39 protein-coding genes and 1 pseudogene are annotated in these 46,643 nt (G+C 49.5%); 13 read left to right on the top strand and 27 right to left on the bottom strand.

Features of this window, described 5'->3' with window-relative positions:
* The 5 genes and pseudogenes from Mcas_RS18530 to Mcas_RS12005 form a co-directional block, all read left to right on the top strand.
* Positions 1-286, top strand: a pseudogene (locus Mcas_RS18530) (hypothetical protein); the annotation flags it as partial.
* A 233-nt stretch (positions 287-519) separates the two neighbouring features.
* Positions 520-1,050 carry a Uma2 family endonuclease gene (locus Mcas_RS12020; RefSeq protein ID WP_040335785.1) on the top strand — a complete coding sequence of 177 codons (531 nt, stop codon included), beginning with the start codon at positions 520-522 and terminating at the stop codon, positions 1,048-1,050.
* Positions 1,051-1,348: 298 nt separating this feature from the next.
* Positions 1,349-1,789, top strand: coding sequence for an NHL repeat-containing protein (locus Mcas_RS12015; RefSeq protein ID WP_040335784.1), 441 nt, complete (start codon positions 1,349-1,351; stop codon positions 1,787-1,789).
* 51 nt (positions 1,790-1,840) lie between these two features.
* Positions 1,841-2,209, top strand: coding sequence for an FG-GAP repeat domain-containing protein (locus Mcas_RS12010; protein WP_040335783.1), 369 nt, complete (start codon positions 1,841-1,843; stop codon positions 2,207-2,209).
* A 270-nt stretch (positions 2,210-2,479) separates the two neighbouring features.
* A complete protein-coding gene (locus Mcas_RS12005) occupies positions 2,480-4,705 on the top strand; it encodes a vitamin B12-dependent ribonucleotide reductase (protein ID WP_040335782.1) in 2,226 nt (741 codons plus the stop codon).
* Positions 4,706-4,775: 70 nt separating this feature from the next.
* On the opposite strand, the gene Mcas_RS12000 is transcribed toward Mcas_RS12005, so the two are convergent.
* The 3 genes from Mcas_RS12000 to Mcas_RS11990 all read right to left on the bottom strand — a co-directional run bounded on the left by Mcas_RS12000 (position 4,776) and on the right by Mcas_RS11990 (position 10,497).
* Positions 4,776-6,362 carry a tetratricopeptide repeat protein gene (locus Mcas_RS12000; RefSeq protein ID WP_081853828.1) on the bottom strand — a complete coding sequence of 529 codons (1,587 nt, stop codon included), beginning with the start codon at positions 6,360-6,362 and terminating at the stop codon, positions 4,776-4,778.
* Positions 6,334-7,830 carry a PAS domain-containing sensor histidine kinase gene (locus Mcas_RS16935; protein WP_052567345.1) on the bottom strand — a complete coding sequence of 499 codons (1,497 nt, stop codon included), beginning with the start codon at positions 7,828-7,830 and terminating at the stop codon, positions 6,334-6,336. Before Mcas_RS16935 ends, Mcas_RS12000 begins: the two co-directional genes overlap by 29 nt.
* Positions 7,831-8,082: 252 nt before the next feature.
* Positions 8,083-10,497, bottom strand: a complete 2,415-nt coding sequence (locus tag Mcas_RS11990) for an endonuclease MutS2 (protein WP_040335780.1) — start codon at positions 10,495-10,497, stop codon at positions 8,083-8,085.
* 251 nt (positions 10,498-10,748) lie between these two features.
* Between Mcas_RS11990 and Mcas_RS11985 the strand changes: the two genes are divergently transcribed.
* From Mcas_RS11985 to Mcas_RS11975, 3 genes are all read left to right on the top strand, one after another.
* On the top strand, positions 10,749-10,967 hold the full coding sequence (locus tag Mcas_RS11985) for a tetratricopeptide repeat protein (RefSeq protein WP_040335779.1): 219 nt from the start codon (positions 10,749-10,751) through the stop codon (positions 10,965-10,967).
* 13 nt (positions 10,968-10,980) lie between these two features.
* Positions 10,981-11,397 carry a secondary thiamine-phosphate synthase enzyme YjbQ gene (locus Mcas_RS11980; RefSeq protein ID WP_040335778.1) on the top strand — a complete coding sequence of 139 codons (417 nt, stop codon included), beginning with the start codon at positions 10,981-10,983 and terminating at the stop codon, positions 11,395-11,397.
* A gap of 176 nt (positions 11,398-11,573) precedes the next feature.
* Positions 11,574-12,818 carry an OmpP1/FadL family transporter gene (locus Mcas_RS11975; RefSeq protein ID WP_040335777.1) on the top strand — a complete coding sequence of 415 codons (1,245 nt, stop codon included), beginning with the start codon at positions 11,574-11,576 and terminating at the stop codon, positions 12,816-12,818.
* 96 nt (positions 12,819-12,914) lie between these two features.
* On the opposite strand, the gene Mcas_RS16930 is transcribed toward Mcas_RS11975, so the two are convergent.
* From Mcas_RS16930 to rpmH, 7 genes are read right to left on the bottom strand one after another with little or no spacing between them, the layout of a single operon-like run.
* Positions 12,915-14,306, bottom strand: a complete 1,392-nt coding sequence (locus tag Mcas_RS16930) for a sigma-54-dependent transcriptional regulator (RefSeq protein ID WP_052567343.1) — start codon at positions 14,304-14,306, stop codon at positions 12,915-12,917.
* Positions 14,296-14,772: a ribosomal protein S18-alanine N-acetyltransferase gene (gene rimI, locus Mcas_RS11965; RefSeq protein WP_040335776.1), complete on the bottom strand. Its 477-nt coding sequence runs from the start codon at positions 14,770-14,772 to the stop codon at positions 14,296-14,298. Before rimI ends, Mcas_RS16930 begins: the two co-directional genes overlap by 11 nt.
* Positions 14,738-15,451, bottom strand: a complete 714-nt coding sequence (gene tsaB / locus Mcas_RS11960; RefSeq protein ID WP_052567339.1) for a tRNA (adenosine(37)-N6)-threonylcarbamoyltransferase complex dimerization subunit type 1 TsaB — start codon at positions 15,449-15,451, stop codon at positions 14,738-14,740. The genes rimI and tsaB overlap by 35 nt, the downstream gene beginning before the upstream one ends.
* 31 nt (positions 15,452-15,482) lie before the next feature.
* Positions 15,483-17,102, bottom strand: coding sequence for a membrane protein insertase YidC (gene yidC, locus Mcas_RS11955; RefSeq protein WP_040335775.1), 1,620 nt, complete (start codon positions 17,100-17,102; stop codon positions 15,483-15,485).
* A gap of 46 nt (positions 17,103-17,148) precedes the next feature.
* Complete coding sequence (gene yidD / locus Mcas_RS11950) at positions 17,149-17,358, bottom strand: membrane protein insertion efficiency factor YidD (RefSeq protein WP_040335774.1); 210 nt, start codon at positions 17,356-17,358, stop codon at positions 17,149-17,151.
* Between the two features lie 15 nt (positions 17,359-17,373).
* Complete coding sequence (rnpA, locus tag Mcas_RS16925; RefSeq protein ID WP_052567335.1) at positions 17,374-17,703, bottom strand: ribonuclease P protein component; 330 nt, start codon at positions 17,701-17,703, stop codon at positions 17,374-17,376.
* 44 nt (positions 17,704-17,747) lie between these two features.
* Positions 17,748-17,891, bottom strand: coding sequence for a 50S ribosomal protein L34 (gene rpmH, locus Mcas_RS11940; protein WP_040335773.1), 144 nt, complete (start codon positions 17,889-17,891; stop codon positions 17,748-17,750).
* Between the two features lie 167 nt (positions 17,892-18,058).
* Here rpmH and Mcas_RS11935 point away from each other — a divergent pair, with 167 nt between their 5' ends.
* Positions 18,059-18,631, top strand: coding sequence for a hypothetical protein (locus Mcas_RS11935; protein ID WP_040335772.1), 573 nt, complete (start codon positions 18,059-18,061; stop codon positions 18,629-18,631).
* 9 nt (positions 18,632-18,640) lie between these two features.
* Complete coding sequence (locus Mcas_RS11930) at positions 18,641-20,302, top strand: hypothetical protein (RefSeq protein WP_040335771.1); 1,662 nt, start codon at positions 18,641-18,643, stop codon at positions 20,300-20,302.
* On the opposite strand, the gene Mcas_RS11925 is transcribed toward Mcas_RS11930, so the two are convergent.
* The 6 genes from Mcas_RS11925 to Mcas_RS16920 all read right to left on the bottom strand — a co-directional run bounded on the left by Mcas_RS11925 (position 20,299) and on the right by Mcas_RS16920 (position 27,425).
* On the bottom strand, positions 20,299-21,021 hold the full coding sequence (locus tag Mcas_RS11925) for a glycosyltransferase family 2 protein (RefSeq protein WP_052567333.1): 723 nt from the start codon (positions 21,019-21,021) through the stop codon (positions 20,299-20,301). The genes Mcas_RS11930 and Mcas_RS11925 overlap by 4 nt on opposite strands.
* A gap of 248 nt (positions 21,022-21,269) precedes the next feature.
* Positions 21,270-22,763, bottom strand: coding sequence for an L-aspartate oxidase (gene nadB, locus Mcas_RS11920; protein ID WP_235203442.1), 1,494 nt, complete (start codon positions 22,761-22,763; stop codon positions 21,270-21,272).
* A 50-nt stretch (positions 22,764-22,813) separates the two neighbouring features.
* The gene (gene yrfG, locus Mcas_RS11915) at positions 22,814-23,500 is read right to left on the bottom strand and encodes a GMP/IMP nucleotidase (protein WP_052567330.1); all 687 of its coding nucleotides are present in this window, start codon (positions 23,498-23,500) and stop codon (positions 22,814-22,816) included.
* Entirely contained in the window at positions 23,487-23,684 is a 198-nt protein-coding gene (locus Mcas_RS11910) for a hypothetical protein (RefSeq protein WP_040335770.1), read from the bottom strand. The genes yrfG and Mcas_RS11910 overlap by 14 nt, the downstream gene beginning before the upstream one ends.
* Positions 23,685-23,815: 131 nt before the next feature.
* The gene (locus Mcas_RS11905) at positions 23,816-24,079 is read right to left on the bottom strand and encodes a DUF1129 domain-containing protein (RefSeq protein ID WP_040335769.1); all 264 of its coding nucleotides are present in this window, start codon (positions 24,077-24,079) and stop codon (positions 23,816-23,818) included.
* 55 nt (positions 24,080-24,134) lie between these two features.
* Complete coding sequence (locus tag Mcas_RS16920; RefSeq protein ID WP_052567328.1) at positions 24,135-27,425, bottom strand: glycosyltransferase; 3,291 nt, start codon at positions 27,423-27,425, stop codon at positions 24,135-24,137.
* An 82-nt stretch (positions 27,426-27,507) separates the two neighbouring features.
* On the opposite strand from Mcas_RS16920, the gene Mcas_RS11895 reads away from it, so the two are divergent.
* From Mcas_RS11895 to Mcas_RS11885, 3 genes are all read left to right on the top strand, one after another.
* Positions 27,508-28,290 (top strand): glycosyltransferase family 2 protein, encoded by a 783-nt coding sequence (locus tag Mcas_RS11895; protein ID WP_040335768.1) that lies wholly within the window; start codon positions 27,508-27,510, stop codon positions 28,288-28,290.
* Positions 28,291-28,455: 165 nt separating this feature from the next.
* Complete coding sequence (locus Mcas_RS16915; RefSeq protein WP_162176321.1) at positions 28,456-31,773, top strand: PAS domain S-box protein; 3,318 nt, start codon at positions 28,456-28,458, stop codon at positions 31,771-31,773.
* Positions 31,770-32,834, top strand: coding sequence for a response regulator (locus tag Mcas_RS11885; protein ID WP_040335767.1), 1,065 nt, complete (start codon positions 31,770-31,772; stop codon positions 32,832-32,834). Before Mcas_RS16915 ends, Mcas_RS11885 begins: the two co-directional genes overlap by 4 nt.
* A 209-nt stretch (positions 32,835-33,043) precedes the next feature.
* On the opposite strand, the gene Mcas_RS11880 is transcribed toward Mcas_RS11885, so the two are convergent.
* From Mcas_RS11880 to Mcas_RS18520, 11 genes are all read right to left on the bottom strand, one after another.
* Positions 33,044-33,244: a type II toxin-antitoxin system HicB family antitoxin gene (locus Mcas_RS11880; RefSeq protein WP_200873692.1), complete on the bottom strand. Its 201-nt coding sequence runs from the start codon at positions 33,242-33,244 to the stop codon at positions 33,044-33,046.
* A gap of 16 nt (positions 33,245-33,260) precedes the next feature.
* Positions 33,261-33,740 (bottom strand): type IV pilin protein, encoded by a 480-nt coding sequence (locus Mcas_RS16910; RefSeq protein WP_052567324.1) that lies wholly within the window; start codon positions 33,738-33,740, stop codon positions 33,261-33,263.
* A 49-nt stretch (positions 33,741-33,789) separates the two neighbouring features.
* Positions 33,790-35,574 carry a tetratricopeptide repeat protein gene (locus Mcas_RS11870; RefSeq protein WP_040335765.1) on the bottom strand — a complete coding sequence of 595 codons (1,785 nt, stop codon included), beginning with the start codon at positions 35,572-35,574 and terminating at the stop codon, positions 33,790-33,792.
* Between the two features lie 106 nt (positions 35,575-35,680).
* Positions 35,681-36,241, bottom strand: coding sequence for a type II secretion system protein (locus Mcas_RS19035; protein ID WP_040335764.1), 561 nt, complete (start codon positions 36,239-36,241; stop codon positions 35,681-35,683).
* Between the two features lie 351 nt (positions 36,242-36,592).
* On the bottom strand, positions 36,593-37,153 hold the full coding sequence (locus Mcas_RS19030; RefSeq protein WP_040335764.1) for a type II secretion system protein: 561 nt from the start codon (positions 37,151-37,153) through the stop codon (positions 36,593-36,595).
* A 293-nt stretch (positions 37,154-37,446) separates the two neighbouring features.
* Complete coding sequence (locus Mcas_RS11855) at positions 37,447-39,432, bottom strand: diguanylate cyclase (protein ID WP_040335786.1); 1,986 nt, start codon at positions 39,430-39,432, stop codon at positions 37,447-37,449.
* A gap of 12 nt (positions 39,433-39,444) precedes the next feature.
* On the bottom strand, positions 39,445-41,082 hold the full coding sequence (locus Mcas_RS11850) for a methyl-accepting chemotaxis protein (protein WP_040335763.1): 1,638 nt from the start codon (positions 41,080-41,082) through the stop codon (positions 39,445-39,447).
* Positions 41,083-41,450: 368 nt separating this feature from the next.
* Entirely contained in the window at positions 41,451-43,367 is a 1,917-nt protein-coding gene (locus Mcas_RS11840; RefSeq protein WP_162176320.1) for a lytic transglycosylase domain-containing protein, read from the bottom strand.
* A gap of 299 nt (positions 43,368-43,666) precedes the next feature.
* Complete coding sequence (locus Mcas_RS18255; protein ID WP_156033341.1) at positions 43,667-44,662, bottom strand: FG-GAP repeat domain-containing protein; 996 nt, start codon at positions 44,660-44,662, stop codon at positions 43,667-43,669.
* 18 nt (positions 44,663-44,680) lie between these two features.
* Positions 44,681-45,145 carry a tail fiber domain-containing protein gene (locus Mcas_RS18525; protein ID WP_162176319.1) on the bottom strand — a complete coding sequence of 155 codons (465 nt, stop codon included), beginning with the start codon at positions 45,143-45,145 and terminating at the stop codon, positions 44,681-44,683.
* 815 nt (positions 45,146-45,960) lie between these two features.
* Positions 45,961-46,643, bottom strand: a 683-nt coding sequence (locus tag Mcas_RS18520) for an RpnC/YadD family protein (protein WP_040335758.1), incomplete at its 5' end; no start/stop codon positions are given.

Here is a 46,643-nt window from a genome sequence, read left to right as displayed (position 1 = left end):
AAGACCAATATATCACACAAAAGAAAATAGAACAAGAGGACATGTGTTCTTAGTAATGCTTGCATTGAGACTCTTAAATGAATTTATAAAGAAGACATGTGAAATGGAAGAACCAATAGATGAACTAATTTCAAGTTTAAATGAAATAGTATGCGTAGATGAAGAAATAGGAGGTGTAATAATTACGAGGGTGGTAAAACCGGCAGGTATAGCCGAAAGAGGTTTAGAAAAACTTGGCATACAAATTCCTGAAGTGTTAGGCTCTGTTTGTGCGAATAATTCTTAAGCAAATCAACATAGAATGTTTATTATAAAGGCTTTATAGGGACATCTCGAACTCTCCAATCTGGAACTTCCGTTGTATGCAGGCAATTTTGATACCCTAAAAAACTCGAATCCGATCAGTATAACTCTATTGTCTGATATAATCTTCATCTTTTATACAGAACAAATTAACCGTGGTTTTCCAGCAATACCTATTGACAATTTTAGTATGCGATATATAAACTATAATACAGTATGGAAGCACAGACATTAGACAGAGATTTTGACTTGACAGAGATAATTAATGGAGTGGAGGTTATGGGGCCTAGTCCGTTTGGAAAGCATCAGAGTATCAGCAAAAATATATATGACATAATGAGTCCTTTTGTAAAGAATAAGAAATTAGGGATGGTCTTTTATTCACCGTTAGATGTTATTCTCGATGAGGGTGTGCAGAAGGTACAGCCTGATATCTTGTTTATAAAAAACGAAAATATGGGTATCTTTCAAGACTGGGTACGAGGCGTGCCGGACATGGTGTGTGAGATCGTCTCTAAGGGGTCGGTTGGTAAAGACACCGTAACCAAGAAAAAGATATATGAAAGATTTAGAGTCCCTGAATACTGGATTGTCTTTCCTGAGCTTGAGACCATCGAGGTCTTTACCATTGAAGGAGACGCATACGAGCTTTTTTCCATAGCCGAGGGAGAGGGTGTGGTTAAATCCAGGGTCATTGAGGGGCTGGAGATAGACATTGCCGACGTGTTTGGGGACTTCGCTTTTTAGGAGGTGTGATCTGCATCGTCTACATACCTCGATAATTTTTGTGAGCTTGGGGTTTGGCATGACCCTTGCATTCACTCACATATAACACCCTTTTAGTAAAAAATTTTTTCACGGCCCCTGTTTTTTCCTATCTCATGCTGCTTCGATTGGCAACTAAAAGCGGGTGTACTGCGCCATTTTTCCGCCTCTTGCATTGCCTTGATTTTGGCCGTTTTGTGTATAAACTTAAGAATCCGTGTCACAATAGCCGGTCTTACCGGTTTAAGCAAAATAAATCAAACAAGTTTAGAGGTAATTTATGTTTCAATGCTTTAATTATCTAAGAAGACAGGAGCGTCCTACGGCGAAAGCTGGACTGCTAACCCTGGCGCTGATCGTCGTAATCGCGGCGATGTGCCTTGGTAGCCTTGCCGTTGACGCCTCTGCGGACGACTACGTCTTTGTCACCAAGTGGGGAAGCCAAGGCACAGGCGATGGGCAGTTTAATAGGCCCAGGGGTGTAGTGACAGACAGCGCAGGCAATGTGTATGTGGCTGATTTAAACAACAATCGCATTCAGAAGTTTGCTCCTTCTTCAAGTGGCGGACCTTACAAGCTGACAATCAACAAGTCCGGTACAGGCTCCGGCACGGTGACAAGCTCGCCTTCGGGGATCAACTGCGGCATGACGTGCTCCGCATCTTACAACACCGGCATGTCCGTGATACTGACCGCGGCAGCCGATGGCGTGTCAACGTGAGTAGGTTGGACGGGCTGTGACACCACAATTGGTAATATCTGTGCGGTGAACATGACCTCGGACAAGAACGCAACCGTCACGTTCAAGTCAAACGACAACCACGGCACAAACACACTAAAGTACGACTTCAACGGGGATGGCAAGAGCGACATCCTGTGGCAAAACTCAAGGACCGGACAGGTAGGTATCTGGCTTATGGATGGCTTATCCGTATCAAGCATGGGATCGCCCATAACGATCTCTGATCTCAACTGGCACATCAAGCAGGTTGAAGACTTTAACAAGGACGGTAAGTATGACATCATATGGCAAAACACGTCTTTAGGGCTGATCGTTGTCTGGTACATGTATGGCATGAACATATCAAACTACAAGGCAATCTCGTTAGTCCCCAGCAGCGATTGGGATATCATTAAGTAGTCGGAAGAAGAAGAGGAATAAGGGTAAGTGTATCCTCTTAAACAAGCATGGCAAGACTTTTGTGAGAGATTTACACCTGCACAGGAAGGGGTCAAGGGGGTGAGGCACCCTGGCCACAAACCGCCCCTTTCTTTTCTCTTACGGTCAAATGCGATTGCCCTGCCCCATGCTGTCATACCTTTGTAAATCTATAACCCTTTGTGTTATTATACATATGATAAGGACTTTAGGAACTATAAAAATTAACATGTTTTAATAAGGAGGCAGTAGATGAATCTAACACCCAACGCCATTAAGGTACTTGAAAAGAGGTACTTGAAAAAGGATGACGCCGGCGTCCCCATAGAAACGCCACAGGACTTGTTTAAACGGATCGCCAGGTTTGTCGCCTCGGCAGACCTCAACTATGGCAAAGGTGTTCCGGAAATAGAGAGTTTAGAGGGAGAGTTCTATGAGCTTATGACGTCGTTGAGCTTTCTGCCCAACAGCCCTACGCTGATGAATGCGGGCAGACGGCTGGGACAGTTAAGTGCGTGCTTTGTCCTGCCCGTTGAAGACTCGATGGAGAGTATATTTGAGGCGGTCAAAAATGCCGCACTGATACACAAGTCCGGAGGGGGCACGGGATTTAGCTTCTCGTCTCTGAGACCCAAGGGCGATATGGTTGGCTCCACCAAGGGGGTATCATCAGGACCGGTGTCATTTATGACTGTCTTTGATACCGCCACCGAAGCGGTCAAACAAGGAGGGACGCGCCGGGGGGCAAACATGGCCATTGTCAGGGTAGACCACCCCGATATCCTTGACTTTACAACGTGCAAGGATAACAAAGAACGTCTCAACAACTTCAACATCTCCGTGGCCATCACGGAACAGTTTATGACTGCCTTGGAGGCCGGTGCCCAATACGATCTGATAAATCCACGCAACGGCAACGTCGTCAAAAAACTCGACGCTACACACGTCTTTGATACCATCGTAAAACACGCATGGAAAAACGGTGAACCCGGCATCGTCTTCCTCGACAGACTCAACCAGGCAAATCCAACCCCCCTGGTTGGCGAAATAGAGGCCACCAATCCCTGTGGCGAACAGCCCCTGTTGCCATATGAGTCCTGTAACCTCGGCTCCATAAACCTGGCGAAGATGGTAAGACCCGCCTCCAACGGCGGACGCACCACTTTTGAGATAGACTACCAACGCCTGAAACAGACCACTCACAAGGCCGTACACTTCCTGGACAACGTCATAGACCTCAACAAGTACCCGCTTAAGTCCATTGAGGAGATGACCAGGGCCAACAGAAAGATCGGCCTGGGTGTAATGGGTTGGGCCGACATGCTCATACAACTGGGGATACCCTACAGCTCCGAGCAGGCCATCGAGCTGGCGGAGGAGGTCATCAAGACCATCCACCAGGAGGGCAGGGATGCCTCTGAGGCCCTTGCACAGCAGCGGGGTGTGTTTCCCAACCACAAGGGCAGCATCTACGACGGCAGCAGAAAGATGCGCAACGCCACCATAACCACAATCGCACCAACGGGGACACTGTCAATCATAGCGGGTTGCTCTTCGGGCATAGAGCCGATATTTGCCGTCTGCTACGTGCGCAACGTCCTGGAAGGTACAAAGCTCATCGAGGTCAACCCCTATTTCGAGGCCATAGCCAAACAGCAGGGGTTCTACAGCGAAAAACTTATGCAGCAGATAGCAGGCAATGCCTCCATCTCCGCTATAAACGATATCCCCGGGGAAGTCAGAGAGACATTTGTGACCGCACACGATATAACGCCACAGTATCACGTGCGTATGCAGGCGGCCTTTCAGAAGTACGTTGACAATGCCGTCTCCAAGACCGTGAACTTTCCCGCCGGCGCTACGGTTGACGACGTCAAGCAGGTGTATCTTCAGGCCTACAGGTCCGGCTGCAAGGGGGTAACTGTTTACAGGGATGGCTCCAGGGATGAGCAGGTGCTATCCACTCAAAAGGTCGCCGCCCCCGTTGAGGTCAAGGCGGCCAAGGTCACCCCGCGCAAGCGTCCCAAGACCATCAAGGGTAGCACGGAGGCAATGTTGACGGGTTGCGGCAACCTCTACGTTACCGTAAACCTAGATGAAAAGGGAGTTCCCTTTGAGGTCTTTAATCACATAGGCAAGGCTGGTGGTTGTGCGGCCAGTCAATCGGAGGCCATAGGCAGGCTGGTTTCGCTTGCCCTGCGGTGCAACATCGTTATAGATGAGATAATCAAGCAGTTGAAGGGCATTTCGTGTCATCAGCCGATCTGGACCAACGGCGGTAAGATATCGTCCTGTTCCGACGCCATAGCAAAGGCCATAGAGCACTACAACGGCCAGGGCCAGGATGCACACAACGGCAACGGCGACAAGTACACCGAAAACATGCTGGTTGGTGCCTGCCCCGAGTGCGGTGGATGCGTAGAGCACGAGGGTGGATGCTCCGTCTGCCACGACTGCGGCTTTACAAAGTGTGAGTAGATATAGACGTACCACGCCTAAAGCCATCGCAAGGAAGGGGTCAAGGGAACTGGTCCCCTTGCGGGGGAGGTCAAGGAGGGGGCGGAGCCGCCCTCCTTGTCTTTGCCTTTGCCTTTTCTTCATACGCTAGGCCGATGTAATAGCGGGCTGTGGTATTGGATGGCTGTACTTTTAATGCCTGACTGTAGTGTTCGATGGCCTTGTCGTAGTCGGCCCTGATCAGATATATGTTACCGAGGTTGATCTGCGCCAGGACGTAATCAGACCGTATAGCGACCGCCCTTGAGAACTGCACAAACGCCTCATCGTACCGCCCCAGCTTGAATAAGGCCACGCCGTAGTTGTTGTGTGCCAGATAGTTGTCCTGCGTTACCTCGGCGGCGTGTCCAAAGAGGGTCAGGTCGTTGCTCCAGTAACCGACCACCCTCCACGTTATGGGCACCAGGGCCATCAACGCAACAACTATGCACGATACGATAACAGTCCGCCAGTGCGGCCACCGTATGACGATATCCCTTGCCCCCCAGGCTATGATCACATACAACCCGATGAAGGAGATATACGAATACCTGTCGGCCATTGCCTGTCCACCGGACTGGATGATCCCTATGTTTGGCAGCAGGGTGCAAATAAACCAAAACCAGCCAGTTATAAGATACGGCAACCGCCTGCCAAACCATAACACCAACGCCGTCAGCAAAATCAAGGTCACGGTAGATAACACAACAGCGATCATATTAAACCCGCCTGGAAATGGATAATACACGGCCAGACTGGATGGCCAGAACAGTTTGCCGATGTACTTGACGTAGGACATCACGCTGTTGTAGAGCCTGTACTTTAATTCCAGCATCTCCAGGGACATGGTGAAGCCACCGGTTTTCTGAGAGATGTAAGTCCAGACGCTTATAACGAAGGAAAAAAACACAAGCGGTAACTTCTCCGCCACCATGCTCACTAAGTCTTTGTATGAACGGAGGCGGTTTAACGGCCACCAATCCAGGAGCAAGAGTGCCACGGGGATGGCCACAAAGGTTGGCTTGGCCATGTAGCCACAAAATGCCACCGCTATCAGGGCAATGTACCTGGCAATGTCTCTATTTGGTGAGCGACTCTGCACATACCAGCCATAGACCCAGACGGTCAGAAACCACCAGATCCCAAGCAGCAGATTCTTTCTCTCCGAGGCCCACGCCACAGACTCCACGGCCAACGGATGCAGGGCAAACACTACGGTTACAATCAACGCAGGCCACCTCTGCCCGGTTACCCTGACAAGGGCAAAGAATAACACAACGGTGTTCAAGATATGAAGCAGGACGCTGGTTAAGTGATGTCCCCAGGGAGCTATCCCGTACAACTGACAATCGAGCATGTGGGAGAGCCAGACCAAGGGCATCCAGTTTATGTTGTGCGTCTGCGTAAATGCCCACCTGATACCCTCGAGGGAAAGACCGCCTTTTACGGCATTATTTCCAGTTATATGCAGGCCGTCATCGTAGGAGATAAAGGTATGTCCCAAGGTCTGCCAGTAGATGCTCAGGACAAGCGCACATAGAACAAAAACGATGACATAGGACAACCGCTCACTGTCTTGAGGGGGATGGGAGTCATCCGCCCCGGAGAGATTAGAAAACCATTTTGTATTTCGTACCATTGTTAGTGTCTACATCGAGAGTGCCTTTGAGCTTTCTCGTGATCAGGTCATGTACCAGGCGCAGACCCAACGACTTTGTGTTACGAAAATCTATGCCATTTTTCACGCCAACGCCGTCGTCGCTGATCATAAGCACGTACTTGCCATCGGCATTCTTGTAGAACACGATCCGTATCTTACCGGCCTTGGAGTTTTGAAAGGCATACTTCAAGGCATTTGATATAAGCTCGTTGATTACCAGCCCACAGGGGATCGCTATGTCAATGTCAATGGTCTGGATGTCAATCTCAAGCAGCAGCTCCACCTTGGATGTATTGTCACTGTAGGAGTTTACGAGTTCGTAGGTCAGGTCCTGGATGTATTCATAGAAGTTAAGCTCCGACATACAGGCGGATTGATATAACTTTTCGTGTATCAGGGCCATCGCCCTGACCCGATTCTGGATGTCCTTAAACATCCCAAGCATGTCCTTGTCGGTGAGCTTCTCCGATTGGAGACTCAACAGGCTGTTGATAATCTGGAGATTGTTCTTTACCCTGTGATGAACCTCCTTCAGGAGCATGTTGAGGTCCTTTATCTTTGTATCAAACATCTCCTGATGCTGTCTGCTCCTGACGATCTCCAGTTGCAGGTCCTCATTGGTCTTTAGCAGAAGGCTTCGTTCTTTAATTTTATCCTGCAGGGACTCCTTGTATGTACAGACCTCCACCTCCAGCTTCTTACATGAGGTTATGTCCTGACATGTCATAAAGATCGCAATGGGCTCTCCATTGTCATTTCGTGCAATATCGGAGTTCAATACCACGGAAACGGATACCTTGTCTTTCCTCTTGCTGATTAATTCGATGTCCTTTGTCACGAAGTTATTCTGTGCGGCAACTATAAACAAACTGTAAAAGACATCCGTAACCCCCTTGCCGTTGAGTTCCTTGGCGCTATATCCGTGCATCTCAGCCATGACAGGGTTCACATAAAGTATCACGCCATTCATGTCGGTAATGCAGAGACCCAGAGGCATTGTTTCCGTTACTTTTCTGAGCGTCGTAAGGTTCTGTTTGAGCTTGAAGTCTATGGCCTCCCGGATGACCATCACAGTCTGTACTTTGCCGTCAACCCTGATGGCCGATATGTTGATACGGCAAAACACTTCCTGTCTGTCCTTGCCAAAGGCCATTATATAAAACGGTGTCCCGATTCCATAGGTTTCATTGTCTCTCAAGACACACAGGTTCTTTATTAACGTTTGATGAAACTGCTCTGCTATCAGGGTGTCAAGCATGTTCTTACCAAGTATGTCTTGCGGTGTGTACTTAAACGTTGTCTGGGCTGCCTTGTTCCAGAAAGTAACGTTGTATGCCTCGTCCATCATGATTATGGCATCGTTGGCTGTATCGCTTATAGCTCGTAAGAGGGCTTCCCCCTCTTGCGGATTATAACCTGCTCCGTGTAATGTCTCTGCCCCTTCCATTTTCTTCCTCCTAAGACTTGTCTCTACTGGCTGCCCGTTACTTTTTTGATGAACCGCTCGGCAGCATCCATTACTGACTCACCTTACGCACAGTGTATAAAGAGGGGGCGGCTCCGCCCCCCTCAGACCCCCCTGCAAGGGGACCAGTCCCCTTGACCCCATTATACCTTGTTCAAATGTATATTCCATACACAATTGCCTCTCCTTTTCGGCAAAACACTGTCTCTATGCGTAACATGAGTTACTGATTTCCTATAAAGTTACAATTGTCACGGCCTCGCCGCCTTCATCGTTGTTGCCCTTTCTGTAGCCCTTGACCAGCGGATGGTCCTTGAGGTACTCACGAATTGCGCCAGCCAGACGCCCCGTGCTCACCCCGTGTATGATCTTCACCCGATCAACATCGTTAATGGCCGCATCGTTGAGATAACGCTCAAGTGTTGACAGAGCGGGGTCTACCCGCTGACCGATCAGGTTCAACTCCCGTGGCATATCAAACGACTTGTCGATGTCGGAGACATGTTGCCTGCCCTGCTTAAGGGACGTCTCTGAGCCAAACGGCTTGCCCTCACATTCCAGGAGTTCGGTAAAAGGCACCTCCACCTCCCGGCCATTTATCAGCACCGTGCAACGCGACTTTCTCTCATTTACGGAGAGTATGATCCCCTCCACATCAAACCCTCGCAGGAGTACTCGCTGACCATGCTGGGGTTTCTGGATGTCCTTGTGTTTTTCCCTTTGCAGTGTCTTGCGACTCTCCCGCAGTTTGGCAATCCGCTTGTCGATGTTGACGACCATGCCCTTGACCCTCTGGGTGTCGGAGTGTTGCAACAACAGCAGTATCTCCTTGGCCTCAGCCTTCAACCCCTGTAGTATCTCCTCGGCCTTGCGATAGGTATCGGCAAGGGCTTCCTCGTTTGCACTGCGGGTTCTGTCCAGTTCCCCTACGAGGTCGTCACGGAGCCTCATAGCCTCTTGTTTGATCTCCTCTGCATCGGAGAGGGTCTTTCTATTTTCCTTGAGCATCCTCTTGAGGTCGGTGATGAGGTACTCCATTTTTCTATCCGAGTCGGTCATGAACTCCCTGGCCTCTTGTATGAGAGCGGGTGGCAGACCACAGTTGGCGGCTATTTCAAAGGCATGTGAGCGTCCAAACTCCCCTATTGTCAGGCTGTATGTGGGCCTGAACACCGTGGCAGTGCCATCATGCACTACCTCTATCTCCATTGAACCAAAGGTGATGTCTTCTTCGGTGTATGCAAAGAGCTTAAGCAGTCCCAGGTGGGTTGTGATTACAGACAGCGTCCCACGCTCCGTCAGTGCCCTGAGTATTGCGCTACCCAGCGAGCCGCCCTCATCGGGGTCAGTGCCCGAACCAAGCTCGTCGAGCAGGACGAGGGAGTTGGCGTCGCTCTTGCGCAGGATGTCCGCTATATGATACATGTGTCCCGAAAACGTTGACAGGTTGTCCTCTATGGACTGCTCATCGCCTATGTCCACAAATATCTTTCTGACAAACGGGATGGTTGTCCCCGATGCCGCCGGTATGTGCATCCCCGAAAGGGCCATCAGGTGCAACACCCCAATGGTCTTGAGGGCGACGGTCTTGCCGCCGGCGTTGGAACCGGTTATAAGCATCGAACTGTACTTCTGGCCAAGTACGAAGTCAAGGGGAACCAGCTTTGCCTCTTGGTTGGTTTTTTTGAGGCGTTTCCAGAGTACAGGATGACGGCCCTTGTTTATTCTGATAAAGCGTTCTTCGTTGATCTCCGGTGGTGTCATACGCATGGTGTCGGAAAAGACCGCCACGGCAACAACGGCATCTATATGTATAATCGTCAGGTAGTCTTGTTCTATTTCGGAGAGGTCGTCTCTGAGCAGGGTGCAGAGGCGCTTGAGTACCTTAAACTCCTCTATTTTTTCCTCTGCCCTGAGGGATTCTATTTCGTTGCCCAGGGGTTGGCTTTCGTATGGTTCGATAAAGAGGGTTTCTCCCGTCTTTGATATGTCATGTACCACGCCCTGGAGTTGTCCTCGGGAGTCCTTTTTCAGCGGGACGACCCACCGCCCATTGCGTTCGGTTATGAAGTTGTCCTGGATGTGTGAGGCAAGCTCCTTGCGCTTGAGCAGACGTTCCAGGATACCCTTGACCCTGTTGGCGTACGAGGCGAGCTTCCTTCTGACGGCGGCAAGTTCCTGGGATGCCTCATCAGTAATACGGCCATCGACGTCTATGGATGTCTCTATGAGGCGCCGGAGATTGGGGTGTGTTGTCAATCCCGATACTATCGACTGGATCATCGGCCAGGACTTTTGCGTGTGCAGACGTCTGAGGTTAATGGCCGAGTCAAACAGCGGCAGAAACTGGCGTAACTGTATGGGTTCAAGGATGGCACCTTCGGGCTTGAGCATGGCGAAGTGTTCGGTTAGGTTGTCAAATGGTTCTATACCCGACTGCTTTATCTCAGAGAGCAACCCCCGCCACTGGCTTATGAAATTGATATAGAGTCTTACGTCGTTGATATCTCCCAGGGGTCTGATGCGACCCACCAGGGCCTTGCCCTCTGTCGATACGGCAAATGCAGCGGCCATCTCCAGTATCTTGCCAAATTCCAGTACCCGCATCGTGCTGTCTTCGATGCCCTGTATGTCTCTATCGTCTGTCATAAAAGACAAGAATGGGAGGCTTTGCCTCTCCTCAGACCCCTCCACAAGGGGGATTGAGCCAGGGGCGGCTCGCCACTCACGGACCCCCTTTTATGTCGGGGGACGCTGTCCCCTTGACCCCGTAAAGTATCACCTGTATCTCTAAAGTCGCTTGTCTCTAAACTCATTGTTGCTAACAAAATACCTGCTTATCTATGCTATTATTATATACGTTATGATGATAAAAATTATAGGGGGTGGTTATAATAAAAATGAAGAGGTTGGTAGTTTTATTAGCCGTGGTGATAGTGTTGTTGCTACCGGGATGTGCGGGCAAGAAGGACAGGGAACTGTTTGAGACTGCGCAGTTTGAGGAAAAGCAGAATAATCGGGAACACGCAAGGCAGTTGTATGAAGAGATCGTAACGAAATACCCTGATTCAGAGTACGCCACAAAGGCCAAAGAGAGGCTTTCGGATATCAAAAAGTAGACGAGGTTAAGTTATGAAGACGTATCGTAAGGAGTTATGGTATGAGGTGCCAACACGGCGGGCATTTAAAAACATCACACCGGATGTGGAGAACTGTCTGCGTGAAAGTGGCATAAAGGAGGGGCTGGTGTTGGTCAATGCCATGCACATCACGGCCTCGGTGTTTATCAACGATGACGAGTCTGGGTTACACAGCGACTACGAAAGGTGGCTGGAGAAGCTGGCCCCGCACGAGCCCGTGTCGCAGTACCGGCACAACGTCGGCGAGGACAATGCCGATGCCCACATGAAACGTCAGATAATGGGCAGGGAGGTCGTAGTGGCAATTACCGACGGGAAACTGGACTTTGGCCGCTGGGAACAGATTTTTTACGGCGAATTCGACGGTCGGCGCAAAAAACGACTCCTCGTAAAGATAATCGGACAGTAATTGTAGCAGATTTCGATTTGATTGGCATTAAGATACGTGGTATTTTATGGGGTCAAGGGCATACGTGTTTATTTCCTCCCACAAGGGGAGGTAAATCAAGATTATGGCAATGTCGCTCACACCTTCAATGAGAATTGCTAACGTTGTTGGAAAAAACATTTAGACAGGAGATTTTTATGAAGAACTTAAGACAGTCAAGTTTTATGCTATTGTTGTCATTAACGATGCTGATTTTGCTGACAACTCCGGCAGGGGTGTTTGCAATAACAAACAGCTATGAGTGGGCTTATACGGACTTTAGCTTTACCCCCCCCGGTGCACGGGCCAGTGGTATGGGCGGTGCATTTGTAGCCCTGGCCGACGATGCAACCTCTGCAATAAGTAATCCTGCCGGGTTGGCTCAGTTACCCAGGACACAGATCGCCATTGAAGGTACGTTCAGACGCTACGATACACAAATCAGGGAGTTCGTGGGCAATGATGGCAGGCCAACAACGTCTGATCAGTGGAGCGTACCGGATAATACAAACCTGTCTTTTGGCTCTTTTTCAACGAAACTGTTCAACGACTTTATTCATGTTTCGTTGTTTTACAACAGACTGGCAAACACACATTTAAAGTTTGCCTCCAACCTCAATACCAGTTATAAATATGAAGGCTTTAACAAATTATCCATCGACGAGTATGGATTAAGCGTGGCAAAGGGCTTCTTTGGAGAGACGCTGTTCATTGGTGCCGGTGCAAGCGTGGATAGCTTGGGCTTAAAGAGTGGATTTGACATAGACCAGAGCGCACGTATGCACGATCGTTCATCGGGGTATGGTATAAAGTTGGCTTATAGGGTTGGGGTACTTTACGTACCGCTGGAGATGCTTCGTTTTGGGGTTAATTATGCCAGAATGCCCGGCTTTAACTATGAAACATCCTATGCCTTGCCCCAAAGTAACGGTGGCGGTGTTTCCCTGCATAACAACACTTTCAATATACCAGATACCCTGTCATTAGGGGTTGCGGTAAAACCAGTACAGCGCTGGACTATCATTACCGAAGGCAAGTACATCAAATACTCAGATATAATGAAGGATTTTAGTGTGCCATATGCCCTGGACAACGGTAGCACGGAGCCTGCCTCGAACTTTGAAATAAAAGACCAATGGGAATTTCACCTTGGCACCGAGTATGTGTTCCCGCTCAAGGACACTCCCATTGCCATAAGGCTTGGGACATACTATGACCCTCATCATGGCTTGTATGCAAAAGAGGGGTCAAGTTTTCACGCTATAGCTGACGGTGGCGAAGATATCTGGCATTACACAGGCGGTATAGGGACGGTGTTGTTTAACCAATGGCAGATAGATGCAGCCGTGGACCTGTCCAGGGCCAAGGACAGGTATATACTGTCTATGGTCTATCAGTTCTGAGTAAAAGGTTTCGAAAGGGTTCTTTTGGCCAGGGTGGCTCACCCCTCCCCTTGCAGGGGGGTCTGAGGGGGCTAGGATACCCTTGGTTTTTGTTCCTCATTCTTTGAGTCTTCTGCGTAGGGTGCGCAGACCGATATTGAGTAGTCTGGCAGCTTTTGAGCGGTTGCCGCCGACGGCCTTGAGGGTCTCTGCTATGACGATCTCCTCGACCTGTTGCATGGGGGTACCCAGGGGGATAAAGATGCCCGAAGCAGTCTTGTCATGGAAGACGGGACGTTCTTTTTCCTCGATGTGTGGCAGCACGTGCTGGGGCAGGATCAGTTTGACCTCTGGTGGCAGGAGGATGGCAACACGCGTCATGACGTTTCGCAATTCACGGACATTGCCCTTCCAGGCCAGATGCTCGATGAGGTCAATGGTGGCAGCGGACAGGGCAGGATAGGGCGGAGCAAGGTTCATTTCGGTAAATGCCCTGGCAAGGAAAAAGAATGCCAGATAGGCAATGTCTTCGGGGCGTTGACTCAAGGGTGGCAGGTGTATGCGCAGGATGTTCAGGCGATAGTACAGGTCATCCCGAAAGACCCCCTCTTCAACGGCCTTTTCAAGCTCCCTGCGAGTTGCCGCTATGATGCGCACGTTAAAGGACACGGGGACGTCCCCCCCGACCCTGTAAAAGCGATTGTCCTCCAGCACCCTCAGCAGCCGCACCTGCAACACCAGAGGCATATCCCCGATCTCATCGAGCAAGAGGGTGCCGCCATCGGCCTCCTCAAACTTCCCCCTGCGCATGCGAAGTGCCCCGGTAAAGGCGCCCTTTTCGTGCCCAAAAAGCTCGTCCTCGATGAGTCCCTCGGGGATCGCCCCACAGTTGACGGCCACAAACGGACCATCCGCCCGTTTGCTCAGGACGTGCACGGCACGCGCAACCATCTCCTTACCGGTTCCCGTTTGTCCGGAGATGAGTATCGTCTGATTGGAGGCCGCCATTGCGGGCAGATTCTCAAGTGCCCGATACATGGCCGGTGAGCGAAACCGAAAATAGGGGCGAAGTCTGCTCACGATGGGGTCTACGAGGGTCAGGGCGGTGCTCTTGCCCTGGCTCCTGCCAAGACGCATTTCCACCATCCGGACAAATCGCTCGGGGGCTATATCGCTGTCCAGGTAGTCTTCAACACCGGCGCTGAACACCTCAATGGGTGTCTCCAGGTAATGTCCACCCATATAGTAGAAAATACCCGCCGGATTGGCGTTTTTAAAACCCTCCACAAGCATCCTCCAGTTGGCATGTCTCTGGTGCGCAATGGCAAGGACTACGTCTACGTGTATTGCGGAAATTATACCCAGTGCCTCTTGCACGCTGCAGGCCCTGTAGGTCATCCCCCCTGAGTGTATAAAATGCCTCTCTATGGCTGCCAGGGAGGCAGGGGCATCATCAACAATAAGCAGCGTTATCCCCTCTAAGTCAGGCGTATCTTTTTTAGCGTTCATTGCATCCGTGGGTATGCCCTGACAGGTTGGTGCGGAGTACCATGGTGATGGCATCCTCTGTGGGGTCTGTGTAGTATCCGCTTCGTACGGAGAGGCGTTTAAACCCAAAGCATTCGTATAATCTCAGGGCAGGTTCGTTTGATCTTCTCACCTCAAGCAGAACCTTTTCGCAGAACAGTCCATGCAATACCTCCAGGGTGCTGCCAATTAGCAAGGTGCCTACGTTTTGGCGTCTGAACTTATCATGCACGGCCAGTTTTAAGATATATGCCTCGCCAAACAACGCCTGTGTACACACATAGCCGATAACTTTATCCGCACGGGAGGCAACAAGGCAGATGGCAATGTCACTGTCCAGTTCATACACAAACGACCTCCGGCTCCACGGACTGCTAAATGCCCGATCTTCTATGCGGAGGACTGCCGACAGGTCATCCGTTGTCATCCTGCGGATTGTTGCATCCATAGCGTTGCTCTGCCTGTGATTTCGTGAGGTAAATGGGGCTTAATTGGTCGATACGGCAGACATCCCCGGTCTTTAACCTCTCCAGAGCCAGCAATCCAACGTTTATGGGTGCGACATAGGCACGGGACAGGATGGCGTTGTCGCCCAGGTGGCTGCGTATCACATCCCGGCAGGAGACGATTGCCCCACCGGTAAAGACGATCTTTCCGGGGGGGAGGTTACCGGGGAGTTCGTTTATGCCATAGATACCTGTATCGAGTAGTGTGCAAAGGCGGTCGTTCTCCCACTGAAATACGGTTGCATAGACCTCGCCCTTTCGGGCATCAAGGATGGCACACACGGGATAGGCACAGTAGAGGTGGTTGTACGACAGTGCCTCAAAGGTGGGTATCGCCACAACAGGCTTAACGGTTGCAAAGGCAAGCCCTTTTATTGTGCTCATACCAACCCGCAGCCCTGTAAACGACCCCGGCCCCACGGTCAGCGCAAATGCGTCAACATCACTGACATGCCATCCTGCGGAGCCTAAAAGGAAGTCGATAGAGGGCATAAGTCGCTCCGAAAAGGTCTTTTTCTTACCATACAGACTGATTACAACCTCACCCGCAAGCCCACTCTCCGAGTCAACGAGTGCGGCACCCCCCACCTCAGCCGATGTATCGAGCGATAGTATCCTCATCCTGAAAACAGCGGCACAGCGTGGGGGTCTGTTAGCCCGGACTAAGCATGGTGGATTCGTCGGGGGTTTTATTGATGTAAAATTGCTGGATGATGCTAAGGATGTTGCTGACAAGCCAGTAGAGGACCAGACCGGAGGGGAAGCTCAGAAACATGAATGTAAAGACAATGGGCATAAACATCATAATCTTGTTTTGCATGGGGTCCATGCTTGTGGGGGTCATCTTCTGCTGTATCAGCATGGTAATACCCATGATGATGGGCAGGATGTAGTAAGGGTCCTTGGAGGATAGGTCATGGAGCCAGAACATAAACGGTGCCCCTCTTAGCTCAATTGCCACCAGCAGCACCTTGTACAGGGCAAAGAATACCGGTATCTGGATCAGGATTGGCAGACAACCTCCCATTGGGTTGACCTTGTGTTTTTTGTAGAGTTCCATTATTTCCCGTTGCATTTTTTGGGGGTCTTTTTTGTTTCGTTCCCGGATGTCGTTCATAAGGGGCTGAACTTTTTGCAGTTTTTTCATAGACCTCTGCCCCTTGCTTATCAGTGGTATAAAGGGGATTCTTATGAGCAGGGTAAGCAGGATTATAGACCAGCCGTAGTTGCCGACAAAGTCGTCAATATACAAGAGCGCCCAGAACAGGGGTCTCGCTATGAACGAAAAGAAACCGAAGTCCACCACGTGCTCAAGGGATACGTTGAGGGTCTTGAGTATGTCAAACTTCTTGGGGCCGGCGTAGAGCAGATACTCGTTGACGACCTGAGAGCCTTTGATGCCGACAAGCATTTTTTCGTCTTTTTTCCATATCAGCGATTCCACCGGGCGAGTCAGTGGGACTATGGCGCCAACAAAGTACTTGTTTTCAGTGGCGATCCACTTTATGTTACCGGTGTGTGCCAAGGCTGCATCCATTTTCTTGTCCGTCTTGATTTCAATCCTGTCCATGTCCTGTAGGATCACAGGGCCGAGGTGTGCGCCGTAGCTGACGGCGCTGTCATCGTAGAAGTCGCTGCCCAGCGTTATGTAATAGGGGTCAAGGCCGTTGACTTCATCCTTGAGGTCTATCTTGTAGCTATTGCCATGAAACGTATATGTTCGCCTGATGTGTCTGTTGTCCTTTGCAAACTCAAAGACCACTGTTTTTGTATCGGTTGCATTGATCATGCTGCCCTCTGAGGTTGTTGTAAATCCAAACGACAGCAACGTGATTGGATTGATGGCGGATGCCGATGCGCCTTGCTCCCTGGTACCAAGTGTCATGGCGGGGACAAGGGCATCGGTCTTAAAGAGGAATATTTCGTTATTGTTGCTCTCTTTGTAGTCTTTTAATTTAAACGACTTGATCACCCCACCCCTTGAAGACAGCACGACCGTGTACAGTTGTGATTGCACCGTGAGCAATTTCTCCTCTTCCGACACCACGGGGGTGGTTGGGGACGTTGACGGAAGTGATTGAGTTGTGGAGGTGGTTGTCCCTGGCGCAGGAGTGGGGGAAGGCGTAGTCGGAGAGGGCGTTTTGTCATTTTTGGCGACCTGTTTCTGAGAGGGAGGCGGCATGTTCTTAATGCGTGGATTTACATAGATAAACTGAAATACTATCAGCACAAACACCGACAATGCTACTGCAATTAACGCTCTTTTTTCCATCTTAAAATGTTTCGCTCTTTATCGTTTTAATTATTTTAGTTCGCTCTCAACAGGGGGGGTCGTACCCGCCGCTATTAAAGGGGTTGCAGCGTACGATCCTGTACGCCGCCTTTGCGGAACCCTTGAGGGCTCCAAACTTCTCTATTGCCCCGATGGCATAGGTTGAGCAGCTTGGCTCAAACCGACAGCTTTGAGGAAACAGCGGGGAGATGAGGTACTTGTAAGTTTTTACCATAAATATCAGTAATCTTTTCATATATCAGTTCCGGTATCAGTTCCGGCGATATCTCTGCCTACCTGCAAGTCTGCCAAAGAAGATGGCCACCTCTCTGCACAAATCGGCGTAAGCGATATCACTTATCCCCTGCCGTGCTACAAAGACCACATCACATCCATTCTTAACGCTTCCAGGGAACCCTGCCGTTTCTACTGCCGTCATTGCCAGGTAGCTGATTAGCTCCCTTCTAAAGGCTTCACGCAACCGGCGCTTGACCTTGTTACGCACAACCGAGTTGCCTATGCGTCTACTAACGGCCAGCCCAAGCCTCCAGTGGTATGTATCAACGTTCAGATAACATAGCTTGAAGCTCTTACTGGCCAAGTGTCTGCCACCAGAAAAAACCTTCTTAAACTCGTACCCTTTTTTTATACTGCCAAAACCCTGCGTCCCTTTGCCCGTCTCCTTTTAATGATATTTTGCCCGGCCCTGGTGCTCATCCGCTTCAGGAAGCCATGCTTTCGCCTTCTCTTGATCTTGTGCGGATGATACGTTGTATAAGCTCCACCCATATGTCTTCTTCCTTCTGATTAAGTTTATTTTTACAAAAGATTATATTATCAGCTATCTTTATATTTTGTCAAGTTTTTTTTTAGGCTGTATGACTTGACATTGAACGCAGCAATGGTTTAAACTGTTAAATGAGGGCGAAGAGTATATTTTTTGCGAAGGTTGGTTAATGAAGGGAAAGGGATTGTATCCATATCTGGATTGGTTAGCTGAGTATAGGAGTCAGATAACAACGATTGTTTTTTTTATCTGGTTGGCGGTTGTCGTGTATTGGTTTTACTGCTTTCAGTTCACCACCGTAGCCCCAATGAAGACAGCAGGGGTTTTTGTCAGGAATTTTCAGGATAGCGATGACGGCAGTATCAATGCCCGTGCAGCACTTGCGTTTGTCTTCTGGGCGGCAACGTCGGGGATATTTGTTGTTGGTTTTGTCATATACGCCATTAAGTTTATCTACAACATATTAATGGGGGTGATATATGGTGCGGTACCCACAAAGGTGCATAAACTCGTTACGCCCATTGTGTTTCTGATTGCGATGTGGCCGTGCTTCAGGTATCAAGAGCAGATTAAGACGGCATATGTGGTTTTATACAGAGAGGGTAGTGATATCGTCAGATTGGCCGGCGGGTTCGATCTAAAAATAGATATGAATCGTTATAGGCCTGAGGCAAAAGATGAGAGTGAAACCTCCAATGGTGAGCATAAAGGCTTGGTATCCAATGAAGCGATGCGTCAATAAAGACCGTTAATGGTTAAATTTATCGCCATTGTGCTTTGTTCATTTGCGCTGTCCTGGTACATATTCAGTGTCTCTCTGGACGCCCGGTGGTATATAATAGACGACCACGAAATAATGAACTTCCTGGGGCCGGATAAACACATCTCGCTATTGGACACACCGCTGCTGATAGAAAAAACGGAGATCGTAAACTTGGAAATCCACCCGCGCTACCGACCCGCTCACTGGTTGATTGTGATCCTTCAGAGCTGGCTGTGGGGGGATAACCCATTTGCCTGGTACCTGTTTAAGATGATGGCGTTTACCCTGTTTGTGAGCGTATTCTGGTGGATATCCAGTTACTACGCAGGGATTGTTTATGGCGGGATATTTACGCTTTATGTGTTATCGCAGACATATTGGGTTGACATCTGGACGAAACTGGGAGCACCGGAGGTAAACGCCGCATGGGGATTGGCTTTGTATGCAGCCGGATTTTTTGCCGTCCTGAAAAACGGCGCCAATGACGATATTGACGTCAAACTTCCCGGCATCCTCTACTGGATGCTAATGACGGCGGGGGCTTTGATTGCCATGGGCAGCAAGGAAAACTTCTTAATCATCCTGTTGCCTCAGACCTGTCTGCTGCTGTATCTGCTTGTCAGGGGCAAACTGGATTCCAATGCCAGGTTTTTTGGCAGTCTCATCATAGGCTTTGGACTCTTGATGGCTGCCGTGATAGCTTATCTTATCAAGAGACACGGGGGCAGTGATTTTTACTCCAAGAGTGCCGGACTCTCCGAGCGTATAGGGACGTTTCTGACCTACATGGATTCGCTCCTTGCAAGACTGCATCAGTGGGGCGTGGGCAATACCGTCTTGATCGTCGTGGCATCTGTCATTGCGGTACTTGTCTTTATCGCAGGCGGTATCATCTTCAGGCAAAAAGGCACCGCTGTAGCGGGCGGATATTTCTCCGCCATTTCAAAGACAACGGCATTACTAATATTGTTGGCGCTTATTGTGGCATCACAGATTATCTTTTATAACGGCTATTGGCCGGTTGACAACAGATTTGACTTTCCAGGCAAGTTGGCTTTTCCTGTTGCCTGTCTTGCCATCATCCTGGCCATTATGAAGGTCCTTGCCTCCCTTGACTTTAAGCCAAAGACCATAAATACCCTGAAGTTCATTCTGGCCGTTGTGTTTTTGGTTATTGTAATCCACAGGGGATTTGTCCCGCTGAGAGAGGCAACGGCTAAACACGTTGCAGTAACCAGGGAGTTCACCGACAAGATACAACGCCTCAGTACCATGCTCAACGAGCATCCACAAACGCCCTTGGTCTTTGAGTCTCACAACGTGTGGGACTATGAACCCATCTTTTCCGTTGAGAGGTTTCTGAGCGTCAACAAGGTCAAAAACCCTCTGTTTCTGCGCATCCATAAATCATCCGGGGCCGCCCCCAACACCAATGCCCTGCTGCCCGAGTTTGAACTCAAGTTGGCCCGACAACTGCACGACATCTCCGTCAGAGGCAGCTTGCCAATGAGAGAGACGGGACAGTTTACCAGGTTTATCAGAAATCAGTTCTTGCCACTGAGCGTCTTAAACGACTCACAACCCTGCTTCAGCATTGGCTTCTCCGGTGATTCATCAGGCACCTGCAAGTACCTGATGCGCATCTTTTAGGCAAGCAGACCGATACGATACCTTAGCAGTTGAAAGATGGACTGTACTGCCCCTGCCACGATCTTTTTGGTGGCGGTGGTGCCTTTCTTTCTCTCTGTACAGGCAACCGGCACCTCCAGTATCCTGAGTTTTTTCAGGCAAGCCGTTGCCGAAATGGCCACGTTAGGCGCAAAGATGTCCTCGGGGAGCCTGTAAAAGCAGTCTGTAAAGGTGGTGCTTCTCATCAGTCGGTAGGGGGAGTTGACGTCAACGATTCCGGAGCCAAAGAGTACGCGTGCAAGCCCCCTTGAGGCAAGGGTGATGGCGTTGCGTGTGGGGTGGACATTGCGACCTGTTCTCTTGCCAAGCAGGATATCGTAGTCCTGTCTCTGCTGCCACAGCGTGTGGAAGTAGGCGGGGCTGATTTCACCGTCCGAGTCCGCCTGGAACAACCACTGCACAGTGCAGTTGTCGCGATACCCCTTGAGGATGGTTGCCCCGTGTCCCGTGTTGGCCTTGTGGTGGGCAATTATCCGGCCATCTGATTGTGACATCCGGTTGATGACCTCTCCGGTGCCATCCCGTGAACCGTCGTCATAGACGTGCAACTGAAACACGATGCCAAGTGCATCCAAGGTGCCAAGCCAGCCCTCAAGTACCCCGCCGATAAGCCCCGCCTCGTTATATACCGGCATGATAACCGATAACTCTACCGCAGAATTTGTCTCTTTTCTATCCATCGTATATAGCCTCCCTTCTTTTTTTCTTAGGGTGAACTATTGTTATACAGTATCTTCTTTATATTTCATGGTAACAACGCTTTCACGCATCCTGGATTCCTGGTCAAGCCAGGAATGACACACTTGAAAAACGGCTGTAACTGTCATTCCTGCGAAAGCAGGAATCCATGTCTTTAAACCATAAAGTTAATTTACCATGCTTTTTAAAGAGGATACGTTATACATGTTTATGCTCTCTTGCTTAAGAATTATGGGGGTGCAGGGCAATCGCTGCGGTAGTGGGCACCTACGCTGTTGTCCCTGCGCAGGGCGGCATTGGCGATCAGGCAGGCGACCGCTAGCATGTTTTTGACCTCGTTGTCATAGCGCGTTGCATATGTGTCTTCAAGGATGTGTTCCCACTTCCTGAGGTTATCGAGTGCCTCTGACAGCGACTGTGCAGAGCGTATGATGCCAACCTTATCCCACATGACCTTTCTGATGGCCTGTCTGATCTCATCGGCGTTTTCTATCCTGGTTCTGCAAAGCGGCAGAGTCAACGCTGATTTTGTGATGTCTACCCTGTGGTTTGTGGTATCCAGAGCAGCCGTGGCCACCCTGGCTCCAAAGACGAGTCCCTCCAGGAGGCTGTTGCTGGCAAGGCGGTTGGCCCCGTGGACGCCGGTGCAGGCCACCTCGCCGGCTGCAAAAAGCCCCGCTATCGAGGTACACCCCCACGTGTCCGTCCTGACCCCGCCCATGAGGTAGTGTGCCGCCGGAGAGACCGGTATCAGCTCGGTTGTGATGTCAATGTCGTACTTGAGACACGTCCTGTATATCCTGGGAAAACGCCACTTAACGTATTCGGATTCTAAATGCGTGATATCCAGATAGACGTGTCTGGCGTTAGTGCGCTGTATTTCGGCGACAATGGCCCGTGAGACTATATCGCGTGCGGCCAGCTCTCCTTCGGGGTGATAGTTGCGGGCGAATTGCTCTTTGTGGATGTTCCTGAGTATGGCGCCCTCCCCGCGCAACGCCTCACTGAGCAGAAACTGTGGCGCCAACGGAGCAAAGAGACTCGTCGGATGAAACTGGACAAACTCCATGTCGGCTATGTCGGCCCCTGCCCTGTGTGCAACGGCAATTCCGTCGCCTGTGGTAACAGCCGGGTTTGTCGTGCGCAGGTATACCTGACCTGCCCCACCCGTGGCCAAAACCGTCGCCCGTGCCAGTACCGCCTCCACCTGACCATCCCTCAACACGTATGCCCCATAGCACCTGCCATCCAGTACAACCAGCTCCAGAACAAAGGCAAAGGAATACTTGTTGATTTCTGGCATATTGCGTGCCTTGGTGATCAGCACACGCTCTATCTCCCTGCCGGTGGAATCGCCATGGGCATGGAGTATCCGGCGGCGTGAATGTGCCGCCTCCATCGTAAAGGCCAACTTGGAGCCACTCCTGTCAAACTCCGCACCCCAGGAGATCAGTTCCATGATGCGCTCCGGCCCCTCATTGACAAGCACTCGCACGGCTTCTTCATTGCACAAGCCATCGCCGGCCTTTATTGTATCGTCAAAGTGGATGCCTATTGTGTCTTCGTCGCTGAGGGCGACGGCTATTCCCCCCTGCGCATACTCCGTAGAGGATTCCCTGACCTCGTCCTTTGTGATAACGTAGACGCTACCGCCGGCGGCAAGCCCTATCGCCGCACGAAGACCCGCCACTCCGCTGCCAATGACAAGGTAATCTATCTCCACAACTCGCATATTTTAACCGGGGTGCCGCATGTTACCTTCTCTGCAGACATCTACGGCAGGAGTTCACTAAAGCTGTCGATTGACAGATAAGGTTGACTACCCTGGGGACTGTTTATGGGGGTATGGCTCCTGGAGTTAGGCATGTTTTTGACCAGGACATATCGTATGCCGTAGCTGATGGCACTGTCTATGACCTCCGGCGTGTCATCTATAAACAGGGTGCGGTCTTTGTCAAAGCCGAGCGTTTTCTGCGCATTTATCCAAAAACGTGCGTCCTCCTTGGGATACCCCATGTCAAATGACGCTATGACTCGGTCAAAGTACCGCCCAAGCTCGGTCTTTTTCATCTTGATAGCAATAGTCTTGTAGTGGGCATTGGTTGCCAGGATAACTTTTTTACCGGCATCTCTGAGGGCCATCAGGAAGTCCTCCACGTGCGGATGGGTTTCTATCAGGTGTCGTATTTGCTCCTTCAGTGCGGGGATGTCAAGGTGTAGTTGTTCAGACCAGAAATCTATGTCCGTCCAATCCAGCGTCCCCTCCACTGACTTGTACTTGCTAAAGAGCAACTCCTTGGCACGACCAAAGGTCATGGCGTGTTTTTCGGCATAACGCTCGGGCACCAGATGTCCCCAGAAGTAGTCGTCAAAGTACTTGTCCATAAGCGTGCCATCCATGTCAAGCAGCACGTGTTCAACCTTACCCCACAGCGCTGTCTTTAACTCAACAACATCCATCGCTTTTTAGAACAATGCTGCCATCCAGCACATCAACCAGCAAATCCGATGACCTCATTTGTACGTTTGGGAGTTGAATCTCCAGGAATGTTTCTGTTTCGTACCCGGTAAGGATTTTTAGGAATTTTGGTGGAACATTCTTTATTATCTCCTTAAGGAGCTTATCATATGTCTTATGCATCATAGGGGTTTCTCATATCCTTATTTTTTCCACTCGTCTACTATTTAAGCATAGCATTTTTCAGGCTCTTTTACAACTGACCATGTAACCAACACTCTTATTGTTACATAACCATTGACCCAAAATCAATATCCTTAGCGCCTTATCCCAAAGACGTAAAAAATACGCAGCCTGTTTCCAATCTTTCTCAAGACGTCCCTCAACATATAAAGGTAGTGGAAGAAATAGAAAAACCTGTGCATAACGTAAGCTGTAACAACATACACTATGCCCGGTGCATTGTCGGCATATCGTCTGCTGAATAGCCCCAGAAACCTGTACAGGATGGTTATCATTATCAGTCCATTGACTGAGCATCTGTTTAGGTCATAGTTGTTTTTATAATAAGATTTGTCCATCTTCTTTATGCCTGGGGTCGCTGACCCCCTTTTATGCCTGGGGTCGCTGACCCCCCTAAAATTTCCTTAAGGCGTCAAAGATTCTGAATATAAAATTGCCTCCTGGCAATCCCAAAGACTTAACGGTACCGTATCTCCAGTTTGACCAACGAATCTTCTTTTTAAACTCCGAGGGACTAAGCAGAATCCTCTTGCTGTGTATCTCGTCTGCCCGAAGGCTCATGACGTTTTCATAACCAAAATCCTCGGAGTGTTTGAGGTTCATCAGATGGGAGAGTTCTTCCTTGTCTGGAAATGCCACAGCACGTTCGGCCATGGTCAGGATAAATGGCTTTATATCGTCAACGGTGTATCCCGTGAGTTTTACCGCCTCTATAAACTGCTTTGTAAAGGCGACAGCGCCGCTTTTAATGCTCTGTATTTTTTCGTTAAACTCGATTTCTTCTACCCTGTCAGCCGAGGAATCCTCTTTAAAGACAGGGCTTACGAGTTTACTGACGGGGTCCTGGCAGTATCCCACGGTGGTCGGATGCAGTGCCCTGGCCCCCTCCTCAAACAACTCCTCAAAGCGGCTGAAGATATGCTCTGCGGGGTTGTTGTTACGCTGGTCGTAGAGTATACCGAGGATCGTGTTTTTTTCGTAATCGAATGCGTGCCTGATGCCGTCACAGAATCCTAGGTATATGCCATAGACGTGGGGATAATCGCCCCGCTTGCTGAAGGCATCCTGGACGAATTTCTGTATGGTGGCGTTCCAGCCGATGTCAACAAAGGCAACCGATTCGCCGTTAAAGAACCCAATCTGTCGCAAGTAACTCCGCAGAAGTTTCCTGTTGCCCCGGGCGTACCTGATGACGCCGCGTTGGAATCGCTCATCCTGTAGCAGATTCATAAAACGCTTGTCCTGCCAGGCATTTATTGGCTGTCTCAATTCGGTAAAGCCATACCTGCGGGCAATTTCAAAGAACTCCTCAACGGGCAAACCATAGACGCTAAATAACGAATAAAGCCCCTCCTGCTTGGGATTAAAAAACGGCAAGACCGCCTTTTCAAAGGTAAGTCCCCGATAAACTGAGGCCAGTGCAGTAGACTTTCGCGTCAGGTACACATACTCTGTCGGGGGAATTTCCTCAGCGGTAAGGAACTCAGGGGCAGCGAGCTTAAACAGCTCATAGAATAGCTCACCCTCTCTGGCAAGAAAAAAGGCCTTCTTGATCTTATGCAGTTTGATGGCAGATACCACCCCGTAGACAAAGGTTGCATAGACGGGGCCAAGAAACGAAAATCCGTATTGGTAAAAGAAGTCACTGTTGCCCGCCCCCGGACGTATTATCTGCAACAGGTGCCTACCACGCCAGTAGGGGGTCTCTGCGGCAAAACGATGGTAGGTCAGCAGGGCGTATTTTCTCTTGTGGTAATCGAGGTCAAAGAGGTGTATGGTGTTTATCCCCAGACTTGCCGGTATTCTGAAGTCCGAGTGTGTGTTATCCCCAACATGCAGCACCCTTTCAGGGAAGGTCTTCTGAGCAAACAAGACCTGTTTGAACAACCGTCCCGAGTGCTTGCCAACCCTGCTCTCCGATGAGACGTAGATACAGTCAAAGAACTCCATGATAGCCTTGTCTTCAAATATGGCCTCTATGTATTGTCTGTCCAGGTACATGTCGGATATGGCTATTATCAGCTTCCCTGCGTCTTTGAGCATTTTCAGTATATCACGGATGCCATCTTTTACGTACAGAACCTTCTTTTCCACCTCGAGTTCGGTGCGTATAATGGCATCAAACAACTCTTTGTCGTCACCGCCTGTCAACTCCCGTACCATCCCTCTTACGATATTACTGTAGGAACACTCGTAGTCCTTACCCTCGGCCAGTGAGCTGTGTCTGAGATGTGCCTCTACCTTGTTTCTGAGGTTTGAGAAATCCACCGGTGATAGCCCGATATCTCTCAGCTTATTTATATTCCGGCAGGCAAAGCGGCTGACTATCTCTTTGACCTTATCCGGAGGCTCTACGACCCGCTCCAGGAGCGTGTCAAAGATGTCAAAAGACACGATATCGACTCTGTGCATAAGTCTTTGGATATGCAATTGCAGTTTTTTTACGTCATTAACCGTTATCGTGCTGCTTGTGTAACTACCTTTTATGGTTCTCAGTGGCAGAGTCAGTGCCCTGCCCAATCTGTAACTAAAGGAGTTTCGATCTATGAAGCGTTCGTTAAACAGGTCGGTGGCATAGCGCATCATGTCGTAGCTCCAGAGCCTCAATTCTTCGTAGGCCATTTTAAGGGCCTGGAGTCTTTCAAAGAACTCGTTTGCCTTGACCTGGAATTCGATCTGCTTTCTCTCGGCCTCTTCCTTGCACAATTGACTCTGTGCCTGCCACTGCAATGCCCCTGCCTGCCACCTTTGTGTCTCTGTCTGCCACTTATGAGCCTCTGCCAGCGACTTGACGTTTTCGGCGTGCCACTTATGCGCCTCCGCCTCCCACCACCTGGACTCCACCTCTGTCTTTGCGAGGCTGTCTTGTAACCTGTGCCTGACTGTCCGAGTGATGTAGCGTCTTATCTTGTTGACATGTTCGATGGGCGTATGTATATCATCGCCAAATTGCTCTTTTATGGCGTTCTTTAAGAAGTGAAATGTCTCCAGGTTAGCCACAAGGGGGTCCTGGAGGATCGCATTGTGGCCGTGTAGGCGGTAGAGCATCAACTGCGATTCTGTCAGATAGGCAAAGGCCTTTTCGTTATGCCTTATGGCCCTGTAGGCAAAGTCATAGTCCAGGGTATACTTGCGTGCCCTAAAGGGGCCAATATCGCTGACAAGAGAGGTCTTAAAGAAGAAGTTTGAGGTGCTGATCGTGTAGTTTCCCGCAAGCAGGGCCTTCAGTGGTGATTTTGTCTGCCTGTAGTGTGATTTAAGCCCATCATACCATTGATTCCACCAGTGTTCAGGGTCGGTGATCAGGTCAGAGTTTTCGTCTATGAGGCCTATATCCGTTATGATAAAGTCGAGGTTGTCCTGCAGTGAGAGTTCCACCAGCCTCTGGAGGCGATTACAGTGATAGACATCGTCGGAGTTTATTATGCTGATGTACTGCCCTTGTGCAATGGCAATGCCACGGTTTATGGCACCGTGAGAGCCGCTGTTTTGTTGATACTCGTACCTGATCCTCGGGTCGTCGTATTGCAGCACACGCCCTTGTGTGTTGTCGCTGGAGCCATCGTTTATTATTATCAACTCCAGCTCGGTATATGTCTGATTCAACACACTCTCCACGGCTTCTTCGACAAAAAGCTCGTGGTTATATGCAGGCATCACGACGCTAACAAGGGGTTTTAACATGAACTACCATCCTTTTTATATATTATAGGATCGCCCTGGTGTTTTTCAAGGGGCGTTTCATGTTAGACTATAGATACATTTTATGGACAACAGGATTAAGGTATCATTTGTAATACCTAACTGGAACCAGGGTCAGTTGCTGAAGGAGTTGGTTGAATCCATAGACGCCTCCGTGGGCGAGCTGGATAAGGAGATCATCGTCGTCGATAACGCCTCGGTTGATGGCAGTGAGGGGCTTGTTGTGGGCGCTCACCCGCACGTCTTCTGGATATCGAACAAGGTAAACGAGGGCTATGCAAAGGCAACAAATAAGGGTGCATGGTTATCCACGGGGGACTTTATTTTTCTGCTCAACAACGACGTAGTGTTGCAGCCCGATACGGTTATCAGGTTGCTTGAATGTCTTGATACTCATCCCCAGGCCGGTGCCGTGGCCCCGGTGCTGTATTATCCGGAGGGCGGCCTGCAGATAACCTGCCGGAACTTTCCCTCACCGATGGCACTGGTGCTTGAAAAGATGCAGATTGCAAGGATTGGCCCCTTCAGGAAGTGGAAACTCACCCATAAGGAACACCTCTGTTGCAACACGGTCTTGCAGCCGATGGCCTCGGCGCTTCTGATCAGGCGACAGTGCTGGCAAGAGGTCGGGGCACTGGATGAGCGTTTCCCGATCTTCTTCAACGATGTTGACTGGTGCTACAGGCTGTACAAGAAGACCAAACACGTCATCATGCTCTGTCCGCAGGCCACGGCGGTTCACCACGAGGGCGCCTCCATCAAACGCCTCGGCTACAAAAAGCGCATCGAACTCCTCAGAGGACTATCCACCTTCTACCTCAAGCACTACCTCAAACTCATGCAATAGGACAAACCAGCTTCCAGCCTCATACTTTAAGGCAAGAAAGAAAGGGGCGGGTGTGGCAGGGGCGGCTGCGAAGAAGTCCCCTTAACCCCGTAATGCGATAGCCCTGTTATTTTTCTGTGTGCCTGTTCTATAATAGCAATGATGGCAACCTCAAAGATACTTATAGTGGAAGACGAGATAGTAGTGTATGAGTGGATGACCATGTCACTGAAGCGTATGGGATATGAGGTCTTACCTCCTGTCACAACCGCTGTACAGGCGATAGAGAGCGTCAAAGACAATGCCCCCGATCTGATCCTGATGGATGTCAGCATAGAGGGAGATTTAGACGGCATAGAAACTGCCAACCGTATACGGGAGATATCTGACGCATACGTGATATACTTATCGGCCCACTCGGATAATGACACCTTTGCACGTGCAAAACTAAGCGGTTCTTACAGTTATATCGTCAAACCTATCAGTGCAAGTGAGTTCAAGGCCAACATTGAAATGGCGATTTACAAGCGTAAGGCAGAGCGTGAGCTAAAGGACAAGACCGCCATGCTTGAGGAGCTTAACAGGCAACTCGGCCAGAGCGAACAGAGGTACCGCAGCATTGTTGATAACATAGGCATGGGGATAGCGATTATAGGCAGGGGGATGGAGATACTCTCTCTTAACCGAAGGATGAGGGAGTGGTTTCCGGATATAGACATATCGGAAAAACCGGTGTGTTATAAGCGTTTTAATAACCCGCCCCGTGATTGCGTTTGTGTTTATTGCCCTGTAATCCTCTCTTTTAAGGACGGTGCAGTACATGAGAGCACAACGGAGACGCCTGCCGGAGAAGGCATAAGAAACTTCCGGATTTTGGCCAGCCCTCTCAGGGATGAAGCCAACTCGATCTCTGCCGTCATAGAGCTTGTCGAAGACATCACCGAACAAGTGGACATGCAGAGGCGTTTGCTTGGGCAGTCGGAGATAAACCGATCAATGGCTGAGGTCTCAAGGGCACTTATACAATCGGACCGGATATCCATTGAAGGGATATCTGAGCTGATCCTGCACCATGCCAAGGCCCTGACTGAGAGCGTATATGGCTATGTCGGTTACATTGATGCCGGGACGGGTTTTTTTGTTGTTCCTACATTGACAACAGACATCTGGGACAAGTGCAATGTCTCCGATAAGAGGGTTGTATTTGAGAACCTCGGTGGTTTGGTCGGTTGGGTACTGGATAACAAAGAGTCGCTGTTGACAAACACCCCTGAAAGGGATCACAGAAGGGCCGGGACACCCGATGGTCATATACCGATAACACGACTTCTGTCGGTACCGGCCATGATCGGCAATAAGCTCCTTGGGCAGTTATCCGTTGCCAACTCTATGCGTGACTATACGGAGGCGGACAATGACGTGCTTTTGCGTCTTGCCAATTACTATGCCTTAGCCATAGAGCGTAAAAGGATTGACGACGAATTAAAGATGCACAATCAAAAACTCGAAGATGAGGTAAAACGACGCACGGCAGAGCTTGTAACCTCAAACAGGCTGCTTGAAGAGGAGATCATTGCAAGAAAGAAAGCCGAACAAGAGCTGAAAAGTAAAAACATCTTTAGCAACCTTATCATAGAAAGTGTCACCGATGGCCTGTGTGTGTGTCATTCGGTTGAACAATACCCCTTTGTCAGGTTTACGGTGTGGAACCACCGTATGATCGATATAACAGGCTATACGATGGAGGAGATAAATCATCTTGGCTGGTACCAGAGCATGTACCCCGACCCACGGGTGCAAAGCCGGGTGATCCAGCGTATGGCCCGCATGAGATACGGTGAAAACCTAATTGCCGAGAGATGGGAGGTAACGTGTAAAGATGGCGAGAAGAAGCTCTTTGCCATTTCAACCTCCATTATCTATGCTGTTGATGGTTCAGCCCACGTCTTTGCCCTTATACAGGACATAACGCAGAGCAAGAGGGCAGAGGACGATCTCCGCAGGGCAGCCTATGTGATCGAGCAAAGCCCCAACATGGTGATTATTACTGATACCAAGGCTAACATAGAGTATACAAACAAGATGTTTACCGATGTTACAGGATACAACGTAAACGAGGTTGTAGGTAAAAACCCCAGGATATTAAAATCCGGCAAGACCCCCCCGGAGGTGTACACGGAGCTGTGGGGTAAACTCACTGCCGGGCAACAGTGGCAGGGGGAGTTCTGCAACAGGTTAAAGGATGGCACCGAGATATGGGAGTTTGCCAAGGTGTTTCCACTTAGAGACTCTGATGGCAATGTGACGAATTATCTTAAAATATCCGAGGATATAACACATAAAAAGCGCCTTGAGGCAGAACTCAGGCAGTCACAAAAGATGGAGGCAGTTGGACAGCTTGCCGGTGGGGTTGCCCACGATTTCAACAACATACTATCGGCAATAAAGAACTATGCCTACCTCCTGAAAAAAAGGCTCAAAGGGGATGAAAAACTCCTGGATTTCGTAGACCACATTTTTTCCTCCACGGACAAGGCCACATATCTGACGCAAAGCCTTCTGACCTTCAGCCGAAAACAGGTAATCAACCTCAAGGTTGTAAACCTGACAGACATTATAACGGCTACGAAAAAACTCTTCGAGAGACTCGTTCGGGAAGACATAGACCTCCAGGTATTGGTGTATGCCCCGGAGATAATTATACATGCCGACAGCGTGCAGATCGAAATGGTGCTTATCAACCTTGTCAATAACGCCATGGATGCTATGCCCGAAGGCGGGGCGTTGACTATAAAGGCCGACATCACAAGTATAGACGCTGACTTCAGGGCAAGACACAACTACGGAACTGTTGGCAAATATGCCAGGCTGGTCGTATCAGACACGGGAGTTGGTATGGATTCAGCCACAAGAGATAAGATATTTGACCCTTTTTTTACGACCAAGGAGGTAGGCAAGGGGACAGGTCTGGGCCTTGCCACCGTATATGGCATAATCAAACAACATAATGGCTACATCAACATATACAGTGAACCCGGCAGCGGTTCAACTTTTACAATACTTCTGCCTCTTATTGAAGATACAAAGGAAGAACCCAGTCCCATATCCATATCCATACCTGGTGCCGCAGACGGTGTCGAAACCATACTCCTGGCCGAAGATAATGTTGAGATGCGAAATAGCACAAGGATATTGCTGCAGGAGGCAGGCTACCAGGTAATAGAGGCCACGGACGGCATAGATGCCATGAGTAAGTTCGATGAACACAAGTCCAAGATTGATCTTGTCCTGTTAGACGTGGTAATGCCCAGGGCAAATGGCAAGGTTGTTTGCGACCATATAATAAAAGAGACAGGTGGTGCGGCCAAGGTTATCTTTTTGAGTGGCTACTCCTATGAGATCATTAAAAAGCAAGATGTTCTGGAACAAATAGGAGTCTATATACAAAAACCTATAAGGCCCGACATACTGCTAAACAAGATAAGGGAGGTACTTGACCAGTGAGCAAGGCAAGATTGCTTATAGTGGATGACGACAAGACATTATTAAATTCCGTGGTTATAATACTTGAGGAAGAGGGCTATGATGTTTCCCCTGCTTCAAGTGGTAAGGAAGCCCTTGATATGTTAAAGCGTGGTAGCTATGACGCAGTGGTTACGGATATAAAGATGCCTGGCATGTCAGGGCTTGAACTCATAGGGGAGGTAAAGGCAAGTGGCATTGAAACCCCTGTAATTCTTATGACGGCCTTTGTTGAGCTCAAAACAACTATTGAAGCTGTCAGAAAAAATGCCTTCGACTTTATCACCAAACCTTATGCCCCTGATGACCTTATATTGGCTGTTGAAAAAGCCGTAAGATTCAATGAGCTTATCAAGTTGGAGAAAGATTATAAGCGTAGTCTTGAATTTACGGTTGAACAAAGGACTAAGGAGTTGGGTGATGCCCTGATGGTGGTCAGAGACCTTAACGATGAGCTTCTGAGGCGTCTTACCGCTGCTGCCGAGTGCAGGGATACCGACACGGGTTCACACCTGACACGGATTGGCCTCTATTGTAAGAGGCTTTCAGAGGTGTTGGGCATGTCTGCCGATTTCATTGACGACATTGTATTTGCCAGCACCCTGCACGACATTGGAAAGATAGGGATAGCAGACGGTATTCTCCTTAAACCTGGCGCCCTCACTAAAGAGGAGTTTGAAATCATGAAAGGGCATACAACAATAGGCAACAACATGCTTAAGGGTTCCTCAAATGCCAAAATTGCTATGGCTGAGACCATTGCCCTGCGTCACCATGAAAGGTGGGATGGCTCTGGTTATCCTGGTGGCCTCAGCGGCGAGCATATCCCGCTACCTGCACGGATTGTTATGATCTGCGACCAGTACGATGCCCTGATGATGAAGAGGCCATATAAATCCCCCTTGGGCCATGGCAGGACCTATGAGATCATTACAACAGGTGACGGCAGGACTATGCCACAGCACTTCGAGCCGGAGATACTTGAGGCATTCAAAAAAGCTGCCCTGGACTTCTCCGATATATTTCGAGCATTCCAAGATTGAAATACACGTATCCTCTTAAAAAAGGATGGTAAAATGGGGTCAAGGGGGCTGGCCCCCTTGCAGGGGGTTCTGAAGGGGCCAGGTGCGACCTGGAGCGAAAAAGAAGCGGAGCCGCCCCTTTCTTTTTTTGTATCGTATGCAACCCAAATGAGCTATAATCCTCAACAGTGCGGCCAATACCTGTTTTGCTTTTACAGTTGGCCATGTGCTCACGCTGTTACTGAAAATAGTTCATCCATCTCTGGAACAACTTCCATTTCTTCCAGGCGATCTGCCATTATTCGTAACGCTAGTACCTTTACATGTACAATGGCCTCATTGCGAGTATCTCCATAGGCAAGTGCACCGGCAATGTCGGGCACCTCTGCAATCCAGCGTCCGTCCTCTTCTTGTTCGGTTTCAATTGTCACAATATTATCCTTTGCATTAAAAGCCGCACCTGTTGTTGTTGTTATCTATCTTCAGCTCGCTACTGGCGCATGTTGCCCCTGATGAGACAGAGGTTGAGACGGCTTTATCAACGGCACCGGCTACATAAGCAGTGGCCGTACCGGTGGTGGTGATGGAGTAGACAAAGTTCAACGCCGCCGTGTTACCCGGCTTAAAGCCCGGCAGAAATGCCTGTATGGCTGTAACACCGGAAATCGTTGCATTCGTGCATACTGTTGGTGGTCCCCCTGTCCGGTAGTAACAGCCGTTTTCATTAAAGTACTGCTCAAGATGCAACCTGATAGCCTCAAGGTTTTCCTTTGCCTCAGCCCTTCTTGCTTTATCCCGCTGTCCCAGATAGGTCGGTATGGCCACGGCAGCAAGTATAGACATTATTACCAACGTTACCAGTACCTCCACCAGGGTGAATCCTTTGTCTTTTAGTGTATCAGAGATTTCAAATCTCGCTTTCTCCATAAATTGCCTCCTTTTTTTCTATCAATGATTGATCCTAACATAATTTATGTTACCTTAACAATCTGTTGGTTTTTAGTTTTTCCTCTTTGCGCATTATGGTAAGGCGCAGGAAATTGATGGCATTTTTTGATAGTTCCCCTCCCGGCTCGCTGTCTATCACGGCAGAGAAGGCGGCCTCGGCCTGCTCGAGTTTATTCAGTTCGAGGTAGCACAGGGCAAGGTTAAAGCGGGTGTGTATCAGGGTTGGGGAGACGCTGAGGGCCTTTTCAAAGAGGGCTGTTGCCTTTAGCAGCAGTGCCGGTTTGTCGTCTGCGTTGAGTTCGGATTGGCGCATGTAGAGGTAGCCGAGGTTGTTGTATGCATTGAGATTATTGGGGTCTTCGGCGATGGCAGAGTGCAGTAGTGCTTGGGCCTTTACGTAGTCATTTCTCTTCATATGGAGTGTTGCAAGGGTGTTGAGGATGATAGAGGTTTGTTCCTGGCTCTTGGTGGGGAGTTTCATGGCGATGGTGAGTTCGTCTTCGGCTGCCTTGAGATTTTTTTCCTGCAGTAGTGCTATGGCGTAGTTTGTGTGGGCGACTACGGAGTCGGGGGTTTTCTCTACAGTATCCTGCCATAGCGCCAGGTCATTTTTCCAGACCTTGAGTCTGTCGTGGGTCATATATGAAAATGTCATCAGGAGTATGGTCACAGCGACGATAAGGGTTTTGCTGCCAAGGAGCTTATACCCTGCAAATACAGCCAGAGAGGCAAAGCCTGCCGAGGGCAGATACAGGTAGCGTTCCCCCAGGGGGTTTGCCACCTGCGAAAACATTATAGTCAGCGATGGCATCAGTGTCACTGCCACCCACAACAGGTAAAATAGTTCCGTCTTAAAACCCCTTACGGCCAAGATTACGCCACAGACAACCGGTAGCAAGAAAACGGGTATATAGACGGGATTGGCCGGAATCTTTGGCATAAGAGTCAGATTGATGGGCAGGAGCAGTTTTTCGACATAAAATGCACATCCATAGACAACGGTGTGTATAAGCCCTCCCGCCGATACGTCTGAGGACAGAAAGGCGCCCCTGGAGCCTGGTTTCAGCAAGACATCCCTGAGACCACCACCCTTTCTCAGGACAAAGTACAAACAGACTACGGTTGACAACACACCAATGGCCATTATTATGTGCCTTTTGTTCATCCGTGTCATCAGTGCGTAAATAACGGCCACGATGGCAAAGGAGATACCGTTTTCCTTTGACATCAGCGAAAAAAAGAAAAATACGGCACAGACAATCAGGGCCTTTGTCTGCCTGTCTCTTTCGTAGACCATAAACGACAGCAGGGCCGGCAAGAAAAACGTTGTTGCCAGCAGGTCTGTCCTGCCCGATATCCATGCCACCGCCTCCGTGTTAATGGGGTGAGATGCAAAGAGCAGGGATGACAGCAGCGGCATGAGCAACATCGCCTTGTCCGCTGTATTGTTTGTACTTGACGGCAGGGGGATTTGCAAGAAATACACAAGTGATACAAAGAGCAGCAATGCATTGGTACTGTGTATCAGGCAATTAGTCAGGTGGTAGCCAAAGGGGTTTGTTCCCCATATGCGGTGGTCTGCGAGCATGGAGATATAAACGAGCGGACGATAGTACAGATAACTATTGAACAAAAAATCATAAGGGTTGTTTTTATCAATCAGGGTGTAAGTATTAATTACATGCAGGTCATCCCACACGGGGGCATTATATAATGTCGGCAGATAGAGCAAAAACGTGCAAATAAACACCATTACCCCTGTCATAGACATGAGCACATAGTTTCTCTTTATATAATCGTTGACTGTTTCCACGTTCAAATCCCTTTTATGTTTAGAATGCCTCGTTTGGTACAGAGAAGCAAAAAGGGGCATTGCTGCCCCTTATGCCCTTTAAGTTATCCTTGTTGGAGAGAATCGCTTATCTGGTTGTAACCACCTGGCTGAAGATCGGGGAGGTGGTATCCGTGGCGTATGCAGTGATGTTGACCGCACGTGTACCACTTGGGGTTACAAATACCTCACCCTCTGTGGTGTGGGTTGTGACAAACAGTGATGCTCCTGTAAACGGGCTCTTGTCGCCCTTGTATGTGTGGTGGTTTACAAAGTCATTAAGTATATCCGTGATACCGCCCGGGAATGCGGTGTATGTGCTTGTGCTGGCCTGGTTGTACATTGCCTGACAGGTCTTGCCTGTTGCCGTACCATTTGTGGCTTCTACGCAACCCTGTGCGCCTGCCGTGCTGGTTACGATTATATATGGGTCTCCTGCTACATAGGAATCCAGATATCCCTGCAGGTCTGATACGGCTCCCTTTGCTCCTGACTCAACTGCTCTCACCTTTGCTTTCTCTCTCTGCCCCAAGAACGCCGGCACTGCTATAGCGGTCAATATACCGATAATCGCTATAACGATCAATAACTCGATCAGGGTAAAACCTCTTTCGTCCCTCTTGCTCATCTCTGACACTACCTTAAACATGTCAATCCTCCTAATTACGTTGGTACGTTTTTTTCGACGGTTAAAAACCAGTCGTTAGTTTATCTGTATTCAGATATCAACTGAAACTCGTTATGTCTATAAGTATTGCAGTAATCGTGCCAGATGCGACTATGAAAATATGCCCGTTTATGCCGGTGTATGGCCAACTCAGAGCGCCATATTCTGTCATGTGTGACACAAAATGTCAGTGCGTTTGGCTTGGCTGCATCTCGCCTGGCAACTGAACTCTGTGTCAGCCAGCAAACCAAAAAAGCAGGCAGGGGGTACGTATGCCCCTGCCTGCTCTGATTTCATTACTATAGGACTATGACGTCCTTGTTGGAGAAAGGCTTACCTTGTTGTAACCACCTGGCTGAAGATCGGAGAGGTGGTATCCGTGGCGTATGCAGTGATGTTGACCGCACGTGTACCACTTGGGGTTACAAATACCTCACCCTCTGTGGTGTGGGTTGTGACAAACAGTGATGCTCCTGTAAACGGGCTCTTGTCGCCCTTGTATGTGTGGTGGTTTACAAAGTCGTTAAGTATATCCGTGATACCGCCCGGGAATGCGGTGTATGTGCTTGTGCTGGCCTGGTTGTACATTGCCTGACAGGTCTTGCCTGTTGCCGTACCATTTGTGGCTTCTACGCAACCTTGTGCGCCTGCCGTGCTGGTTACAATTATGTACGGGTCTCCTGCCACATAGGAATCCAGATATCCCTGCAGGTCTGATACGGCTCCCTTTGCTCCTGACTCAACTGCTCTCACCTTTGCTTTCTCTCTCTGCCCCAAGAACGCCGGCACTGCTATAGCGGTCAATATGCCGATAATCGCTATAACGATCAATAACTCGATCAGGGTAAAACCTCTTTCGTCCCTCTTGCTCATCTCTGACACTACCTTAAACATGTCAATCCTCCTACTTACGTTGGTACGTTTTTTTTCGACGGTTAAAAACCAGTCGTTAGTTTATCTGTATTCAGATATCAATTTGAAACTCGTTATGCCTATAATGTTGCAGTTATCATGCCAGAGGCAAGTCCTCCATACATGCCTCTATACGACTGCGCAGGAGCGTTTCAGAGCGCCATATTCTGTCATGTATGACACAAAATGTCAGTGCGTTTGACATAACTGGCTCTTGCCGGTCGGCTAACTCTGTCTCAGCACGCAAACAAAAAATTTACCTCAACAGGCGTTTTTCAAAGGCCGATGATGCGGTTTCTTCCCTGACTCTTCGCTGCGTAGAGGGCATTGTCGGCCTTTCTTACCAGTTCGTTGACATCCTTTATCGAGGGATCACAAACTGCGACGCCGACGCTGATCGTAAGCAAATGCCCCCGGAAACGTTTTAATAATGTTCTGCCAAGTTTTTCGACTTCCTTGCGCAACCGCTCGGCATAGAACGTTGCATTGTCAAAACCGGTGCCGTTTAAGATGACAACGAACTCCTCACCGCCATAACGTCCTACGTAATCCCCCGGTCTTGAGAGCTTGACTATTGTTGAGGCTATGAGTTTCAGCACACTGTCCCCGACCTGGTGGCCAAAGGAATCGTTGAAGCGTTTGAAGTGGTCGATGTCTATCATGGCAACGGCAAGAGTCGTGTTGTGTTGCCTGGCTTGGCTGAAACTGGTGGCAAGCAGCTCGTCCAGCGAGCCGCGGTTGTGTACGCGGGTGAGGGCATCTATGGTTGCCCTGACCTTGTACTTCTCAAATATGCTTGCGTGTTCAAGGGCCATGCCAAGCTCATTTGCAACCATGCCGACATACGAGAGGTCGTGCTGGTGTATGGATGCCCTCGACACTATGTTGTCAACACCGATGATGCCCAGTATCTGGTTGTTGTTTGTCAACGCAACGATGCCCATCTCCTTGATCCCCATCTTATTGAGCAGGCGACACTCCTGGATGGTTGAACCGTGGATGATAAGCGGCCTCTTTTTCCTCAGACATTCGATGAACCCCTCCATGTATGGCGTAAGTACAATGCAAAAACCGACCTCCAGACTACCCCCAGGGGCTGTCTCATGGAGTGCCTTGACCTTCAGACTCCGTGTAACCTCGTCGATATTCATCAGATAGAGGCGGTCGTAGTGGAAGTCTGCCTGGATTGCCTTGAGGGTGACATCGATTATCGTTGCACTATCAAGGCTGCTGTGTGGGGCGGTCAGGCTCTTTGAGATATCGGGTACTTGTGAAATGTCCTCCGTTGAGGGTATGAGATAGAAGTACTGCGTGTGTTTCTTGCTGAGGGCGATGTTTGCCCGCAGGAGGTTTTCACGAAACTTGTCAATCGTCGGGAAACTGAAGTTGTAGAACTGGGCAAGATGCCTCAATTCTATATCAAGTCTGTCAACGAGGTGGTGCAGGTTGAGCTTGCCTATGTCTATGGCCTTGAGGGATTCCGGTTGGAGGATTGGGTGTCTTACGATATTTACGGAGCCTATGCCCTGGGTCCAGGCGATGAGGTTTGCTAGTGATACAATGGACACCAGGAGCGAGTTGTCCTGGTCAAGGTTGAGGTGCTCAAAGCGTTGATGGTGGTACCTTATCACCAACGTGACAAACTCCGGAAACCCCCAAAGCTGCGAAAAGAACGCCCCAACTTCGTCATGCCCCATGCCGACAAACTTGACCTCTTCCTCGATAAGTAGCCCGTTTATCGTTGGGAGATTGTCCATGAAATCAGAATAGGTGATATGTCCGGACGTCTCTATTATTATCTTGCCCAGGTCGTGAAGTAAGCCGGAGATATAGGCCTCGTTGTGGTTTCGATATCCGACCTCCTGCGCTATAGCCCTGCTCAGACACGCCACCGACAAGCAGTGTTGCCAGAAAAATATACGATCAAAACGAGGCCGTATACTACCCGTAAAGAACTGCTCATACAGGGATATCTCTAATGCCAGCGACCAGACAGTCGACACACCAAGCACCTCAACAGCTTCCCTGATATCGGTTATGCTGTGCCTTATCCTGTATGCAGGTGAGTTGACCAGCTTGAGAATCCTCGATGCAATAGTGGGTTCTGTCTCTACCAGTCTGACCAGGTCTGCAATGGGGACGTCATCCTGGTTGGCCATCCTCAGCATCTTTACAACCGCTACGGATACGACAGGAAGCTCCCTGTTCCCCGGCTCTATGACATTGACAATAGCGTCTTTTGACGGTATGAGGCCTGACATCTCCACTGCGTTTTAGACCTTAAAATGGGCTATGATCTGCTGGAGGTCTATAGATAACTGTGCCAGGTCTGCGGCAGACTGTGCAATCTGCCCTGACCCTGCCGATGCCTCATTGGAGATATTTGCCACGGCCTCAATGTCCTTCTGTATGGTATCTGACACCGATGACATCTCCTCAGTGGCAGTGGCTATGCTCTGGACAAGTCCCTGGAGGTTATCGACGTTCTGGACGATATCCCTTAGTGAGTCTCCTGCCTTGGTAACGTGAGTTACTCCCGTATTGACCTTTTCCGTGACTTCGTTCATGGAGTTGACCGTGGCCTTGACCTCTTTTTGTATACTTCCGATCATTTCGCTTATTTCGGATGTGGCCTTGGATGTGCGTTCGGCGAGCTTTCTCACCTCATCGGCCACCACTGCAAAGCCCCTGCCCTGTTCCCCTGCCCTTGCGGCCTCTATGGCGGCGTTGAGGGCAAGCAGGTTTGTCTGGTCTGCGATATCATTGATGACGCTTATGATATCACCTATCTTCATTGATCGCTCACCCAGGGAGGTCACAAACTGAGAAGACTCCTGTACGGTACCGGCAATTGCCCGGACCATGTCAACGGATTGATGCACGATGGCTGCACCCTCGGAGGCAACCTTTGCCGTGGTTACTACCGACTCTGATATAAATGATGTGTTCTGGGCAATATCCGATGCCGTCTGCGACATCTCTGTCGATGCCGTGGCGATCTGAGCCGCTCTGCCTGCCTGCTCGGAAATCCCCCCGGATATCTGCCTTGAGTTGGCGCTTAACTCCTCACTGGAGGTTGCTATGCCATCGGCTGATATCTTGATCGTAGCTATCATATCCCTGAGCCTATGGACCATCTCACTGATGGCAAGCAGCAGGTGACCGATCTCATCCGTGCTGTCAACCGCTATGTCAATGGTAAGGTCACCGTCTGAGACTTGCCTCATGGTCTCCATGCCCCTGACAATGGGTAGCGTGTTAATACGCGCAATAAACAGGGAAAGCCCGATTATAATTCCAAAACATACAAGCGTGCCAATAAATATCTGTATCTTCAGTGCATTCATCTGTCTGTCTATGTTGTCAATGTAAACGCCTGTCCCGACGATCCAGTCCCAGGGCTTAAACAGCCTAACGTACGACAGCTTTGGCACCGGCTTTTGCGACCCAGGCTTAGACCACATGTAGTTGACATATCCTGCGCCATCCTTCTTACAAACCTTGACAAACTCAATGAACAGACGCTTGCCGTTTGGGTCCTTGTTGTCGGAGAGGTCCTTGCCGTCGAGTTCGGGCTTGATGGGGTGCATGATCATCTTTGGCTGCATGTCGTTTATCCAAAAGTATTCTTTCTCCATATACCTGATGTTGCGGATACGTGCCTTTGCCCTGTTTTGCGCCTCCTCCTGAGTAAATTCGCCCTTATTGGCACGTTCGTTGTACTCAACCATGAGGGCGTAGGCGATGTCTGTTAGATTCCTGAGGGAGTTGAGTTTTTCATCAACCATGTTTTTTTTCATAAGCGGTATGAAATAGAACACAATAGCAATCAATACGATCAGCAACGTTGCTATTGATATACTTATACCCTTCCAAAACAGTGACCAGTCCCTGAATCTTTTTATCTTCATGTTAATGCCCCTTTAATCTTTATATATCGTTTTGAACTTTCTGGATTCCTGCTTACGCAGAAATGACATAGAACTACGCCATTTATTGTTATTCTCACAAAAGCGAGAATCCATTTTCTCGAGTTTTCGAAAAATAAAACTTAACAATGGCATATACATTGCTTTACTAAATACTTGAGTTAGGATACAATAAAGTGATAGGATTGTCAAGATAAAAAAATTAGGTAGCACTCCAGTCTGGTGTGGTCTCATCGCTCGGATTAAATACAACAGACGTGGTGTTTTTATGGGATCAAGGGGGCTGGCCCCTTTTATGCCAGTGCGGCTCGCACCCGCCCCGGCCACAAAACGCCCCCTTCTTCCTGCCTTCACCTTGTAAGTGAGCAGTTGAGCACGAAACTTACAGCGGCGTTGTCGGGATTGGCGGCTTTGGTGTATTGAAAGTACGTCTTGAGGACGCGCTTTACGTAGTTTTTGGTTTCGTCGTAGGGGATGTCTTCGACGAACTCGTCTATATTCTTGTACTTGCCGTCTTTGAGCCACTTATCAACCGCAGCCTCCCCGGCATTGTAGGAAGCAAGCGCTATTGGCACACAACCGGAATCACCCACCAACTGCGCGAGATAGTAGCTGCCAATGAGGATGTTCTTCCTCACGTTAAAGATGTCGCGTTTGTCGGCAATCCGCTCACCTATTTCTTTACCGCTCCAGGACGCTCCTGGCCTGGCGCTGTACTTGGCCGCCGTGGAAGGCATCAACTGCATCAACCCTATGGCCCCCGCCGGAGAAAAGGCATCGTCCTGAAATCGGCTCTCCTCACGCATCAGCGACAGTATCAGCAGCGGATTTATTGAGTTGCGCCGCGAGGCCTCATCCACGATGTCCCTGTAGGCATACGGGTAGAGGAGTCTGTGCACCTTACGGCTGTATGGAAGTTTGCCCGCCAACAGCACGGAGTGACGATACATGTGGGCCTCATTTAGCATCATGCCGGCCTCAAGCATCATATCGTTGTCGTAACTGGTGGCATTTCGTATAATGTGGAGGCTTTCGTTCCTGATGGCATCCTCGATGTTGAGATCAAGGAGGACCGCCAGACGCCTCAACTCCTCGTGCTCCTTGCCGGTGGCTGGATTGCCATTTAATCTAACCGTGTGCTTGATCTCCACCAGCTCTATAAGCTCAGGCTGCCGACCCAGCTTGTAATAGGCCAACAGACTGTAGTAATCGCCTTTTCTGGTAAGCTTTTCATACAGCTCCGTGGCATCTTTATTCATCAGCTCAAGCGTACGAGCCATCCAGTAGAGGTATCGCTGATCTCCGTAGTTGTTATACAGCAACTTAAAGCCCTCGACGGCCTCTTCATAGTCACCCGTGAGGTAGTGTGCCCAGGCAATGTGCCACAGGCTCTCTTCCTTCAGGAATCGGTTTTCCTTGAGGGAGTCAAATATCTTCAGCGCCTTGGCCGTGTTGCCCTGACGCCGGTAGTACAGTCCCTTTATGAGTACGAGTTCGGCGGATTTTTCGTCCTTGTTGGCATCCAGGGTATCGACCTTTGCGTTGAACCTGGCAAACTGACCGGAACGGTACAGGCTGCGTGCCTCATAGTAGGCATTGCCTAGCTTGTGGAACAGCTCGGCAGACTCATTGTAACTCTTCTGTCTGAAGAGCGATATGGCGATGTCATTGAGTATCTGCTCCCTGAGCGTCCCGGGAGACTTTTCAAGGGCGCGTCTTAGCAGCGCTTCGGCCTCGGAGTAGTGGTGTTTTTTCATAAGGTTTTTTGCCCGCGTAACCAGATCGCCAAGATCAAACTTGCCGGCGTTGATCTTGTCACACGATTCCTCGGAGGCATATCCTGCGCTGAGGCATATCCGTTTAAACTGCGCCTGGGCCTCGGTCTCCTTGCCGTCTTCCGTTAGCATGTTGGCATACGAAAACCTGATCCTGTTGTCGTCGGGGTGTTTTTTGAGGTAGAGTTCGGACAGCGACAATGCCCGCTCAGGGTTGAGCTGTCTCTGCGTGCTAATTTCCATCATCAGGGTGTCCTTGTACAGCGGGGAATTGGGATAGGATTCCTTGAGGTGCAGGATGTCCTTGAGGGCCGCCTCAGGTTGTCCTGCACCGGTATACCCCTTTGCCCGCCACAACAGCGCATAGTCCTCCAAGAGCACAGGCGTTTCCAGGAACAGGCTCAACTGCTTGATCGCCCCGGCGTAGTCCCTGTTGTCCAGGGCGGTCTTGCCGCCTTTGAGGTGCTCGTAGGCACCAGGCAGCGCCCACATCTGGCCCGCTGAGGACAAGAGCAAAAGCAAGAGAAAAAGAAAAGAAAGAAAGGGGCGTTTTGTGGCCGGGATGCCCCACCCCATCCGCCCCCCTTTAGAACTCCCTGCAAGGGGGCCAGCCACCTTGACCCCATTATTCTCAATCCTATGTTTCATAAATTATATTCCATTTCCTATATATCCTAAAGCATAGATTATACAGGTCATGATATCGTTCGGTCAAGGGGCGAGCCACCCCTGGCTCAACTGTCGCATCCGCCCCTGCCGTAAACCGCTCCCCTTCTTTCTCTCCCCGTGTGTTAGTAAATGCTCCAGTCGCTTGGGACACCCTGATCGGCATAGCCTCCGGAGTTAATCGTCGTGCCGTCCATGAACCAGATGTAGACGTCGCCGGTTGAACCATCCTGCCAGAGCATGTCGTTCATGCCGTCGCCGTTGTAGTCTCCGACCGACTTCACGCGCCAGGTATCAGCGCCGAAACCGAACACTGACACACCCGCTGACTGATCGGCACCGCCCTTGGGCTTAACGAAATCGCCGCCCTTGATCTTTATGCCGTCCATCAACCAGACGTATATCTTGCCGGTATCAACGTCCTGGAGGTGTACGTCGCTCCTGCCGTCGCCATCGTAGTCGGCGATTGACCTGATCTGCCACTGAGACGGTATCCCCTTGGCCACAAAGCCGCTGCTTCCCTGTATCTTGACACCGTCCATGAGCCACGCGTAGACGTCACCGGTGTCCTTGCTCTGCCAGAGGATGTCGGTCTTGCCGTCGCCGTCAAAATCCTTCTTCGTCTTCTTGCATACACCGTTAAACTCGGCGGTAATGCTTCTTGTTGCCGTCATGTTTACCGTACACTGATTACCGATGTTTACGTCGCATCCAGTCCAGCCGTTAAACATTGAGGCGTTGTCCGCCACCGCAGTGACTATCACCTGTGTGTTAAGAGCATACAGGGCGGTACCGGTGTTGCCGCTCCAGTTGAGGCTGCCCGTTGATGTTGTTATAGCGCCATCCCCGGTACCCTGTTTTGTGACCGTCAGCGTTACCGGCGTTGGAGTTGTGGTTGGGATGGGTGTTGCAGTTGGTGTTGCCGTCGGCGTTGCTGTAGCCGTTGGTGTGGGCGTAGGTGTCACTGTGGGCGTTGGTGTGGGAGTCGGAGTCGGCGTTGGTGTTGCTGTCGGTGAAACGTCCCAATAGCCCGCATCCCACGTCATGCCGTCCCACGTGCTGATTGCCCATGTCGATGACGCCATCAGCATTATCATTAGTGTTAAGACAATTCTTCTCATCCTGTCGTCTCCATTATGTCACTTGGTTTGATGTTCAAGCGACTTCACCCTGTCCGATAATTCAGCGATAGTCTTCTGCTGTTCCTGTACGACCTTGGTCAGTATTGCGACCATGTCCATCGGGCTTAGGCCCTTGCGATCCTGTGTGGCCACGATGTCTGGGACGTCCTCTGCGATGAAGCCGATGTGGTGTTCGTCGTCGGTCTTGTACTTGAAGGAAACCGGCTCAAGTTTGTTAAACGCAAGCATAGCGTCTTCGGATGTAAGGCTCTGGATGTCTTTCTTGTACTCGCGGCTTGAGGCGTTAGTCCATACACCGCCTGTGGTTACGTAGGCACCGCTGCCCATGTGGATGGGATAGGATGGGGTCATTGTGCCGATGCCTAAGTTACCATTATTGGCAATGGCAATAACTTTAGCTGGAATGGTCCCTCCTATTGCTTCTTGAACATAAATCAGTATTCCATTCCTAATTTTATCCAACTCTCTAGATGGATACGGTTCAAAAATACGTAAATAACCATTAATAGTATCAATTGTCCAGTCAGCATTATTCGATACACCCTTAAAAAGCAATTGACCTCCTTCATTAGTAGAACTATCTTGGGGTAGTAATTCTAACAAACGGGTTGTGTCAGAATGGCCTGCTTCTGTATGTATTCTAACCACTCCGCCAACTTCAAATGCTGCGCCTGGACTACTTGTTCCAACCCCAACATTCCCACCGCTGTAAAACAAATTACTCCCCGACTTATCCCAGCACCTCTCCCCCAGATAGCTAAAGTTGGCGTTGACCTCACTGGACTTGGCAACCGTCCCCGACGTGAACACGTTTGGCACCGACCCCGCGTATGCCGACAACGTCAAAAACAGCAACGCAACAAGCGCTACGTTAGCCCCAACTACTTTCTTTAAACCTGTGTTACTAAACCTCATCTTAAAGTACCTCCGAACTGTGTTTAATTTGCACGCAAAATGCGTGAGTGCCCTTTGATTGCTACTTCGTTGATGAAAAAGGCCGGACAAGATACAACAATGACGTTGATAAGTGATAGTCCAATTAAACGCAAAAATACCGTGGAAAAGAAAAAAACTAGGGGGTGTTAATGTTGCTGAAGGTGCGTTAATATATATATATATATATAGCAAGACCTGCGCCAAAACTGGAATATCCTGGCATATCAGGCTGAAAATAATCTCTCAACCGCATAAAAAAACCTCCTTCTTCACATTCTTTACGATCATCGCAGAATCGTATTTAAACCTGTAGCTGCGGCAGACGTTGTTCAACGGCAAGTTCAAGCATTACCCTGCAGGTACAATCTCAACTGGGCTACCGACGTGGACCTCTTGATAAGCGCCCTGAATTCATCAAGTCTATCGACCTTATCAATGCCCCTGAGCATATCCATAAGCTCCAGTCCCTCCGGACCATACTTGATTTCAAGCATCCCTTCTATCCCTTTGAGTTCGCCTTCCAAAATGCCTTCCTGTCTTCCTTTGAGTTCACCCTTTGTAAATATATCCTTAAAGAACTCGTATTCATCCAAATCAATTGTTATCGGCATGTTCAGTACCTCCTGTTTTACCTTGGCGGCCAGATTTCTTAATCCGGCAAGATATAGAAATTTCCTTATATAATTCTCCCTTTTTCTGGGTTGTAACCGGTAGAGTTTAGCAAGAATCCTCTTTATCGTAACATCGGCATCGTCGAACCTGCACAGAATAGCCAATATAATATCATCAGGGTCATCACTGTCAATGAGTTGGTTGCCATCAAGAGTACGGGCGTCTATCAATTCGTAGGAATACTTTATTCGTTTAAACTTCATACTGCTTTTCATGTTTAACGGCTTATTACCGATATACAAGACAATCTGTAACGGTAACTTCTTGTACTGATTGTATATGAACCCGGAATAGAGATACATACGCCCCAACATATCGCTGTCGTTTGACGATTGCATCTCAATGTGGGCTA

The sequence above is a fragment of the Candidatus Magnetobacterium casense genome (assembly GCF_000714715.1).
Taxonomy (GTDB): Bacteria; Nitrospirota; Thermodesulfovibrionia; order Thermodesulfovibrionales; family Magnetobacteriaceae; genus Magnetobacterium; species Magnetobacterium casense.
The sequence above is the reverse complement of the archived record's forward strand: the minus strand, read 5'-3'. Positions and strand labels throughout refer to the sequence as shown.

Bases quoted from the DNA above. Each gene is read 5' to 3' on its own strand.
- rpmH (WP_040335773.1), bottom strand. From the start codon at position 17,891: ATGGGTGGAGCTTATACAACGTATCATCCGCACAAGATCAAGAGAAGG.
- tsaB (WP_052567339.1), bottom strand. From the start codon at position 15,451: ATGAGGATACTATCGCTCGATACATCGGCTGAGGTGGGGGGTGCCGCA.
- Mcas_RS11895 (WP_040335768.1), top strand. From the start codon at position 27,508: ATGGACAACAGGATTAAGGTATCATTTGTAATACCTAACTGGAACCAG.
- Mcas_RS16910 (WP_052567324.1), bottom strand. From the start codon at position 33,740: ATGGAGAAAGCGAGATTTGAAATCTCTGATACACTAAAAGACAAAGGA.
- Mcas_RS12015 (WP_040335784.1), top strand. From the start codon at position 1,349: ATGTTTCAATGCTTTAATTATCTAAGAAGACAGGAGCGTCCTACGGCG.
- yidD (WP_040335774.1), bottom strand. From the start codon at position 17,358: ATGAAAAGATTACTGATATTTATGGTAAAAACTTACAAGTACCTCATC.
- Mcas_RS12000 (WP_081853828.1), bottom strand. From the start codon at position 6,362: ATGGTACGAAATACAAAATGGTTTTCTAATCTCTCCGGGGCGGATGAC.
- Mcas_RS12010 (WP_040335783.1), top strand. From the start codon at position 1,841: ATGACCTCGGACAAGAACGCAACCGTCACGTTCAAGTCAAACGACAAC.
- Mcas_RS11840 (WP_162176320.1), bottom strand. From the start codon at position 43,367: ATGTGGGCGCTGCCTGGTGCCTACGAGCACCTCAAAGGCGGCAAGACC.
- Mcas_RS11925 (WP_052567333.1), bottom strand. From the start codon at position 21,021: ATGGATAGAAAAGAGACAAATTCTGCGGTAGAGTTATCGGTTATCATG.
- Mcas_RS19035 (WP_040335764.1), bottom strand. From the start codon at position 36,241: ATGTTTAAGGTAGTGTCAGAGATGAGCAAGAGGGACGAAAGAGGTTTT.
- Mcas_RS11975 (WP_040335777.1), top strand. From the start codon at position 11,574: ATGAAGAACTTAAGACAGTCAAGTTTTATGCTATTGTTGTCATTAACG.
- yrfG (WP_052567330.1), bottom strand. From the start codon at position 23,500: ATGGATGTTGTTGAGTTAAAGACAGCGCTGTGGGGTAAGGTTGAACAC.
- Mcas_RS11910 (WP_040335770.1), bottom strand. From the start codon at position 23,684: ATGATGCATAAGACATATGATAAGCTCCTTAAGGAGATAATAAAGAAT.
- Mcas_RS11935 (WP_040335772.1), top strand. From the start codon at position 18,059: ATGAAGGGAAAGGGATTGTATCCATATCTGGATTGGTTAGCTGAGTAT.
- rimI (WP_040335776.1), bottom strand. From the start codon at position 14,772: ATGGATGCAACAATCCGCAGGATGACAACGGATGACCTGTCGGCAGTC.
- Mcas_RS19030 (WP_040335764.1), bottom strand. From the start codon at position 37,153: ATGTTTAAGGTAGTGTCAGAGATGAGCAAGAGGGACGAAAGAGGTTTT.
- Mcas_RS11905 (WP_040335769.1), bottom strand. From the start codon at position 24,079: ATGGACAAATCTTATTATAAAAACAACTATGACCTAAACAGATGCTCA.
- yidC (WP_040335775.1), bottom strand. From the start codon at position 17,102: ATGGAAAAAAGAGCGTTAATTGCAGTAGCATTGTCGGTGTTTGTGCTG.
- Mcas_RS11980 (WP_040335778.1), top strand. From the start codon at position 10,981: ATGAAGACGTATCGTAAGGAGTTATGGTATGAGGTGCCAACACGGCGG.
- Mcas_RS12005 (WP_040335782.1), top strand. From the start codon at position 2,480: ATGAATCTAACACCCAACGCCATTAAGGTACTTGAAAAGAGGTACTTG.
- Mcas_RS16920 (WP_052567328.1), bottom strand. From the start codon at position 27,425: ATGTTAAAACCCCTTGTTAGCGTCGTGATGCCTGCATATAACCACGAG.
- Mcas_RS18255 (WP_156033341.1), bottom strand. From the start codon at position 44,662: ATGAGAAGAATTGTCTTAACACTAATGATAATGCTGATGGCGTCATCG.
- Mcas_RS16935 (WP_052567345.1), bottom strand. From the start codon at position 7,830: ATGGAAGGGGCAGAGACATTACACGGAGCAGGTTATAATCCGCAAGAG.
- Mcas_RS12020 (WP_040335785.1), top strand. From the start codon at position 520: ATGGAAGCACAGACATTAGACAGAGATTTTGACTTGACAGAGATAATT.
- Mcas_RS11850 (WP_040335763.1), bottom strand. From the start codon at position 41,082: ATGAAGATAAAAAGATTCAGGGACTGGTCACTGTTTTGGAAGGGTATA.
- Mcas_RS11985 (WP_040335779.1), top strand. From the start codon at position 10,749: ATGAAGAGGTTGGTAGTTTTATTAGCCGTGGTGATAGTGTTGTTGCTA.
- Mcas_RS11855 (WP_040335786.1), bottom strand. From the start codon at position 39,432: ATGTCAGGCCTCATACCGTCAAAAGACGCTATTGTCAATGTCATAGAG.
- Mcas_RS11990 (WP_040335780.1), bottom strand. From the start codon at position 10,497: ATGACAGACGATAGAGACATACAGGGCATCGAAGACAGCACGATGCGG.
- Mcas_RS16930 (WP_052567343.1), bottom strand. From the start codon at position 14,306: ATGAACGCTAAAAAAGATACGCCTGACTTAGAGGGGATAACGCTGCTT.
- Mcas_RS11930 (WP_040335771.1), top strand. From the start codon at position 18,641: ATGGTTAAATTTATCGCCATTGTGCTTTGTTCATTTGCGCTGTCCTGG.